This is a genomic window from Mycobacterium sp. PO1, from assembly GCF_017312405.1.
Classification (GTDB): Bacteria; Actinomycetota; Actinomycetes; order Mycobacteriales; family Mycobacteriaceae; genus Mycobacterium.
The window spans coordinates 57,337-115,007 of record NZ_BLTG01000027.1 but is presented as its reverse complement, the minus strand read 5'-3'; the positions used below and the strand labels follow the sequence as shown (position 1 = coordinate 115,007).

Genomic DNA, 57,671 nt, shown 5'->3' with positions numbered 1-57,671 from the left:
ACGGCGACGGCCCCGGCGATGTCGGCGAATCCGGGCGTCGGGTTCAGATAGGTCCACCCCGCGCGCGACGCCTCGGCGGCAGGCGTCACCAGGTCGAAGTAGCTGGCCTGGCCTTTCCACTCACACCACGACGAGCCGCTCGCCGGTCGCAGGACTCCGTCCGCGAAACAGTCGCCCGGCAGGTAATACGTTGGCGGGTGGCTGGTCTCGAGCACTCGCCAGGCCCGATCCGTGCTGGCGATGACCTGCCCGCCCAACTCGACAGTGATCGATCCGGCGAACTTCTCCAGCCGTGGCGGGCGAGGGTAATCCCACACCGACTCCTGGTGCTGAAGCGGCTTGTCGGGTACCGGCATGCCCCGATAGTAGGGACTCGTAGCGGTGTGAGCAGCAGCGTCAGCGTCGTCGTTCGACTTTGGTAATGACTTGGTGCGCGGGCGAACTCACTCGCCGGAAGCGGTGTCGCCGGCTTGGGTGTCTGCGCCCGTCGAGTCAGAGTCAGCGTCGGTCGTGACCTCGCTACCGGTGCCGGTGTCACCGGTCTCGGCGTGCTCGGTCTCGCCGTCGGCCGACGCGTCGCCGTCATCGAGGGCCTCGTCGATGATCTCGTCCAACGTTTCGTCGGCAGCCTCATCGGTCGACTCGTCGACATCGGGGACGGTCTCGCCGGATTCGTCGGCGGCCGGTTCCTCGACGGGAGCCTCCGTGTCCTCGGCGACCTCTCCGGCGTCGTCGACGACTTCCTCGGTCACCTCGCCGGTCTCCTCGCCGGTCTGCTCGGCGTCGCCCTCGGTGGGCGTCTCCGGGTCGGCGACCTCACCGGCGACTGCGCCGGCGCCCTCGGTGGCCTCAGCAGTGTCGGCGGTCTCGGCCGCCTCTGTCTGCTCGGTCGCCTGGGTGTCTTCCGCAGCTTCGGTGGTGGGGTCGGCCTCGCTGGCCGCCAGCGTGACGGCGACCTCTGTCGAGTCCGCGGCGAACGGAAGCGGGAAGTCGGGCAGCGGCGGCAGCGGAATCGGGAACCAGCCGAAGTCCAGCACGTACTGGATCTCGCTGACAATGCCGTTGTAGACGCCGGAGACGGCGGTGTTGATGATGTCGCCGATGCCGGTGACCCAGACCCCCAGATCGAGCGGGTTGTTGACTACCGGGTCGAGGAAGTCGTAGACGAAGCTGTCCACGACGGGGAGCACGAAATCCGGGTACCAGATGTAGATCTGGTCGGAGATCAGGTAGCCGAACGGCACCCAGTTGATCAGCCAGGGGCCAAGTTCCAGGGATACGTAGTTCGCCCAGTACCGGGTGACGGCGTAGACGTCGTTGATGATGTCGGACGCCGCGTTGAGCACCACCGGGTCTTCGCCCGGTTCTTCCAGCGCCGCTACATCCGACGCGGGATCGCCGGGATCATCGGGATCGGCGGTGCTGCGCGCGACGGCGGGGGCGCGGTGGACCTCGTCGGCGACGTTGGCCGCCGGCAGCGCGGCCGCCAGTGCGTGGGATCCCTCGTCGGTGCCGAGGCGGATCGTGATCTTGCCGTGGCCGGGAGCGGTCGAAACGTCGCGGATCAGCTCCAGAGCGGCGCGCACTTCTTCGTCGGAGACCGGAAGCGCCGTGCTGTCGGCGGTGAACGCCACCGGCGGGAGCACCTCGATGGTCCGCATCGACGAGGGGAGTACCGAGGGCGTGAAAGCCAGCGCGCCGCCGGTCAGCGCCGCGACGCCGGCGGCCAAAACCGCACGTCCGGAAACCTTCATGGCGATCCCCACCTACCGATCGATAAACCCGCCCACGATGAACTTACCCGCCTACCAGTCGATTCTCAGGATTTCGCCGGTGACGGGGCGGCGTGTCGCGGACCGATCCGTGACACGCGCCGTCAGATTCGTCGAACTCATCCTCGGTCGCCCCGGCTCTCGGTGAGCACCTGGGCTGGTCCGTCGGTGATCGCGACGGTGTGCTCGCTGTGGGCGGTGCGAGAACCGTCGGCCGAGCGGATCGTCCATCCGTCCGGGTCGTAGACGATTCTGTCCGTGCCCGCGGCGAACCAGGGTTCCAGCGCCAGGGTCATGCCGGGGAGCAATTTCAGGCCACGGCCCGCGCGGCCGGTGTTACAGACGTGGGGGTCCTCATGCATGGTGCGTCCGATGCCGTGACCGCCGAACTCGGTGTTGACGGGGTAGCCGTACTCGGCGGCGACCGCGCCGATCGCGGCCGAGATGTCGCCGAGTCGGTTGCCGGGCCGGGCGGCGGCGATGCCTGCCGCGAGCGCGGCTTCGGTCGCGGCGACCAGGCGCCGGTCCTGCGGTCGGGCGGTGCCCACGATGACGCTGCGCGCGGAGTCGGCCACCCAGCCGTCGATGGACACCGCAATGTCCATCTTGAGCACGTCGGCGTCGCGCAGGACGTAGTCGTGGGGCAGGCCGTGCAGGACCGCGTCGTTCACCGACAGGCAGATGACGTTGCGGAAGGGTCCGCGCCCGAAGGAGGGGGCGTAGTCCCAGTAGCAGGACTGCGCGCCGCGGTCGGAGATGAGCGTGCGGGCGCGCTGTTCGAGCTCGAGCAGGTTCACTCCCGGTTGGGTGCGCCTGGCAAGGTCGTCGAGCAGGTCGGCGATGAACGCGCCGGTCACCCGCATCGCAGCGATCTCCGACGGGGTTTTGAGTTCCAGCACCGGGGTCCTTTCGTCGAGAACCGGTATGAAAATACCAGCCTAGTCGGAGGTGTCGGTATTTTCATACCGGCGCAGGTAGGCTGATCGCCATGGTTCGACTTCCGCTGACCGCAGAGCAGCTCGCCGCGGGGAAACGCCTCGGCGCGCAGATCCGGCAGGCGCGAGGGGATCTCACTCTCGGGGACGTCGCGCAGGCCGCGGGGATCTCGCCGGAAACCCTGCGCAAGATCGAAACCGGTCGGCTGGCCACCCCGGCGTTCAGCACCATCGCCGCGCTGGCCCGCGTGCTGCCGCTGTCGCTCGACCAGCTCGCCGAGACCTGCCTGGCGCGGAACGACCTGGAGAACACCGGCTGAACGCCGGAGGGAATCGGCTGAACCCTGGAGAACACCGGCTGAACGCTGGAGGGAATCGGCTGAACGCCGAGTCCGCATATTCACCGCCCAAACGGGGCAAGGTAAGGGGATGACGACCCGCGAGCGCGGCGAGACGCGCACCGTTTTCGGTCACCCGATCGGGTTGACCAACCTCTTCGGCGTCGAGCTGTGGGAGCGGTTCTCGTTCTACGGGATGCTCACCATCCTCGGCTACTACCTCTATTACTCCGTCACCGACGGCGGACTGGGCCTGCCGCAGAGCACCGCCACCGGCATCGTCGGGGCCTACGGCGGGCTGGTGTATCTGTCCACCGTGCTCGGCGGCTGGATCGCCGACCGGCTGCTGGGCATGGAACGCACCGTCTTCTACGGCGGCGTGGTCGTGATGATCGGCCACATCGCGCTGGCCGTCCTGCCCGGGCTGACCGGCGTCGGGGTGGGCCTGGTGTGTGTCGCACTGGGGTCGGGGGCGCTCAAGGCCAACGCCTCGTCGCTGCTGGGCACGCTCTACGAGAAGGGCGATCCGCGCGCCGACGGCGGCTTCACGCTGTTCTACCTCGGCATCAACCTGGGCGCCTTCACCGGCCCGCTGATCACCGGCCTGCTGCAGACCCGCATCGGGTTCCACTGGGGCTTCGGCGCCGCGGCGGTCGGGATGGCGCTCGGGTTGGCCCAGTACGTGTTCTTCCGACGCAACCTCGGCGAGCACGGCCGGCATGTGCCGAACCCGTTGCCGCGCAGCGCCGTCACCCGAACGATCGCCGTCGTCGTGGCCGGGCTGGTGGTGATCGGCGTCGCTATCGCGCTCGGCCTCATCACGCTGGCCAACCTGTCGCAGATCACCACGGGCGTCATCATCGTCGCCTCGATCGGTTACTTCGCGATCATGCTGACCAGCGATCAGGTCAGCAGCGGGGAACGGATCAGGGTGCGCGCGTTCATCCCGCTGTTCATCGCCAACGCGGTGTTCTGGTCGCTGTTCCAGCAGATCTTCACCGTGTTGGCCGTCTACTCCGACGAACGGATGAACTGGTCGATCTTCGGCTGGACCGCACCGTCGAGCTGGATCGGCTCCATCGAACCGGTGTGGATCATCGCGCTGTCACCGCTGTTCGCGATCATGTGGACCAAGCTGGGGAACCGGGCGCCCACCACGCCGCGCAAGTTCGCCTACGGCGTCATCGGCATGGGCCTGGCGTTCCTGTGCTTCGTGCCGTTGGCCGGCATGTCCGGCGCCACCGTGCCCGCGCTGCTGGTGATGGCGATCATGGCGGTCTTCGCGGTGTCAGAGTTGTTGCTCTCGCCGATCGGGTTGTCGGTCACCACCAAGCTGGCGCCCGAGGCGTTCCGTGCGCAGATGATGGCGCTCTACTTCTTCTCGGTCGGCCTCGGCACGGCCATGTCCGGTCTGCTGGCCGGCTACTACGACGCCGACCGTGAAGTCGCCTACTTCGGCATCCTGGGCCTGATCGCTGTCGTGGTCGGGGCCGTGGTGTTCGCCATCGCCCCGTGGATCAGCCGGCAGATGGAAGGGGTGCACTGAGCGCGGCGCTCAGCTGTCCTCCCGCAGCCTCACCATGTGCGTCGTCGAGCTCTCGTCGAGCTCGACCACGTCGGACCGGGACCGCAGGAAATCGCTGAAGGACTTGCAGCCCAGCGACTTCTCGCTGAACGACGGATCCATCCGCTTCATCTGCGCCTTGACCGCCGAATTGTGCAGCCAGTCGGCGTCGTCCTTTTCCATCCCGATGCGCAGCGCGCGGGTCAACAGACCGGTCGCCGCCGTCTGTGGGTCCGGCGGCTCGGTGTTGGCGCCGGACGTCTTGGTCCGGCGCGTCCGCTTCTTGGGTGCGGACGTGCCGTCGGTGGACGGCGCCGGCTCGAACACCGGGATGCCGGGCAACGCGTCGTAGGTGACGAACTCGTCGCACGCCGAGGCCAAGGCGCGGCTCGACGCCCCGGCCACCCCGATACCCACCACGTAACGGCCGAGCCTCTTGCAGCGCTGAGCCAGCGCGATGTAGTCGGAGTCACCGGCCACGATCACCACGTGGGTGAGATCGGGCAGGCGGAACATGTCCTCGACCGCGTCGACCGCCAGCCGGATGTCGGCGCCATTCTTGCCGTACGCCGCGGCGGGGAACAGCTGCACCAGATCAACCGCGCGGCCCACCAGTTGGTCGCGGTAACCGGCATTGACGTCGGCCGACCAGTCGGCGTAGGCGCGGGTCAGCACCAGCGTGCCGAAGGACGAGGCGAAGTCGATGACCGCACCGACGTCGACGGTGGCGCGCTTGAGCCGCTCGGCGTGGTCGGCGGGCTCCTTGGCTTTGTCCTTCTGGAACGAGTTGCGGCCATTGACCTGGTCGTAGCGCGAGATGACGATGTTGTCGAAGTCGAGATACACCGCGACGCGGGGCGAACCGGGTTCGGTCATGGCCACCAGTGTGGCCCATCGCCGGCCCTCGACGATCTCGAACCGCTGGCGGACATGCCGATGCCCGACGGGATCGCGGTCACGATCGAACCGGTCGAGGTGGCGGCCGTTCAGCGGTGAGGGCGACCTCGGCGACGACATCGAGCTGGCAGTTGTCGTCGGGCTGCTCGAAGATCACCTCCGCGCGCCGTCCCGCCGCACGCAGCGTGGCGATGGTGTTGCCGAACAACGGCCCGCTGAGGTTCTGCCACGACATCGGCAGCTCGGGGGAGCCGTGCCGGCGGGCCCAGCGCCGCGTCACGCGAGACACCTTCGGCGACCATCCGGTCTTGAACACGGGCTTGAGAAAGCCGGGCACATAGTTGTGCACCGGCGAGCAGACCAGCTGATGCACCGGGGCGCCGCCGGTATCGGTGAAGTCGGCGCGCGCCGCGTAGCTGTGGTGGACGTCGCCGGAGAGCACCGACACGGTCGCCGGGGCAGGCTCGGCGCCCGCCGACTCGGCGAGGGCGGCGCTGAGCCGCAGGAAGGAATCGGTGAACGCCGGCCAGTGCTCCAAATCGGCGCCCTGGCGCAGCTTCTCGCCCAGCCGGCCACGGAGACCGCCGCGGCTGGCGGTGCGCTCGTTGACCGACTGCAGGTCGGCGATGACCGGCGGCATCAGCCAGGGCAGCGACGTCCCGATCAGCAGGTGGTCCAGCGACTCCCGCCCATCGTTCATCTGGTCCTGCACCCAGGCGAACTCGGTGTCGTCGAGCATCTTTCGGTCACCGCTGTCCAGCACTCGCGAGTTGCGCGAGTCCACCATGACCAGGCGATTGCGGCCCAGGTCCCAGCGAAAGCTGAACCGAATGGCCTTCTCACCCCCGACCTCGGTGTCTGCGCGATCGGCGAGCTGCTCGAGATATCCCCAGCAGTCCCCGTCGATGGCGAGGACCTTGCGGAAGTCCTCGTCGATGGCCAGTTCCTCAGGGCTCAGATTCCCGAGGTGCTGATACACCCAGTACGTGGCGAGCCCAGCCCGGATGCGGTCACGCCACCAGGGTTTGGCGTTCACCTCGGCGCGCCATGTGGCCGAGGTGTTCCAGTCGTCACGGATGTCGTGGTCGTCGAAGATCATCGCAGTCGGCACCGTGGACAGCACCCACCGAATTTCCGGGTCGCCCCAGGTGTGCTGATAAAGACGCTCGTACTCGGTGAAGGTGACGACCTCGTCGGCTGGTCGCCCGTGCATCCGCCGACGGTGCCCGGCCAGGTTGCGGCGGGCGTCGGGGGTCAGCTCGTCGGCGTAGACCTGATCGCCGAGCAGCAGCAACGCATCCGGCCACTCGTCGACCGGCAGCCCGGTCAGGCGGGTGGCGTAGCAGTCGAGGGCGTCGGCGCCCAGCTTGGCGTCGAGCTTGTCGTCACCGGTCTTGGGGTAGCGGCAGGACCCGAACACCACCCGCAGTCGGTCGGTGGTCTCCGGGCCGCGGGTCCGGATCACGCTGGGCGGGAACTTCGACTCCGCTTCGGGCCAGACTTGTTCGCCGTCCACCAGCACCTGGTACTCGGTGACCGTATCCGGGGTCAGGCCTCGCACCACGACCAAGGCGTAGTGGAAACCCGAGACCTCGAAGGTGCGGGCAGAACATCCGAGCACCTCGACATCGGCGGCTTCCTCGGTCTGCACCCAGACGACAGCCGTCGTCTCGGAGACGTGGCGCAGGACCGGGCCCAGAATCAGTGGCACCCGGCCCACCTTAACGCGTATGCGGCGGGCTCACCGCCGGCCTGTACTCCGCGGTCGTGACCGGCCCCGACTCTTCTTGGGCGCAACAGCCCGTCTGCCCGCGGCCAGCCCCTATTCGTGGGGCAACAGCCCGTCTGCCCGCGGCCAGCCGCTATTCGTGGTGGACGAATGAGCCCGTCTGCCCGCGGCCCCCTATTCGTGGTGGACGAATCAGCCCATCCTCCAGCGAGCTGCCTCTGTTGAGTGCAAACCGTCCGGCTTTCCCAGCTCCGTCCACGCCGAGCCGAGTCGAGCCGAACGCAATGTCAGCCTGAGAGCGTCGCTACGGACATATGTCCTCAGCGGAGCTGTCAGCCTGACATTGCGTTCTGCGCATGGTGTGACGGCGGCTGACACGGGCCGGTAACGCGACGTCGAGTGATCGCATACCGGCCGCGGGCGGCGACGCGACGCCGAGTAATCGCATGGCAGCCACGGGCTGGTGACGCGACGTCGAGTGATCGCATACCGGCCGCGGGCGGCGACGCGACGCCGAGTAATCGGCCGGAGAGCCTTCGCGGGCCAGTTTCGCGGTGGTAATTTGCCTACCAGGCATTTCGACCACGCGCATCGGCTCGGATTGCATGACACGGGGGGTTCGACGTGGTCAACTGCGTTCACCGACGCGCATCGGGCGGCACGGCGCGGTGGGTGTCGGCGGCGGTTCTGCTGACCTTTCTGGGTGTGGGTCCGGTCGTCGGCGAGGGGGTTGCGGCAGCCGCTCCATCCGACACCGCGGCGCAGTCCGGGAACACCCCGTCAGCAGAGTCGAGCGACGCCGACAGCGCTTCGGACGACGCAGCTGCCGAAGACGATGCTGCCGAGGACGATCCTGCGGACCACGCCGCCGAGGGCGCTGCTCCTGAGGACGATGCTGCGGATGACGCCGTGGACTATGACGCTGCCGAGGGATTCGTTGGCGAGGACGATGCTGCGGGCGACGACGATGCCGACGGCGCCCCTGGTGGGGACGGCTCCGGCGAGGAATCCGGCCGACTGGACGACACGTCGGAAGCCAGTGACACCGGCGACGTCGACGGTGCCGCCGGAGTCGGTGACGCCGCTGCCGAGACCTCCGACGAGCTCAGCCAGCACGCCGACGACACCACCACCAACGGCGTCGCCGAGGACACCACCACCGAGCGCGCCGCCGGCCGTGCGATCGCCGCGGACGTGGCCGCGGAGAGCCCCGGGAGTGACTCCGGGCCTGAACCGCGCACCGTCGACGGCGCACCGGCAGAGCAGAAGCGCAGCGCTGAACTGACGGCGATCGCCGAGCACCTCAGCCTGCCGGACGCGACCGAGCAGCCGGCCGACAAGCCCTCGGTTGCCGTCGAGACCGCCGCGGTGGCGCCGGCCCGCAGCGTGCGCAGCATCGTGGCCGCCCGACCGGTCACCGTCGACAGCATCGTCACCGACCTGCTCACGTGGGTCGGTCTCGGTCCGGCGGCTCACGGTCTGCCGCTTCCGGCGACCCCGGTCTCGGCGCTGGTGGAATCGCTGTGGCTGGCGGTCCGCCAGGCGCAATACGTGCTCAACAACCAACGGCCCACCGCCGACGTCACGGTCTCCGGTCCCGGACCCGACGGAGTGGTCACCGGAGCGCTCAGCGCCGTCGACTACGACGACCTCTCCTTGACCTACACGGTCACCGCCGCACCGACGAACGGGCGCGTCGTGCTCGACGCGTCCGGCGGCTTCACCTACACACCATCGCTTCCCGGTCGCGCTGACCAGTTCACCGTCACCGTCGACGACACGGTGGGCAACCCCGTGCACGTCCATGGATTGCTCGGTCTGCTCGGTATCACCGGTCCCACCGAGGTCGTCGTGCGAATCGCCGGAGCACCGACTGCGAACCCCGTCCAGCTCGCCGAGTTGCGCACCCGCGACGGTGTCACTGTCGGCGTCACCGACGGCGGCGCGGTCCGCGTCATCGAGGGGCGGTTCACCGATCAGGTCGTCAGCGGCGCCGCCGACGCCGCCGCGGTGCTCAACGGGCTGGCCCCGCTGCTGGGCGCAGCCCCCGGGTTCGCCGCCGCGGCCGACATCGACACCGACCGGGCCGGCGTGGGCCCAGGCGTCGAGAATTTCTACCACTACACCGAAACCCTCGGCGACGTCACGGTTCTCGGCAGCGACATCATTCTCGTCACCGACGCCGACGGGCTGGTCACGAGCCTGTTCAACAACTACGTCGGCCTCGGCGCCGCGTTCGACGTCACCCCGGACGAAGGTGTCGACGAACACGACGAGGTGTCGCTGCTGGCCGGCGCCGCGTACCTCGGCGCCGACGCCGACGGCGAAGCCCTGCAGACCTTCCTGGCCCAGACCGACGTGACCACCGCGCTGGTCGTCTACGCACTCGATCAGCAGGCCGATCCGGAGCTGGCCTGGCAGGTGGTCGTGCGGTTCTCCGATACCGGGGATCTTTCGCCGTCGGCCGTGACCTACGTGGTCGACGCCGACGGAGGTGATGCGGGCAGCATCATCGTCACCGTCACGTCCGGGCAGGGCGCCAGCGTCGACAGCGTCGCCACCGACTGGCTCGGTGAGTCCCGCAGCATCACCGTCGACCGCGGCGGCTGGCTGTTTCCCAGCTACACCATGGTGGACGACACGCGCAACATCACCACCTACACCACCTCGTATCTGTTCTTCGTCGGCGGCCCCGTGCTGCCCGGGCGGGTGGTCAAGCGCGGTTGGCTCGGCTGGAATCGTGGTGCGGTATCGGCACATGCGAACGCCGCGGCGGTGTACGACTTCTACGAGGACGTGTTGGGGCGCACGTCCTTCGACGGGGACGGAGCTCTCGTCGAAGTCAGCATCCGTTACAACCCGATCAACACCTACCGCGCGTTCGGCTACGCCAACGCGTTCTGGGACCCCACCCGCCAGCAGTTCGCTTTCGGTGACGCCGGATACCTACAGGCGTCTCTGGATGTGGTCGCCCACGAATTCACCCACGCGGTCGTCAGTTACGTGGTCGGAACGGGTGGCTCGGTCCTGGATTACGGCGAGTCCGGTGCGCTCAACGAGGCTTACGCCGACATCCTCGGGCTGCTCGTCGAAGGCAAGAGCGGACCTGGACGCTGGCTGATCGCCGAGGATTCCGACTACGGGATCATCCGCAACCTTGCCGACCCGACGTCGGTGAGCAGCGGACTGGGGCCCTACCGCGACCACTACGACACCCGCTACACCGGCACCGGCGACGACGGCGGAGAGCATGTCAACAGCACGATTTTCGGCCACGCCGCCTACCTGATGATGACCGACGCCGCGACCGCGGGTGTCTCCGACGAGGCGTGGGCGCGGGTGTTCTACCACTCGCTGTTCCGGCTCGGCAGGTCCGCGGTCTTCGCTGACGGCCGCGCCGCGGTGCTCAGCGCCGCGGCGGCACAAGGGTTCTCCGTGGATCAACTCGACGCGATCCGGTCGGCGTTCGACGATGTCGGGATCGCCGGGCCGGCCGAATCAGTGCTGCTCGTCGCCTGACCGGTCCACCAGCACCGCGCCGTCGGGTCGCGCACCGAGGGTCTGCAGATCGAGCTCCGTTCCCGCGGCGGTGAGCCGGATGATCTCGGCCACCTCGCCGGGTGCGTCGCACTGCACATAGTGGTCGGCACCGGGCACCACCCAGTAGCGGTTGCGCCCCGGCTTGGGCTTCAGGTACTCCTGCCAGACGTGGTTGGCCACCCGCAGCGGCGCGACACCGTCGTGCAACCCCCAGATCAAGGTGAGGTCGACGTCGATGTCTGACAGGCGCTCCAGCCACCTGGTCTCGTCGGCGGCGCGCTCGTGCAGGTAGCGGATGGTGTCGGGCAGCACCGCGGTTCCGTCATCATGGGCGAAACACAATGCCAGTGCCGTGATCTCGGGGTTGTCGAGGTCGCGGCGGGGCATGAAGGTGGTGGCTCCGAGCCCCGCCGCCAGCAATTCCGGGGTGGTGGCCGCGGCGGTGGCGCGGCCGGTCTCGTCGTCGAGCAGGGCGACCTGGAAGGCCGTCAGGTTGGCCAGCGGCAGGTAGATGTTCGCGTTGGTCATGAACACGTCGGCGGGCAGCGGTCCGTCGGGCCGGTCGGCCAGCATGCCCAGCGTGATCATCCCGACGCTGCTGCCCCGGTCGTGGGTGATCATCCGGTAGTCGGTGAGTCCCCAGCGCTCGGTGATGGCGTGTACCAGCAGCCGCGCGTCGTCATAGAGCGAGTACGCATACGGCGCCCGCGGCTTCGCCGACAGGCCGTAGCCGGGGAAGTCCACCATGAAGAACTCGAACTCGCCGCCGAGTTCACGCGTCAGCGCGTGGTAGTCGATGCTCGACGTCGGGAATCCGTGCACGCAGACCAGTGCCGGTGCGCCCGGGGTGCCGCAGCGCCGGGTGAACACCTCCACCTCGGCACCGTCGTTGGCCGGCGTCGTCGACCGCCACGTGAACGAGGTTGCCCCGCTGACCCATTCCTCGAAGATGCCCACCACTCACCTCAATCGTTGCGTTGCGGCCAAGCTAGCGTCTTCGATGTCGCCGCACCGGCGATCTCGCCCATTGATCCCGAGGAGGTGGAGCCCGTGCCGACCGACCCTGCGCGACGGCATTCGACCCGGGAGGTGCTCGCCCTCACGGCGCCTGTCGGGTTGGCTTTCATCCCCCTCGGGATGGCGCTGGGCTTCCTGGTGGTCCATGCGGGGCTGGCGTGGTGGTGGGCGCCGGTGTTCGCCGCAGTCGTCTACGCGGGGTCCCTGGAGTTCCTCATGGTGCATCTCGCAGCCACCGCGGCGCCCCTGGCCACGGTCGCGCTCACGACGCTGATCGTCAACTCCCGCCACGTGTTCTACGCGTTGTCGTTCCCGCTGCACCGTGTCCGCGGCCGGGCGGCCAAGGCCTACAGCACCTACACGCTGTCCGACGAGGCGTTCGCCGTGGCGGTCAGCCCGGAAGCCCGCACGTGGACGACGCGGCCGCTGCTGGTGATGCAGGTGAGCCTGCACCTGCTGTGGGTGACCGGCGCCGCGCTGGGCGGTCTGGTCGGCGAAGCGGTCCCGATCGAACGGCTGGTGGGGTTGGAGTTCGCGCTGACCGCACTGTTCATCGTGCTCGGCATCGACGCCTACCGTCAGCGCCCGGACCCGGTCACGGCGATGGTCGCGGCACTGTCGGCGGTTGTGGCGTGGCTGCTGGTGCCCGGTCAGCTGCTGGTGTGCGCGTTCGCGGCGTTCACGGCGGCGTCGCTGGTGCGGATGCGGTTCACCCGGGGTGGCCGACGTGCCTGACAACCGATACATCGCGGTACTGGTGCTGGTCAGTGCCGCGGTCACCTGGGCACTTCGGGCGCTGCCCTTCGCCGCGTTGGCGCCGCTGCGCAACAGCCGGGTGGTTCGCTACCTCAGCGTCCACATGCCCGTCGGCGTCATGGTCATGCTGGCGATCTACACGCTACGCACCGTGGCGGGCGACACGGTGCGACAGCTGATCTGGCTGTCCGTCGCGGTCGCGGTCACCGCCGGGCTGCACCTGTGGCGCGGCCGGGCCCTGTTCAGCATCCTCATCGGCACCTGTTGCTATGTGACGTTGATGTCGCTGTGGGCGTGAGGGCTATGGCGTGGGCTGAAGATAGGCCACCAGCGCGTTGGTGAGGCCGCGCCGGGCCACGTCGAGGTCGGCGTAGGAACCGAGCTGACGCTCGGACACCAGGCCGCGCATCGCGCCCGGGATGAGCGCCGCGACCTCACGCACCCGGTCCGGGTCGACGTCCAGGTCCGCGAACGCGTCGGCGCAGATCTGCAACCAGGACTGGCCCCACGAGAACAGTTCGGCCGCGGTGCGCGGGTACAGCCGCTCCAACTCGGCGTGATCACGGGGCAGCGCAGCGCGCAGATTTTCGATCGCACGCGAATCCGGTTCGGCCAGGCCGTCGTACAACGTGTCGATGATGCCGGCGACCCGGTCGCGCAACGGCGCAGCCTGGTCGATCGTGGTGAACACGTCGGCGCGGCGTTCGGCCGTGCGGTGCAGCACCGCGGCCCAGAACCCGTCGGCGTCGCCGAACTGGTACTGCACCGCGCCCCAGGTGGCGCCGATGTCCTTGGCGATGCGGTTGGCCGACACCGAGGCGGGGTCGCCGGATGCCAGCGCTCGCAGCGCCGCCTCGAGCATGTTCTCGCGGGTCGCCAGCCCTCGACGATTGGGTCGCCGCACCGACGCCGCCACCTGGCTCATGCTGGCAGGATAGCCGGTCGGTCATCGTTTCGTAGAACCCACTATGGTTTTTTCATTGACTGCTCTATCATTCTCCCGACGTCGATCCGCGAAGGGATAGTTGATGGCGAGACCGCCCCTGTCGATGAAGCCGACCGGATGGTTTCAGGTCGCCTGGTCGGACGAGATCAACGTCGGTGACGTCCACACGATGAAGTACTTCGACCAGGAGATGGTCGCCTGGCGTGCCGAATCCGGGCAGCTGACGGTGATGAACGCCTACTGCGAGCATCTGGGCGCGCACCTCGGTTACGGCGGCACGGTCAAAGGTGAAGTGCTGCAATGCCCGTTCCACGGCTGGCAGTGGAACCAGCAGGGCCGCAACGTGTGCATTCCCTACGAAGACCGCCCCAACCGGGGCCGGCGCATCACCACCTACCCGGTGGTCGAGCGCAACGAGTCGGTTTACATCTGGCACGACATCGAGAACCGCGCACCGTTCTTCGACGCCCCTGATGTGTTCTCCAGCTTCGGTGACGGGACCTCCGCGGCGGACTATTACCCGCAGCAGCGGCTGTTCCGGCAGGGCCTGGAGATGCATCCGCAGTACGTGCTGGAGAACGGGGTCGACTTCGCGCACTTCAAGTACGTGCACAACACCCCGATCGTGCCGGTGTTCACCCGCCACGACTTCGACGAACCGGTGTCCTATGTCGACTTCACCATCACCTTCGAAGGCGACGACGGCCAGAAGATCGAAGATGTCAACAGCGGGGTCGAAGCGATCAACGGCGGCCTGGGCATCGCGGTGACCAAGAGCTGGGGGATGGTGGACAACCGCACCATCTCGGCGATCACCCCGGTCGACGAGTCGACCTCCGACGTGCGCTTCATGGTCTACATCGGCCGGCCCGCCGAGCAGTCGGGCCGCGACCCGGTGCGGGCCGAGGCCAAGGCCCGGGAATTCGGTGACGAGGTGATCCGCCAGTTCGCGCAGGACATCCACATCTGGGCGCACCAGCGCTATTCCGACCCGCCCGCCCTGGCGAGCTCAGAACAAAAGGGTTTCACCGCCATTCGGCAGTGGGCGATGAAGTTCTACCCCGACGGCAAGGGCGGAAGCGCCGCCGAGTTGGCCGCCAGATCGCAATGACCGCACAGGAAGGGCGCTCATGACCGAGACGACAGACACCACCACAAAGACCGGCACGATCAGAGTGTTCCAGGTGGCCACGGGCAACGTCGGCTCCGAGATGATCAAGCGCATCGCCACCCAGCCCGACCTCGAACTCGTCGGCGTGCACTGCTATTCGCCGGAGAAGGTCGGCCGGGACGCCGGCGAACTCGCCGGCATCGCGCCCAACGGCGTCACCGCCACCGGCACGATCGACGAGATCATCGCCGCCAAACCCGACGTGCTGACCTTTCACGGAGTGTTCCCCGACGAGGATCTGTACGTGCGGATCCTCGAAGCCGGCATCGACATCGTCACCACCGCCGACTGGATCACCGGATGGCACCGCGACACCAATCATCCGCACCCGTCGGGTAAGCCCGTCACCCGACTGCTGCAGGAGGCCTGCGAGAAGGGCGGCGCCACCTTCTACGGGACCGGGATGAACCCGGGGGTGAACCAGATTCTCGGTGTGGTGTGCTCGGCGGACGTCGCCGACATCGAGAACGTCACGACCATCGAATCGGTCGACGTGTCGTGCCATCACTCCAAGGACACCTGGATCGAGGTCGGTTACGGCCGGCCCGTGGACGATCCGGAGATCCCGGGCAAGCTCGAGAAGTACACCCGCGTGTTCGCCGACAGTGTGCTGATGATGGCCGACTGCTTCGGCCTCACGCTCGACGAGGTGAAGTTCAGCTACGAACTGGGCGCCTGCACCAAGGACGTCGACCTGGGCTGGTACCAGCTGCCGAAGGGTTCGCTGGGCGGCAACTACATTCGCTACCAGGGCATGGTCGACGGGGTTCCGCGGGTGGAGACCCACCTGGAGTGGCAGATGACACCGCACACCGACCCGAGCTGGGACATCAAGGGCTGCTACATCACTCAGATCAAGGGTGATCCGAACATCTACAACAAGCACATGATCTTCCCCAAGCCCGGCGTCGACCTTTCCGATCCGGCGAGCTTCGCGTCGATCGGCATGACGGTGACCGGCATGCCCGCGCTGAACGCGATCAAGTCGGTGGTGGCCGCTCCACCGGGCATCATCACCAGCGCGGACCTGCCACTGCGGGGATTCGCGGGCCGCTTCAAGCTCTGACGGGTCCGGTGGATTTTCTGCCCCCACGGTGCTCGAGCCGAAATCGACACCAGGGCGGTGATCACGTCGGCATCAGCTGACTTTCGCAGCCACCATGTCGATCTCGCTTCGAGGGCGCGGGATGCAGCGGGTCAGTCGACGCGAAGAGTGAGTCTCTCCAACCGTCGCACCAGCAGGCTGGGTAGCCAGCGGCTGGGTCCATCGGCCTCGAGCCGGCGCGTGTTCGCCAGCAGGTGCTCGAGCACGATTCTGGCCTCCATGCGGGCCAGTGCCGCGCCGACGCAGAAGTGGACACCCTTGCCGAACGCGATGTGGCCCTTGCTGTTCGGTCGGTCCAGGCGGAACTCGTCCGGCGACGCGAAGTGCGCCGGATCCCGGTTGGCGGCGCCCCACAGCAGGATCAACCGTGACCCTTCGGCCAGCTCGTGCCCGGCCAGCACGCAGTCGCGCAGCACATGGCGGTAATGACCCCGAAACGGCGGCTCGAATCGCAGTGTCTCCTCGAGGAACACCGGTATGAGGCTGCGGTCGTCCCGAAGTCGATGCTGCAGCTCGGGTCGGGTGGCGAGGAGCGCCGTTGCCGAGCCGATCAGCGATGCAGTCGATTCCCCGCCTGCGCCGAACAGCGTGATCATCATCATCTGCGCTGTCATCACGTCCAATTCGCCTTCGGCGCAGTCGCGCGCCAGCGCGCCCATCAGGGTGTCCTGCGGGTGTGCCGCCTGCGCGTCGAACTTCTCTGCTACGTACTGCGCCAACTGCATCGCCGCCGTGCCCGCGCCGGCGAGCTGCTCCTGGCTGACCAGGCCCTCGAGGAGTTGGGTACTGGCGTAACCCCATTCGGCCAACTGCTCGGCGTCCTCGTCGGGCACCCCGAGCAGGCGGCACACCACCAGCATGGGCAGCCGGTTGGCGATCGCCGACATCCATTCGACGTGACCGTCGCTCACCTGCTCAGCCCACAGCCGCTCGGTGGCGGCGGCGACGAACGACTCGAGGGTGCGGATCCGCTTGGCCGCCAGCTGCGGAACCAGCTTCCTGCGATGCAGCGCATGGGCGGGGTCGTCGGCGATGGCCAGAACCTGGGACGGGCCGCCGAGGTCGTCCATCGGGAACGTGCCGACGGTGCCGTCCGATTGATACACCATGGTGCCGGTCAGGTTGGACGAGAAGTCCTGCGGGCGCGCCACCGCATCGGTGACCGCATCCCAATTACAGACCGCGTAGAAGCCGGAATCACCGATCTGGTGCACCGGCGCGGTGGCCAGCATCCGGGCATAGAGCGGATACGGGTCCTGGAGGAACTCATCGGCGAACAACGCCAGGCCGAGGTCGGTCTCGTGCACGGTCACGCGTCCAGGCTCCGGCGTCGCGGCGCCGCGCGTCAACGGCCCGGACGAAGTCGACAACCGCTCGCACCTGTGGCGACGGAGTGCCGTCTCAGCTCAGCCTCCGGAGCAGGCCCGAGGGTAAGACTGATTGCATGTTGTGTCTCATATTGAGATCCTTGACCGGACCATTCTCGACGAGGTGACCGATGGCGAACGATTGGCTGGTGGGGGACCGCCACGGTGCGGCCGCGGAGCGGATCTATGCCGCGGCCACCGCGCTCATTGCCCGCGACGGCCTCGAGGGCTTCGACATGGCCGAGTTGCAGGCGAGGGTGCACTGTTCGCGTGCCACGCTCTACCGCCATGTCGGCGGCAAGGCGCAGATCCGCGACGCGGTGCTGACCCGTGAGGCCGAACGCATCGTCGACGCGGTGCGCGCCGCGGTGCGGGGGCTCGAGGGCAGCGAGCGCACCGTCACCGCCGTCGTCGCCGCGCTCGGACACATCCGGGCCGATCCGCTCGGACGGGCCCTGCTGCACTCGATGCGCGGCGCCTCGGAGCTGCAGTGGGTGAGCCGTTCGCCGATCCCGCCGACGCTGGCCGCCGAGCTCACCGGTATCACCGACGGCGACGACGAAGCGGCCCAGTGGATCGTGCGAATCGTGCTGGCATTGCTGTTCTGGCCCGTCGACGATCCAGGTGCCGAACGCGCGATGATCGAACGCTTCCTCGGCACCGTCCCCGAGCGTTGAGACTGCATCCAGCGCGGGCCCCACTCGCACTTTGCCGCGCTGGCTGCAGTCTGAACGCATGGGACCCGCGTGCGAACTGCGGGCTGAGTCAGCCGGCGCCCTTGCCGTTGTCGACGCGGTAGACCGCCCCGTGGATCGCCGCGGCGTCGTCACTGGCCAGGAACGCGATGGTCTTGGCCACATCGGTGGTGTCCATGAAGCCGCGCGGCGAGGCGATGCGCATGATCAGGTCCCAGTCCGCGTTCTCCGGCGCCTGGAACTCCGTGGTCTGCGCGGTCGGCATCCCGCCGGGGCAGATGGCGTTGACGCGCAGCCGGTCCTTGGTGAACTCGATGGCCAGCGCGCGGGTCAACCCGACCAGCCCGTGTTTGGCCGCGCAGTAGCCCGCCGAATACACCTCACCTTCGACCCCGGCGATCGACGAGACATTGACGATGTTGCCGCCGCTGTCCAGCAGATGCGGCAGCGCGGCGCGGCACAGGTAGAACGGCCCGGTGAGATTGACCGCCAGATCACGTTCCCAGTCGTCGTCGGTCATCGTGGCCGAATGCCGCATCTGGTGGAATCCGGCCACGTTGGCCAGCACGTCGAGACGCCCGAAGTGCGCAACGCAGTCGGCGACGGCGTCGGCACACGCCTGCGGAGAGGTGATGTCCACCGCCGCGAACGTGCCACCCGGGACGTCGGCGAACACCTCGGCCATCCGCTCGGCATCCCGAGCGATCCCGAACACCTGGGCGCCCCGCTCGGCGAACAACCGCGCCGTCGCCGCACCCAGTCCCGCTGACGCGCCGGTGACCAGCGCGACCTTCCCGCTCAATTGACCCATGCCCTCGACCTTCTCACGAGGCGGTGGGTGATAAGACGGCGGCACACGCCGTCACCGGCGCCCGCGGCTTTCAGACGGCGGCGCGCGGGGTCACCGGCGGCACCGCCGCCAACAGCTCGCGGGTGTACTGCTCCTCGGGTGAGGCGAACAACTCGGCGGCAGGCCGGTATTCGACGGCCGCGCCGTCACGCATCACCAGCACGTCGTGGCTCACCTGGCGGATCACCGCCAGATCGTGACCGATGAACAGGTAGCTCAGACCCAGCTCGCGCTGCAGACGCGCCAGCAGCTCCAGCACCCGGGCCTGCACCGACACGTCGAGCGATGCGGTGGCCTCGTCGAGGATCAGCAATTCGGGTTCGGCGGCCAGCGCCCGGGCGATGCTGACCCGCTGGCGCTGACCGCCCGACAGCTCGTGCGGATAGCGCTGCGCGAACTCCGTGGGCAACCCCACCAGCTCCAGCAGCTCGGCGACTCGTTCCGTCCGGGCTGCCTTGCCGTCCACCAGATCGTGTACCGACAGCGGTTCGGCGATCGACGTGGCCACCCGCGCACGCGGATTCAGCGACGAGAACGGATCCTGGAACACCAGCCCGATCCGGCGGCGCAATGCCCGGGCCGCAGATCCCTTGGCGCCGAACACGTCCGTGCCGTCGAGTGTGGCGGTCCCGCCGTCGGGTCGGGCCAACCCGGTCAACGCCGCCGCGACCGTCGACTTGCCCGAACCGGATTCCCCGACCAGCCCCAGCGTGGCCCCCCGGCGCACGGTGAACGACACGTCGCGCACCGCGTGCACCGTCGACCGGCCCACCGGAGTGGACACCGTGAACCGCACATCCAGGCCCTCGACGGTCAACAGCTCGTCGGTGCCCGTCACCTCCGGCGGGCCCTGCGCATCCAGCACCGGCCTGGCGGCCAGCAGATCACGGGTGTAGTCGTCGCGCGGGGAGTCGAACACCGTCAGGATCGGCGCCTGCTCGACCGTCCGGCCGGCCCGCAGCACCGTCACGTCGTCGGCGACCTGTCCGATCACACCCAGGTCGTGGCTGATCCATACCACCGCGGTGCCGAAGTCGCGTTGCAGATCGCGCACCAGCTCGATGATCTGGGCCTGGGTGGTGACATCCAGCGCGGTGGTGGGTTCGTCGGCGATCAACAGCTCCGGATCACACGCCAGCGCGATCGCGATCATCGCACGTTGTTTCTGCCCGCCGGACAGTTGATGCGGATAGGCGTGCAGGCGGGTCGCCGGATCGGGCAACCCGACCGCCTCCAGCAGTTCGGTCGCCCGCTGGGTCGCCGCCCGCCGGGTCATGCCGCGGTGCGTCTGCAGCGATTCGGTGATCTGACGCTCCAGCGTGAGCAGCGGGTTCAGCGACGTGCCGGGGTCCTGGAACACGAATCCGATTCGGGCGCCGTGCACCCGGCGCAGCACCTTCGGCGGCGCGCCGACGAGCTGTACGGGAGAGGAACCACCGGTCAGCGTCGACGACCCCGACACGCGGGCGCCGGGTGCGTCGAGCAGCCCGGTGGCGGCCAGCACCGTCATCGACTTGCCGGAGCCGGATGCGCCGACGATGCCGACGGTGTGCTCACGCTGCACCGCGAAGGACACCTGCTCGACGATCGTGCGACCGCCGATGCGCACCCCGAGATCGGCCACCTCGAGCACCGCGGGTTCGCTCACCGCTCCCTCCTGCGCGCCTCGACGGTGGTGCGTTGCTTGGGGTCGAGGACGTCCCGCAATCCGTCACCGAAAAGGTTGAACGCCAACACGATCACGAAGATCGCGGCGCCGGGGAACACCGCCATCCACCACGCCATCGTCACGAATCCCTGGGAGTCGAAGATCATCCGGCCCAGCGACGGCTGCGGCGGCTGGATACCGAGGCCGAGAAAGGACAGCGCCGCTTCGGACAGGATCGCGAACGCCAGCGACAGCGAGGTCTGCACGATCAGCGGCCCGGAGATGTTCGGCAGGATGTGGCGCCGCAGGATGTAGCTGTCGCCGGTGCCCATCGCTTGCGACATCCGCACATAGGGTTCGGTGCGCACCCCCAGCGTGCTGGCCCGGGCGACGCGGGCGAAGATCGGGGTGTAGACGATGCCGATGGCCAGGATCGTCGTCGTCACCCCCGGGCCCAGGATCGCCACCACAGCCAGCGCCAGCAGCAGCACCGGGAACGCGAACATCACGTCGACCACGCGCATCAGCACCGTGTCCAGCCAGCCGCCGCGGTAGCCGGCCAGCACCCCGATCGCGACCCCGACCACCAACGCCAGCGCCACACTCGTCACCGCGATCCGCATCGAGGCCTGCACCGCGACCAGTACCCGGGACAGCACGTCGCGGCCCAGTTCGTCGGTGCCCAGCCAATGGGTGAGGCTGGGCGCCTGCAGCGCGTTGGGCACGTCGACGTCGTTGATGCCGTACGGCGCGAGAGCCTGCGCGAACACGGCGACCACCGCGACGGCGGCCAGCACGAGCGCACTGACCAACGTGACGGGGTTGCGCGCCAACAGTTTCCACGACGAGATGCGGGTATCGTCTCGAGTCGTCATGCCAGCCGGATCCTCGGGTCCACGACCGCATAGAGCACGTCGACGACCAGGTTGATCAACAGGAACAGGGCCGCGATGAGCAGCACCGCGCCCTGGATCAGCGGGTAGTCACGGGCGGCGACGGCGTTGAACACCAACCGGCCCAGCCCCGGCCAGGCGAACACCACCTCCACGACGATCACCCCGCTCAGGATCGTGGCGAGCTGGATGCCGGTGATCGTCAGAATCGGCACCAGCGCGTTGCGGACGGTGTGGCGGAACGTCACCACCCGCGGGGACAGACCCTTCGACCGGGCGGTGCGCACATAGCCCATCGAGGCGACCTCCAGCACCGCCGAACGCACGTAGCGCGTCATGATCGCCCCGGCCACCAGACCGACCGTCAGTGCGGGCAGCACGATGTGGCGCAGCCAGCCCACCGGGTCGTCGAACAGGGACCGATACCCCGAGGTGGGCAGCCAACCCAGCGTCGTCGAGAACAGCGCGACCAGCAGGATGGCCATCCAGAAGTCCGGCACCGACACCCCGAACTGGCTGCTGATCCGGATCACCGCGTCGCTGGCACGCCCCTCGCGCAATGCCGAGTAGATGCCGGCCGGCAACGCGATCAGCAGCGCGATCACCATGCCGGCCAGCCCGAGCGACAACGTCGCGGGCAGACGCTCCATCAACGTCACGGTCACCGGATCGCCGTTGCGGAAGCTGACCCCGAGATCACCGGTGGCCGCCGAGCCGACGAACCCGAAGAACTGCGAGATGATCGGCCGGTCCAGACCGCTGGCCGACCGCAACGCCTCATAGGCCTCCGGGGTGTAGCGGGTGCCCAGCGCGATGCGGACCGGGTCACCGGGGACCAGATGAACCAGCGCGAACACCACCACCGCGACCCCGAGCAGCACCACCGCCGAATACGCCAGCCGGCGCACGACGAACCGCGCGATGGGGTGAGTCAGCACCGTGGGAGCGGCCATGTCAGGCGTCACCGTCCTGGGCCCAGTGCGCGTCACGGAACCGCACCGCGCCATCCCGGCGCGCCTGATAGCCCTGCAGCGCAGGATTCCACGCCTGAATCACCGACGGGTTGTAGAGGAAGATGTAACTGACCTGGTCGGCGATCATCGTCGCCGCACGGCGGTAGTCGTCGAAGCGGGCCTGTCGGTCGGTCTCCACCCGGCCCGCGTCCAGCAGCCGGTCGACCTCGGGATCGGAGAACTTCTGCGCGTTGCTGGTGCCGTCGGTGTGGTGCTGGGCGTAGTAGAAGTCATCCGGGTCGATGTTGCCCAGCCAGCCCATCATCAGCATGTCGAAGTTGCCTTTGTTCTGCTCGTCGAGCCAGGTCGCGAAGTCGACGGTGCGGATGTTCACCGTGATGCCCAGCGGCGCGAGGTTGTCGGCGACGATCTGCGCGGCCGTCACCGTCTCCGGATAGTCGGTGGTGACCAGCATGTCGAGGTTGCCCGGGCTCACGCCGGCCTCGTCGAGCAGTTCCCGCGCCTTGTCCAGACCGCCCTCGCCGTAGCGGTCGTACGGCACGTACCACGGGTTGCCCTCCGGGATCGCGAGCTGGTTCTTCGCGGCGGTGCCGTAGCTGGTGGCCTGCACGATGGCGTCGCGGTCGATCGCGTAGGCGATCGCCTGGCGCACCCGCACGTCGTTCCACGGTTCGCGCGCCTCGTTGAGGGCCAGATACCAGTAGTCGTTGCTCGGCTCCACGGCCAGCGTGAGCGACTCGTCGTTGCGCAGCTGCTGCACGCGTTGCGGGGGCACCGAGTCCGTCCAGTCGATCTCGCCGGCCTGCAACGCCGACAGCGCGGTCGAGGGCTCGGAGATGAAGCGGAACCGCACCCCCGAGATGTCCGGCGCGCCGTCCCAGTAGTCCGGATTGGCCACCAACGTGATCGAGTCCCCGCTGCGCTGGTTGGCGAACGCGAACGGCCCGGTACCGACGGGATGGGTGGCGATCTCACCGCTTTCGACGTTGCGGCGGGACACGATGGCCATGCCCTTGAAGCCGCCGAGATTGGTGAGCATGTTGGGCACCGGGCGGTCGACGCGGATCACCACCGTCTGCGGGTCGACCGCCTCCACTGCGGTGACCGCACTGAACTTGTCGACGTTGGTGAGCTCTTCGTCGATGATCCGGTTGTAGGAGAACGCGACGTCCTCGGATGTGAGCGGGCTGCCGTCGTGAAACGTCACCCCGGGACGCAGGCGGAACGTCCACGTCAGCTCGTCGTCGCTGACCTCCCACGACTCGGCCAGCGCCGGGCGCATCTGCAGGTTCTCGTCGGGTTCGACCAGGGTGTCGAAGACGTTCTCGAGCACTTCGAACGAGAAGTAGGCCGATGTCTTGTGCGGATCGAGCTGATCGGGTTCACCGGCGATGGCCGCGATCACCCCGCCCTCGGCGCCGTCACCGAGATCCACCCGCTGGCCGGTCGAACAGCCGGTCAGCGCCACCACCAAGGCGAGCACGACGAGCGCGGTCGACGCCGCCGTTCTCGTCATGTGCATCACCCCGGGACTCGAGCCGCTGGGGGGCCTCTACCCAAACTCGCCTGGGCCCAACCCACGAGCTGCCACAAGCGACAAAGCCGTGACTTTGTCTACCCGCGACTGAAATACTTCGGTCAACCTGTCTTACCATGCGGCGGGGCGAAGGGAGACAACGTGAGGTTCCTGCGCGCGGCGGCCGCCGTCGCCATGGGTGTCGGTGTCGCGATGGGTGTCGCGGTGGGGGCTCCGCCGTCCGCCCAGGCCGCCAACGTCATGGAAGGCGTCTACAACTACATGCCCGCCGACGGGCAGCCCGGGACGTGGACGATCTATCCGTCCTGCGTGCCGGTGGTCGGCGACCTGCGTGAACCGCTGTATCTGCCGGTCGGCTGCCGGCTGCACGTCGGGCCGTCCAACGGTTTGGTCGGCGGTGACGCCCGGCTGACCGGGGGAGTGTGGAGCTTCACGACACCGGTGGCCAAGGGCATGAAATGCCCGGACGGCACCTGGGCGCCCACCATCGAGACCTTCAAGTTCGACGACGTCACCATGTCGGGCACCCGCAGCGTCACCCACAACGCGGTGTGCGGGCTGCAGCCCGGCATCATCAACACGAACTTCACGCTGTCGTTCAAGGAACCGCTGCCGATCCCGGTCGACCGGTACCCGCTGTACTGCGAGCCCGGCGGGCTGCGCCGCTGCTTCTAGGAAAGCGGCCGCTGCCGCGCAGATGCGGCAAGGCCGTCGACGTCACCGGACCGGGGATCACCGACCGGTGGGGAGTGACCTGTGCCGACCTGGGTGCCTCGGTCCTGGCCCCGGACGGATCGCTGGTGTCGGTGTTCGGCGACACGTTCTCCGGCGACACCGTGGGTCGGGGGGACTGGCGCTCACCGGTCGTGCTGATCGGTCGCGGTGACGCCGACCACCAGATCGTCTACCACCGTGCGGGGGGACCCGACCCCGACTATGCGCGTCAGCTGTGGCACTACCGTCACGACCACACCGCCGCCCGCCGGCGACGCGGTATCAGCACCGTCATCCCGTCGGACCTGCTGACCGTCGGGGACTCGATGTATCTGCACGCCATCGTCAACCGCGGGCTGGGCAACGTCGCGTGGACGGAGATCTGGCGCTCCGACGACGACGGCGCGACGTGGCGAGACCTCGGCAGCGAGGCCCGCTTCGCGGCCGACCTGCATCACGGTCACGCCCAGTGCTGGAGCTGGGATCACCAACCGGGACCGGACGGCGGCTGGGTGTATGTGGCCGCCACCGGTTTTCAGCGCGACAAGGGCATCATCCTGATGCGGGTCCGGCCCCGACACGTCGGGTCGCGGCGGCACTATCGAAGTTGGGGGTTCACCGACGGGCGGTGGGGGTGGGGGAGCCGGGCCACCCCGATCACGCCGCCGGGGGAGAAATGGGGTGAACTGACGCTGCGTCGGCTGGCCTCGGGCCACTGGATCCTGGGTGGATTCCTGGCCTCGGAGTACGCACTGGGCTACCGCGTCATCGACTCCCCGCTGGCGAACATGCACAGCACCGCTATCCAGAAGCCGGTGATCGGCTGCGGATGGCAGGACGAGGACCACGCCGGCGGCCGGGTGGCCCAGCTCTACGGCGGATACGTGTTGCCCGGCTCGAGGGTGGGCGTCGAAGCCGGCGTCGGTCTGATGGTGTCGCAGTGGCACACCGCCAACGGATGGCCCTATCGGACAATGCAATTCAGGGTGACGTTGGACGACACGCCGGCCGCGGCCGCACCGTGAGAACCGTCGACTTGGGCCGGAATCGTTCCCGCCGCGCGGGCCGGGCCTAGGGTATTGGCTGTGCGCACCGATTCTGACGCCAAACGCGTGGTCATCTGGGGAACCGGCTTCGTCGGCAAGATGGTGATCGCCGAGGTGCTCGAGCACCCCGGGTTCGAACTGGTCGGCGTCGGCGTCAGCGACCCCGCCAAAGTGGGCCGCGACATCGGCGACATCTGTGGACTGTCCTCCGACGTCGGGATCGCTGCCACCGACGACGTCGACGCGCTGATCGACCTGAAACCCGACGCGCTGGTGCACTACGGTCCGACCGCCGCGCACGCCGACGCCAACATCGATCTGATCACCCGGTTCCTGCGGGCCGGCATCGACGTGTGCTCCACCGCGATGACCCCGTGGATCTGGCCGACCATGCACCTGAATCCGCCCAACTGGATCGAACCGATCACGGTGGCCTGCGAACTCGGCGAGGCGTCGTGCTTCACCACCGGCATCGACCCAGGTTTCGCCAACGACCTGTTCCCGATGACGCTGATGGGATTGTGCTCCGAGGTTCGCACCGTGCGCGCCTCCGAGCTACTGGACTACACCCACTACACCGGAGACTACGACCGGGAGATGGGCATCGGGCGACCGCCGGAATACCGGGCGATGCTCGAGAACCCCGATATCCTCGTGTTCGCCTGGGGTGCAACAGTTCCCATGATCGCCCACGCCGCCGGGATCATGCTCGACGACATCACCACCACCTGGGAGAAGTGGGTCACCCCCACAGAGCGCAAGACCGCGAAAGGCGTCATCGCGGCCGGCAACGTCGCCGCTGTCCGCTTCACCGTCAACGGTGTCTACCGCGGCGAGACCCGCATCCAACTCGAGCACGTCAACCGCATCGGCAACGACGCCGCCCCGGATTGGCCGTCGGGCAACCAGAACGATGTCTACCGTGTCGACATCGAAGGGACCCCGAGCATCTCCCAGGAGACCGCGTTCCGGTTCACCGATGGTTCCGGACGTGACGCCGCGGCAGCGGGCTGCCTGGCGACCGGGCTGCGCGCCCTCAATGCGGTCCCGGCCGTCAACGATCTGTCACCCGGGTGGGTCACCGCGCTCGATCTGCCGCTGATCCCGGGCAAAGGCACGATTCGCTAGGCACGATTCGCTAGGTGCGTGGCCGCTTGACCAGCACCACGTGCGCCAGCGGGATGCTGACCTGTTCGGGTGCCGCGCCCATCCGCTCGCTGATGCCGGACTCGAGCCGGTCGAACAACGCGCCGACCCGCCGTTCGTCCGTGTCCTCCGGCAGAGCCGTCAGCAGTGCCGGGAACACCGCCGCACGGGCGAACGCCGCCCACCGCGTGCCGAACGCGGCGGCGTTGCCGTCGGCCCGATAGCGCTCCCAGAACCGGTCCTCGGCGTCGAACACCTCCAGATGCTCGATCTCCAGCCGCTCGAACCGGCCCGACGGTGCGAACGGGGCCGTGAAGTCGACCTCCCGGCGCGACACCGTCGGGATGCACATGCCGGCCAGCTCGTCGGCGGTGATGACGTCGTCGCCGGCCAACTCCTCGAGCGCGTCGTCGATCGCGCGCAACAGGGGCCGAAACCCGACCTCGTCGTCGTCGCCGACGGCCATGGTCATCACCACCAGGCGTCCCCCCGGCCCCAACTCGCGCCCGCGGAACGCGATGAACTCATGCCAGTCGTGGGCGGCCTGCCGCGCGAACGCGGCCTGCACCTGTGAGTCGGTGCAGTCGGAGATGTGCACGTGGCCGTCGATCTCGGCCGGTGTCCGGCTCAACCACTGGATCGCCCACGCACTCCAACCCAGATGCACGCTGTTGGAAGGCATGATCTGGCCGTAGAACGACCGCCCCACCGCTGACGCGAACGTCGCCGGGTCCTTGCGCAGGTAGGTGTCCGGGTCCTCCTCGATGGTGCGGAACATCGCGGTGAAATCGTTGTCCGGAATGTCGGTGTGCGCCACCAGCACCGAGTGTTCGGCGCTGGTGCGGCTGCGCAGCACCTTGATTGCGGCGCCGAGCGGCAGCAGCGAATTGTGGCCGGTGCCGGCGCCGTAGTCGGCGAGCACGATCGGTTGCGGGGCAGTCGGCAGCGGAACCTGCGCGGCGGCCCGTTCGAACACGGCGATCGCGGGGGCAAGACCGGCGGCCTGCAATCGCGAGGACGCGGTGTAGGTCTCGCTGTCCATGGGTTGAGGCCGCACGACGATGCTGGATTCAGGCATCGCGACCTCCGAACAGCTCTGCGTGGTATCCCTCTCTTTCGCACGGTAGTCCTCACGTCGCGACCGCGCCGCAGAAGCGCGGTCGTGACAGACTTCGCTCATGACGGGACGGGTCGGTCCACGCGTCGCGCTGGCCGGTGCAATTCTCGCGCTGGTCACCGGGGTTGTCGGTCTCGTTGTGTCACTGCTTCTGAACGTGTTCGTCTTCGACGAGTTCGACGCCTACGGTGAGGTGCCCATCCCCGGATCCGCGCGGCTGCACTTGCCCGCCGGGGAGGCCACCATCAGCTTCCACACCGCGGTCCCCGGTGGTGTCAGCGGCGGATTTCCGGTGCCCGCGCTGCAACTGGGCATCACCCCGCCGGACGGCGCGCCCGATCCCGTCGTGACCGAGAGCGTGGGCACCACCACCTCGGTCAACAGCGACGTCCGCATCCGCCTGTGGACGGTGCAGATTGCCGAGGACGGCGTGTATGACGTCGCGGTGCGCGGCGAGGTCGCCGGCTACATCAACCCGCAGCTGGCCTTCGGCCGCGACGACTCGCCGTGGTGGCTGGTGTGGGCGTTCGGCGGGCTCATCGCCGCCGGTGTCGTGTCGTTGGTCCTGGCGATCCTGTGGCGGCTCCGGTCGCCGCGCGCAGTGCAGAACGTGGCGGCGCCGGTGAGTCTCGACGAGCCCACCTGGCCCGGACCGGTTCCGCCGCCGGTGCACAGCTACGAACCCACCGACACCGACGTGCGGCTCGAACAACTCAAGACGCTGGCCGCGCTGCGCGAGTCAGGTGCCCTCACCGATGCCGAGTTCGAGGCCGAGAAGCGTCGGATCCTCCGGAGCTGACGGACCGTGAGCGCGCGCTCGCGGTGCAGAGGGCTCAGAGCTGCTTGGCCAATCCCGCAGCTCAGCTGCTCAGGCCCAATAGGCAGCTCAGCTGCTCAGGCGCGATAGGCAGCTCAGCTGCTCAGGCGCGATAGGCAGCTCAGCTGCTCAGGCGCGATAGGCAGCTCAGCTGCCGCGGGCCACCCACTCGTCGTAGTGCACGATCTCGTCGCCGACGGTCGTGGTGTCGCCGTGGCCCGTGTAGACGACCGTCTCGCCGGGAAGCTTGCCCAGCCGACCCGAGATGGACTCGAGGATGGTCGGGAAATCCGAATAGGACCGGCCGGTCGCGCCCGGCCCACCCTGGAACAGCGTGTCACCGCTGAACACCGCGCCCAACTCCGGCGCGTGCCAGCAGACCGATCCGGGGGAGTGCCCGGGCGTGTGCAGAGCACGCAGCTCGGTACCCGCCACGCGCAGCGTGTCACCGTCGGCCACGGCGCGAAAGTCGCTGTCGGGATGGGTCATCCGCCACAGCACGTCGTCGGCCGGGTGCAGGAACACCGGCGCATCCAGGGCTTGCCCGAGCTGGGGGGCGACGGTCACGTGATCGTTGTGCCCGTGCGTGCACACGACGGCGACGACGTGGCGCCCGCCGACCGCTTCGATGATCGGTTCGGCGGTGTGGGCGGCGTCGAACACCACCACCTCGTTGTCGTCGCCGACGAGCCAGATGTTGTTGTCGACCTCCCAGCTGCCGCCGTCGAGTTCGAACGTTCCGCTGGTCACCAGCCGCGCGATGTTGCCCATGACTACAGCACTACCACGGAGCGCAGCACTTCACCGGAGTGCATCTTGTGGAACGCGTCTTCGATCTGGTCGAGACCGATGCGCTCGGAGACGAACTTGTCCAGCGGGAAGCGGCCCTCGAGGAACAGGGTGATCAGCGTCGGGAAGTCCCGTTCGGGCAGGCAGTCGCCGTACCAGGACGACTTCAGCGATCCGCCGCGGCTGAAGAAGTCGACCAGCGGCATCTCCAGCGTCATGTCCGGCGTCGGCACCCCGACCAGCACCACGGTGCCGGCCAGATCGCGGGCGTAGAACGCCTGCTTCCAGGTTTCGGGCCGCCCGACCGCGTCGATGACGACGTCGGCGCCGAAACCGTCGGTCAGATCCTGGATCGTGGCCACCGGATCGAGGTCACGGGCGTTGATCGTGTGGGTCGCCCCGAACTGGCGGGCCCAGTCCAGCTTTCGGTTGTCCATGTCGACGGCGATGATCTTCTTCGCCCCGACCAGGCGTGCCCCGGCGATCGCCGCATCTCCCACGCCGCCGCAGCCGATGACCGCCACGGTGTCGTCGCGGTTGACGGCGCCGGTGTTGATCGCCGCCCCGACGCCGGCCATCACACCGCAACCCAGCAGACCGGCCGCGGCCGGATCAGCGGCAGGGTCGACCTTCGTGCACTGACCCTCGTGCACGAGGGTCTTGTCGGCGAACGCGCCGATGCCCAGCGCGGGGGTCAGCGCGGTGCCGTCGGTCAGCGTCATCGGCTGCTCGGCGTTGAACGTGTCGAAACACAGGTGCGGGCGGCCCCGCTTGCACGCCCGGCACTGCCCGCACACCGCGCGCCAGTTCAGCACCACGAAATCACCCGGCTCGACGTTCGTCACGCCGACGCCGACCGACTCGACGGTGCCGGCAGCCTCATGGCCCAGCAGGAACGGGAACTCATCGTTGATTCCGCCGTCGCGGTAGGTCAGATCGGTGTGGCACACCCCGCACGCAGCGATGTCGACAACCACCTCACCGGGTCCCGGATCGGGGATGACGATGTCCACCACCTCGACCGGTTCTGACTTCTTCCGTGAGATCACACCGCGCACCGTCTGAGTCATGCCTACAACCTAATGGTTCGCCTCGGGGGCGACAGAGCGTGTGTCCCGGGCCTGTCCTCAACGGGTCCGATGGGGATAACCTGAACATCGATGCTGGTCGAACCGCAGATTGATCTGCTGACGGTCGCGCGCGCCGCGCACGAACGACGGGACTGGCGTGCCAGCTACGAGGCGTTCGACCGCGCCAGCGTGTACGCGCCGCTGCGCATCGACGACCTCGACGCCTTCTCGTTCGCCGCGTGGCGTCTCGGTCACGTCAAGGAGGCCAGCCGAGCCGCCGAGCGGGTGTTCGCCGAGCTCACCAGGACCGACCCCACCGCCGCAGCGATGAAGGCCACCGAGCTCGGGCTGGCCTGGCTGGTGCGCGGTGACCTCAACATCGGGCAGGGCTGGATGAACCGGGCCCGCCGGCTGCTCGCGGGCGCCGAGGAGGGGCCCGCACACGGTTACCTGGCCTACCTCGACGCCAACATCGCGGCGATGACGCTGGACCTCGACACGCTCGAAACGCATGTGCGCGCGCTGCGCGACCTCGCTGAGCGGTTGAACACGCCCGCCGTCACCGCGCTGGGTCTGATCATCGGCGGCATCGAGGCGATCCTGCACGCCCGCACCGCCGACGGCTACGCGCTGATCGACGAGGCGATTCTGCCGCTGGTGGCCGATGAAGTGCCGATCGAGTGGGCCGGCGACATCTACTGCATCGTGCTGCACCACTGCCACAAGCTGGCCGACCTGCCGCGGATGCGGTCGTGGACCCAGTCGATGGAGCAGTGGTGCGGGTTGTCAGGTTCGCTGCCCTACGGCGGGGTGTGTGATGTGCACCGTTTGCAGGTGCAGGTCCACACCGACGACTACCGCCTCCTCGAGCACCGGCTCGGCACGTCCAGCCGCACCCTCGCCGAGGTCAACTCCTGGGCTGCGGCAGAGGGGTACTACCAGCTGGGCGAGGTGCGCCGGCTGATGGGCGATCTGGACGGTGCGGCCCGGGCCTTCGAGCAGGCCAGAACGTTGGGCAAGGACCCGCAGCCCGGCGAAGCCCTGCTGGCCTGCCGGCGCGGGGACTCCGCGGCGGCGTGGACGGCGATCCGACTGGCGTTGGCCGGTGCAGACCGGCTGGACCGGATGCGTTTGTTGCGTGCCGCGGTGGAGATCGCGCTCGGGCGCGATGCCGTCGACGAAGCCGAAACCTACTGCCGTGAACTCGAAACCGACGCTGCGGCATTCAAGACCCCGGGTTTTTTGGCCTGGGCGGCGCACGCCCGCGGCGCCGTGGCGGTGCGGCAGGGTCGGTTCGACGACGCGCTCGCCTCGCTCCAGGAGGCGCTGCGCGAATACCGGGTGCAGCAGTCCCGCTACGAGACCGCCGAAGTCTATGAGTGGATGGCGCTGGCCCGGCGCGGCCTCGGAGACACGCGCGCCTCCGCCGCCGACGCCGCCACCGCCGACGCGATCTACGCCGAACTGGGGGTCGAACCCGCTGGTATCTGCGGCATCCCCTCACCCGGCGGGCTCACCCGCCGTGAGCTCGAGGTCCTGGCCTGCGTTGCGCAGGGCGCGACCAACCGGCAGGCCGCCCAGCAGCTCTACCTGTCGGAGAAGACCGTCGGCCGCCATCTGGCCAACATCTACGCCAAGATCGGGGTCTCGTCGCGGACTGCCGCGGCCGCCTGGGCGCATGCCAACGACGTGCTGTAGCAAGGGGCCGGCCTGCATGGTTTGCACCACGGGCGCGCACACGATCTGCATCGTGTACTCGATGCCAGGGCACGCATCGGCGTCTTAGCGTCAACGCCATGACCACAGTTCAGGAAACACCGATGACCGATACGACCGAGGAGTTCGCCGAGCGCGTCGTCGGCGCGATCGACGCCGCGAGCGTGGCGATCCTGCTGTCGATCGGACACCAGACCCACTTGTTCGACACGCTCGCCGGGCTGCCGCCGGCCAGCAGCATCCAGATCGCCGACGCCGCCGGGCTCGACGAGCGCTACGTGCGGGAATGGTTGGGTGGCGTGGTGGCGGCGCAGATCGTCGACTACGACCCGGCATCGCAGACCTACTCGCTGCCCCAGCAGCGCGCCGCGGTGCTGACCCGCTCGGCCGGGCCGGACAACCTTGCTCGGGTGGCCCAGTTCATCCCGCTGCTCGGCGAGGTCGAGCAGAAGATCATCGGCTGCTTCCGGCACGGCGGTGGTCTGTCCTACCACGAGTACCCGCGCTTTCATTCGCTGATGGCCGAAGAGAGTGGCGAGGTCTTCGACGCCGCGCTGGTCGACGGGATCCTGCCGATGGCCGACGGGCTGCCCGACCGGTTGCGCGCGGGTGTGGACGTCGCCGACGTCGGGTGCGGCAGCGGCCACGCCGTCAACGTGATGGCGCAGGCCTTCCCGGACAGCCGGTTCGTCGGGATCGACTTCTCGGAGGAGGGGCTGGCTGCCGGCGTCGCCGAAGCCGGCCGCCTCGGGTTGACCAACGCGACGTTCCGCGCCGCCGACGTCGCGCGCCTCGAGGACACCGACGCGTTCGACGTCATCACCGCGTTCGACTCCATCCACGATCAGGCGCACCCTGCCACCGTGCTGGCCAACATCCACCGCGCGCTGCGCCCGGGTGGGGTGTTCCTGATGGTCGACATCAAGGCCTCCAGCCATCTGGAGGACAACGTCGGGGTGCCGTTCGCGTCCTACCTCTACACCGTCTCGACGATGCACTGCATGAGCGTGTCGCTCGGCCTGGACGGCGACGGCCTGGGCACGTGCTGGGGCCGGGAGCTGGCCACCACCATGCTGAGTGACGCCGGCTTCACCGACGTGCAGGTGCGCGAGATCGAGTCCGACCCGATCAACTTCTACTACGTCGCCAGAAAGTGACGCAGCCGCACCAGCATCGGGTCGATCGGAAGTGCTGACCTCGGCGGCTTTCGATCACGGTTGTCCGGCCCGTACGGTCGAAGGTATGGATCTGCAGACGCTTGCTATGGAATGGACGGAGACCAACCAGCACTGGCTTGTCGAGGTGCCGATCCGGATCGGGGCATACCTGATCGCCATCTTGATCGCCCGCTTCATCCTGCACCGGATGATCGACCGGGCCACCGGCCGCGGCGGCAAGGCCAAGAAGGTCAGCGGTGACGAGAACGCCCCCGCCAAGCCGGCGCTGCTGCGCGGCCTGCGCGACCGCGTGCCGTCGGGCGCGACCGGCCAGCAGGCCATCGAGCGCCGTCAGCAGCGCGCCCAGACCATCGGGTCGGTGCTCAAGTCGACGGTGTCGATCGTGCTGCTGGTGTGGGGCATCCTGGCGATCCTCAACGTCCTCGGCGTCAACATCGCGCCGTTCATCGCCTCGGCCGGGGTGGTCGGCCTGGCCATCGGCTTCGGCGCCCAGAACCTCGTGCGCGATTTCGTCACCGGGGTGTTCATGCTGCTGGAGGACCAGTACGGCGTCGGAGACATCGTCGATCTCGGCGAGGCCATCGGCGAGGTGCAGACGGTCGGCCTGCGGGTGACGACGTTGCGCGACATCGACGGCACCCTCTGGTACGTCCGCAACGGTGAGATCGCCCGCGTCGGCAACATGAGCCAGGAATACGCCGTGGCCCGCATCGAGGTGCCGGTGTCGCTGAGTGCCGATGTCGAGCGCGCCGAGCAGGTCGCCGTCGACGCGGCCACGGCCGCCATCGCGGAGGCGCCGCTGGCGGAGAAGGTGCTGGGCGAGCCCGAGATGCTCGGCGTGCAGGAGCTGTCGCCGGACCTGCTGACGCTGCGCATGACGCTGAAGACCCGCCCCGGTGCGCAGTGGTCGGTGCAGCGCCGGCTGCGGCGCGAGATCCTGCGTGCCTACGACGAGAACGGCATCGATCTGCCCTACCCGCACGGACGCATCCATGCGCTGGTCGGCGGGAAGACGAACGGGGACGCGAACTAAGCTCCTGGATCGATGGGAGCCCTCGACGTCCTGGCCGACTGGCCGGTACCGACCGCAGCCGCGGCGGTCGTGTCGACCGAGGGTGTGCTGGCCGACTGGGGCGACACCCGGCGCCGGTTCGCGCTGGCCTCGGTGACCAAGCCGCTGGTCGCGCGGGCGGCGCAGGTCGCCGTCGAGGAGGGCGCCGTCAGCCTCGACACTCCCGCGGGCCCACCCGGCTCGACAGTGCGTCACCTGCTGGCACACGCAGCCGGCTACGAGATGACCTCGGGCAAGGTGCTCGCCGAACCCGGGACCCGCCGCATCTACTCCAATCACGGCTTCACGGTGCTCGCCGAGGTGATGGAACGAGAGTCGACCATCCCGTTCGAGTCGTACCTGCGGGAGGCCGTGCTCGATCCGCTGGCGATGGCCGACACCGAGTTCGAGGGCGGGGCCGAGGCGGCCGGCTACGGGGCGTCCTCGACCGTCGCCGACCTGGCGGCTTTCGCCGGGGATCTGCTGGAACCGGTGACGGTGTCGGAGCCGATGCACAGCGACGCGATCAGCGTTCAGTTTCCCGGCCTGGACGGGGTGCTGCCCGGATTCGGCGTGCAACGCCCCAACGACTGGGGGCTGGGCTTCGAGATTCGCGACGGCAAATCTCCGCACTGGACCGGGTCGGCCAACTCGGCGCGCACCTTCGGTCACTTCGGTCAGTCGGGGACGTTCTTGTGGGTCGATCCGGACGCCGGGGTGGCCCTGGTCGTGCTCACCGACCGACGCTTCGGGGAGTGGGCCCAGTCGGTGATGCCCGCGCTGTCTGATGAAGTTCTGAGAGAATTCAGGCGCGACTAGCGCAACACCCGTATCACGAGGCACAATGGTCTCGCAAGCAACACCGACAATTTCATCTCGCTGAGCGATCCATTGCCGTTCGGAAACCACCAGGTCGTTGGGGAAGACGTCCCTCGTGGAGCCGAAGGAGCAAGTAGATGCGTGCAGCGAATCAGTTCGCCGACGTGACGACGGGCGTGGTCTACATCCACGCGTCGCCCGCGGCGGTGTGCCCGCATGTCGAGTGGGCGTTGTCGTCGACCCTCAATTCGAGGGCGAACCTGAAGTGGACCCCGCAGCCGGCCATGCCGGGACAGCTGCGCGCCGTCACCAACTGGGTCGGGCCGGTCGGCACCGGTGCCCAGCTGGCGAATGCGCTGCGCTCCTGGTCGGTGCTGCGCTTCGAGGTCACCGAGGACCCCAGCCAGGGTGTCGACGGGCACCGCTGGTGCCACACCCCGCAACTGGGGCTGTGGAGCGGCGCGATGAGCGCCAACGGCGACGTCATGGTCGGCGAGATGCGCCTGCGCTCCCTGATGGCCGCCGGGGCCGACACGTTGGCCGCCGAGCTCGACTCGGTGCTCGGCACCGCGTGGGACGACGCACTGGAGGCCTACCGCGATGGCGGCGAGGGCGCCGAGGTCAGCTGGCTGAGCAGGGGTGTCGGCTAACCGGCCCCCGGTCGCAGGATCTTCAGCGCGGCGGGCACCGCGGACACCTCGACAGGCAGCGGGCAGACATACTCCCCGTCGGCGTATGCATTGATCCCGGGGCTGTCGACGGTGATGGTCCCCGCCCGCCGGGTGTGCACCTCGTCGAGGTCGACATGGGTGCCCTTGAACACCGTGGGAAACAGCCGGATCAGCCGCGTCCGTGACGCCGAGGCGACCATCGTCGCGTCGAGCAACCCGTCGCGCGGGTCGGCGTCGGGGCAGATCAACATGCCCCCGCCGTAGCTGCGGGTGTTACCGAACGCGGCGAGCGTCAACTCGGTGACGTAGGTGTCGCCGTCGAAGGTCAGCCGGAACGGCAGCAGCCGAAGCTGGGACAGTTCGGCCAGCATCGCCAGGTTGTAGCGCATCCGTCCGTGCGGCCAGGTCATCCGGTTGGTCCGGTCGGTGACCAGCGAGTCGAATCCTGCGGCCATCACGGTGCCGAACCAGCGAACCGTGCCGTCGCTGCCGGCGATGCGCCCGAGGTCGACGGTGTCGATGCAGCCGTCGACCACCACGTCGGCGGCCGCCTCCGGGTCGTTGACCGGCAGACCGAACGCGCGGGCGTGGTCGTTGCCGGTGCCGGCCGGCACGATCGCCAGCGGAACCTCGCTTTCCGCGAGCACCTGCAACGCGACCGACACGATGCCGTCGCCGCCGACGACCACCAGCGCGTCCATGTCGCGCTCGAGCGCGCCCTCCACGAGGCGCTGGGCATGGGTGGCGTCGGTGCCGGCGATGGCGACGACGTCGAGTCCACGGCGGTGCAGCTGGGTGATGGCACGCTCGGCGGCGTGCCGGGCGTTGCCGTGCCCCGACGCCGGGTTCGTCAGTACGGTGACGCGCCCGGTGCCGGTCACGGAATCAACTTGCCCGGGTTGAGGATTCCGGCCGGATCCAGGGTGGCCTTGACGGACCTGAGCAACTCGACCCCGAGGTCGCCGACCTCGTCGCGCATCCACGGGCGGTGATCGGCGCCCACCGCGTGGTGATGGGTGATCGTGCCGCCGTTGCGCACCATCGCCTCCGAGGCCGCGGCCTTGGCGGTGCGCCACTGCTCGATCGGGTTGCCGCGCTGTGCTGCCACGACGGTGAAGTAGAGCGAGGCGCCGGTCGGATACACATGCGAAATGTGGCACATCACCAGGGCGGGGGTGCCCGAATCGGCCAGGGCCGTGGTCAACGCCTCGGTGACCGCCGCCTTGAGCAGCGGCACGTTGGACCAGGTGGTTGCGGTCTCGAGGGTCTCGCACAGCGCCCCGGCAGCCAGCAGTGAGTCGCGCAGGTAGGGGGCGTTGAATCGGCCGTGCTCCCAGGCCCGCGCGGCGGCGTCACCCAGCGACGTCCCGCCCATCGCGGTGAGCAGATCCCGGGTCTCCTGGTGGCGGCTCGCGACATGGGCCTCGGTGCCCTCGAACACCGTGATGGCCAGGCACCCACCGGTGATCGTCTGCTGTTCACCGATGCTCTCGGTCGTGGCGAGGTTGACCCCCGTCTCGGCTTCGTCGGACAGCCGCAACACCGTCGGACCGGTGCCGGTCTGCACGACCGCCCGCAGCGCGTCGGCGCCGGTGGCGAAATCCGGGAACGACCAGGCCTCGTGACGTGTTGTCTGCGGCACCGGGTGCACGCGCACCCGCACCCGGGTGATCACGCCGAAGGCGCCCTCGGAGCCGAGCAGCAATTGACGAAGATCGGGGCCCGCAGCCGACGCGGGTGCGCGACCCAGGTCCAGGGTGCCGGCCGGGGTGATGGCGCGCAGCCCGCGGACCATGTCGTCGAAGCGGCCGTAACCGGCCGAATCCTGCCCGGACGAGCGGGTGGCGGCGAACCCACCGATGGTCGCGAAGCAAAAGCTCTGCGGGAAATGCCCGAGTGAGAAGCCGCGCTCGCCCAGCAGGCGCTCGGCATCCGGTCCGGTCACCCCGGCGCCCAGCTCGGCCTCCCACGACACCTCGTCGAGCCACCACAGCTGGTCCAGCCGGCGCAGGTCCAGCGACACCACCGCCTTGAACCGTCCGCGCGTCGGGTCGAGCCCGCCGACCACCGAGGTGCCGCCGCCGAAGGGAACCACGGCGATGCTGCGGTCGGCACAGAACCGCAACACCGCGGCCACCTCGTCGTCGCTGCCGGGCAGCAGCACCGCGTCGGGGGCGTCCTGGACGCCGAAGTCGCGACGTCGCAGCAGGTCCAGCGTCGACTTGCCGCCGGCGCGCAGCAGCCGATCGTGATCGGCGACGGCGACATGCTCGGCTCCGAGGATCGCGGCGAAACCGTCCCGGTCGGACGGTGACAGCGCCGACGGCCTCAGCCGCACCTGATCGAGGCTGGGCGCGGGCACGTCGGTGGGTTGGATACCGAGCGCCTGCTCGAGCAGCGACCGGATTCCCGGGGACAGCGGCTTGGCGGCGGCGGGGTCACCCCAGCCGTTCCACAGCATGGGCGGATCGTTCGGTTGGGCGCTCGCGTCGGTCATGAGTTACAGTATTACAGATGGTGTCAATCCGTAAATCTCCGCAGAGTGTCGAGGCGCGGATCCTCGACGCCGCCGCGGCGTGCATCCTCGCCTACGGCGTGGAGCGGACCACCTTGACCGAGATCGCCCGGCGCGCCCGAGTCAGCCGGCCGACCATCTACCGTCGCTGGCCCGACATCCGGTGGGTCATCGCCGAGTTGCTCACCCTGCGGATTGCCGGGGTGCTCGACGCCGTGCCCGACGCCGGTGCCGGCCGGGAGGCGATGGTCGCGCGAGTGGTCGCGGTGGCTCAGCATCTCCGCGGCGACGACGTGGTCATGTCGGTCATCCACAACGCCCCCAACATCGCCATCACCTACATCACGAGCCGGCTGGGCACCAGCCAGCAGATCCTGGTCGACGCGCTGGCCGAAGCCATCAAGTCCGGCCAGAGCGAAGGCAGCATCCGCACCGGCGACGCCCACCAGATGGCGGCCATGTGTCTGCTCATCACCCAGTCGACCATCCAGTCCGCGCAGATGGTCGCCGACCTGCTCGACGCGGACTCGCTCGACACCGAGCTGGCCCACTCACTGAACGGATACCTCAAACCGTGAGCGATGCAACAGCATTGAACAAGTCCCGACGCTCCGCCGAGCTCGCCGAGCTCGGTGACGGCAACAGCGTCGACATCCTGGTCATCGGCGGAGGCATCACCGGGGTCGGCATCGCGCTGGACGCGGCGACCCGCGGCCTGTCGGTCGTGCTGGTCGAGAAGCACGATCTGGCCTTCGGAACCAGCCGGTGGAGCTCCAAGTTGGTCCACGGCGGCTTGCGCTACCTGGCCACTGGCAACGTCGGAATCGCACGTCGTAGTGCGGTCGAACGACACATCCTGATGACCCGCAACGCGCCGCATCTGGTGCACGCGATGCCGCAGCTCGTTCCGCTGCTCCCCGAGATGGGTCGGGCCTCGCGCGCATTGGTGCGGGTCGGATTCGCGGCCGGGGACGGGCTGCGCAGGCTGGCGGGAACGCCAGCGGCGACGCTGCCCCGCTCACGAAGGGTCGACGCGCGGCGGGCCCTCGAACTCGCGCCGACGGTACGCACCGACGGACTCGACGGTGCGCTGCTGGCCTACGACGGGCAGCTCATCGACGACGCTCGCCTCGTCACCGCGGTGGCCCGCACCGCCGCCCAGAACAACGCCAAGATCCTCACCCGGGTGGCGGCCTCCGACGCCTCCGGCACCTCCGTCACGCTGACCGACACCGAGACCGGGGAATCGATGACCGTCGCCGCCCGAGCGGTGGTCAATGCGACCGGGGTATGGGCGGGGGAGTTGGACCCTGCGCTGCGGCTGCGTCCCAGTCGTGGGACCCACCTGGTGTTCGACGCCGCCGCGTTCGGCAATCCTGTTGCTGCGCTGACGGTACCGATTCCCGGTGAGCTCAACCGGTTCGTGTTCGCGATGCCCGAGCAGCTGGGCAGGGTGTATCTCGGGTTGACCGACGAGGACGCCCCCGGCCCGATTCCCGATGTGCCGGAGGCGACCCCGGACGAAATCTCGTTCCTCCTCGACACCGTCAACACGGCGCTGGCGCTGAGGTTGACGCCCGCGGATGTACTCGGCACCTACGCCGGGCTTCGGCCCCTCATCGACACCGGTGCGGGCAGCACCGCGGACGTGTCGCGCGACCACGCCGTGACAGAGTCCGAATCCGGGGTGCTCAGTGTCATCGGCGGCAAGCTCACCGAATACCGCTACATGGCCGAGGATGTCATCGACCGAGCAGTGCAACTGCGGTCGCTGACCGCGGGACCGTGCCGGACCCGCAACCTTCCATTGGTGGGGGCGCCGGCCAACCCGGTGGCGACCATGCGGACGCCGGTCGGACTGCCCGGTTCGCTGGTGGCGCGCTACGGCGCCGAGGCGCCCAATGTCATCGCCCGGGCGACCTGTCCGCGGCCCACCGACCCGGTGGCCGACGGAATCGACGTCACCCGTGCCGAATTCGAGTATGCGGTGACCCACGAGGGGGCGCTCACCAGCGAGGACATCCTGGACCGGCGGACGCGGATCGGACTGGTGGAAGACGACTTTGCTCGCGCCGAAACCACCGCGGCCGAGATGCTGGTAGAGATGGTGTAGGGGCCAATCAACGTCCCAGCGAGCGCGATTCCTGGTCGCAGCCTCGCGAATCGGGTCGTGGGGATCTAACTGGTGAAGATCATCTCGCGTACCGCCGAGACGGTGTGCCGTTGCCAGAGGGCCTGAACGGGAACCTGGATCGCGGGGTGTACATCGATCACCCGAACCCGTCCGTCCATCGCCGGACCGGCTGCCGACGTGACGAATGCGATGGCGTTGGTGGTCAGGGGAGCGGCCACGGTCGCGGCTCCTTGGATGCGGCTGATGACGTAGTTGGGTTCGAACCCCGCCCATCGGCACGCGCCGACCAGGAGGTCGCTGTAGTAGGACGCGCCGGGCGGCGCCCACAGAGCGATCTGCTCGTCGGCAAGTTCGTCGATATCAACTCGCCGACGGTGCGCAAGTCGATGGCTCGACGGAACGGCAAGGCGCACGCGGTGATAGCCGACTACCGCCGCAGCCAGGTCATCGGGGGGTACGACGCCGCGTCTGAGCCCCAACTGCACCGAGCCGTCGAGCACCGCTGAGGTCAGGTCCGCAGGGTAGAGCTGCCTGAGGGTGAAAGAACTATCGGGAAAGGCATCGATGGCGGGTTCCAAGATGGTGTACGCCTCGATGCCGCTGAGAGCCGGAGTGTGGCCGACGACGAACGTCTCAGCGGTGCTCGCTCCGATCTTCTCGACGTGTTCGGCGACGGTGCGTGCCGCAGCCAGCAGCACCCGGCCCTCGCTCAACAGCGTCTGACCCGCTCGGGTCAACGTCACCTGGCGACCCACCCGCGTGAAAAGTTCTGCGTTGAGGTCTTTTTCGAGTTGTCGGATCGAGCTGCTCAACGCCTGCTGACTCAGGTGCAGCGCCGCGGCGGCCCGGGTGAACCCGCCGGACTCGGCGACGGCGATGAAGTGGCGCAGCCGACGCAGGTCAGGTTCGGGAGCCGTCATGCCCGCAGTCTATCCACAATCAAAATCTGTCGATAGCTCGGAAAGTGCTGTTTTTGGTTTGTGGATACGCTCTCTAGCGTGGACGCCATGACAACACTCAGCGGAAAATCAGCGGTCGTCGCGGGCGGAGCGAAGAACCTCGGCGGTCTCGTGAGCACCCAGCTCGCGTGCCGCGGTGTCAACGTGGCGGTGCACTACAACAGTGCCGGCACCGAGTCTGACGCAGACCAGACGGTGCAGGCCGTCGAAGAGGCCGGCGCCCGAGCCATCAAGGTGCAAGGCGACCTCACCGTTCCGGGTAATGTTGCGAGACTGTTCGAGGCCGCAGCGGATGCGTTCGGCGGCGTGGACATCGCGGTCAACGCCGCCGGGAAGGTGCTGCGCAAGCCGATCGTGGAAACCACCGAGGCGGAATATGATTCGATGTTCGCGATCAACTCCAAGGCCGCGTACTTCTTCCTGCAGGAGGCCGGTAAGCGGCTCAACGACAACGGCTCGGTGATCACCGTGGTCACCTCACTGCTGGCCGCCTACACCGACGGGTACTCGACCTACGCCGGCGCCAAGTCGCCGGTCGAGCACTTCACCCGGGCGGCCTCGAAGGAGTTCGGAGTCCGCGGAATCAACGTCAACAACGTCGCGCCCGGACCGATGGACACCCCGTTCTTCTACCCGCAGGAGACGCCCGAACGCGTCGAGTTCCACAAGTCGCAGGCCATGGACAATCGGCTGACCACGATCGAGGACATCGCGCCCCTCGTGGTGTTCCTGGCCGGTGAGGGGCACTGGATCAACGGGCAGACCATCCTGGCCAACGGCGGCTACACCACGCGTTAGACGAGACTCTGACGCAACGAACGGAGGTTCCCGGTCGTGATCCGTGCCGGATGCACAACCGGGAATCTCGGTTCGGCGGAAGGGCAGTGACTTACAGCGGGATGTTCTTGTGGCGGCCGCGCCGGGCGGGGGCCTCGGCAAGCGCCTGAGTCAGCTTCGACCGGGTGTGCGACGGATCGATCTTCTCGTCCACCACGCCGATCTCGATGGCCGAATCCACACCGCCGGCGATCTTCTCGTGCTCGACCGCCAACGCCTCGTGCAGCGACTCGCGCTCGGCGGGGTCCGCGGCGGCCAGCTTCTTCTTGTGCAGAATGCCGACGGCTGCTTTGGCGCCCATGACGGCGACCTCGGCCTCGGGCCAGGCGAACACCTTGGTGGCGTTCAGCGAGCGGGAGTTCATCGCGATGTAGGCGCCGCCGTAGATCTTGCGGGTGACCAGCGTGACGCGCGGCACCGACGATTCGCCGAAGGCGTGCAGCAGTTTTGCGCCGCGCCGCACCACGCCGCCCCACTCCTGGTCAACCCCGGGCAGGTATCCCGGCACGTCGACGATCACGACCAGCGGGATGCCGAAAGCGTCACACAACCGCACGAAGCGTGCGGACTTCTCGGCGCTCTCGGAGTTCAGGCAGCCGCCCAGACGCAGCGGATTGTTGGCGATCACCCCGACGGTGCGGCCGGACAGCCGACCCAGGCCCACCACGATCGACGGCGCCCACTTGCCCTGGAATTCGTCGAACGGGACGCCGTCGTCGAGCAGCGCCTCGATCAGCGGGTGCACGTCGTAGGCGCGACGCGACGACTCGGGCAGCAGCGCCTTGAGGTCGGTGTCCTCGGCCTCGGCCTTGCTGCGGTCGAAAATACCCTGCTGGCAGAACAATCCGACCAGACGACGGCCCCGCTCGTAGGCGTCGAGCTCGTCATCGGCGACGATGTGGCACACACCGGATTTCTTGTGGTGGGCGTCGGGTCCACCGAGGGAGACCATGTCGACGTCCTCACCGGTCACGCTGCGCACCACGTCGGGGCCGGTGACGAACACCTTGCTGTCGGGCGCCATGACGATGACGTCGGTGAGGGCGGGGCCGTAGGCGGCACCGCCGGCCGCGAAGCCGACCACCACCGAGATCTGGGGGACGTAGCCCGAGGCGCGGATCATGGCCTCGAAGACCAGTCCCACGGCGTGCAGGGCCTTGACGCCCTCGGCGAGCCGCGCTCCGCCGGAATGCCAGATGCCGACGATCGGGCTCTGCTCCTCGATCGCCACGTCGTAGGCGTCGACGATGTGCTTGCAGCCCTCGACGCCCATGGCGCCGCCCATCACCGTGCCGTCGGTGCAGAACGCGATGGTGCGCACCCCGTTGACCGTGCCCGCGGCGGCCAGCACGCCCGAGCGGTCGCGCTCGTGCAGCAGCTCGACGGAACCGTCGTCGAAGAACGTGGACAGGCGCAGCAGCGGATCGCGGGGATCCAGCGATTCGTTCACTGCCTCGGGGCTCATCGTCGTCATGAAATCTCCTGCCGTATCAGTACTTACCGAAGGCGAGTGCGACGTTGTGCCCGCCGAATCCGAATGAGTTGTTGACCGCGTATTCGTAGTTGCCCGGCCGCGGCCCGCCTGCCACCACGTCCAGATCGATCTCCGGGTCGAGGTTCTTCAGGTTCAAAGTGGGAGGCACGACCCCGTCGCGCAGGGCCTGCACGGTCAGGATGGACTCGACCGCGCCCACCGCGCCGACCGAGTGGCCCAACGCGGACTTGGGGGCGTACACCGCCGGGCGGTGGCCCTTCATGGCGTTGTTGATCGCATGCCCCTCGGCGACGTCGCCGACACTGGTGCCGGTGGCGTGGGCATTGATGTGGCCGATGTCGGTGGGCTGCAACCCCGCCAACTGCACCGCGCGGCTCATCGCGTAGCCGGCCCGTTCACCGTTGGGGTCGGGGGCGACCATGTGGAAACCGTCGGAGGTGACACTGGCACCCATCAGTCGGGCGATGATCCGGGCGCCACGGGCCTTGGCGTGCTCTTCGGTCTCGATGACCATCAACGCGCCGGCCTCACCGAAGACGAACCCGTCGCGATCCCGGTCGAACGGCCGGCAGGCGCCGGCGGGGTCGTCGTTGTTGGTCGACATCACGATGCGCATCTGGGCGAAGCCGGCGATCGGCACCGCCTCGATGCGCTGCTCGACGCCACCGCAGATCGCGATGTCGGCCTCGCCGAGCACGATGTTGCGCCAGGCCTGGGCTATGCCCTCGGCGCCGGACGCGCAGGCCGAGACCGGTGTCACGACACCGGCTTTGGCCCCACGCTCCAGTCCCACAACCGCTGAGGGGCCGTTGGGCATGTACATCTGCACGGCCAGTGGAGACACGGCCTTCATGCCGCGCTCACGCATGCCGTCATAGGCGAACACCAGCGCCTCGGCGCCGCCGAGACCCGTCCCGATCGACACCAGCAAGCGCTCGGTGTCGACCTCGGGGTTGCCGGCGTTCTCCCAGACCCGTCGGCCCAGTATGGTCGACATCTTCTGCGGATAGGACATCCGCCGGTTCTCGACCTTGGTCAGCTCGGAGTCGAAGTCCTCGAGCAGATGCCCACCGATCTTGACCGGCAGCTCGAACTGCTCGACGAACGGATCCTCCAGACGTCGGATCCCGCTCTTGCCTTCCAGCAGTGCGCTCCACGTCTCCTCAGCGGAGGTGGCCACACTGGTGGTCATTGCGATGCCGGTGACGACGACATCCGGCAAACCGTTGCCTGTTGTCGGCGAAGCCATACTGAGCCGCGCGTCCTTTCTTGCCTATTCCCAGGCGAGTCCCGTCTTAGTAGCGACCGAACGCCAGAGCGACATTGTGTCCACCGAACCCGAACGAGTTGTTGATGGCGTACGAGAAGTCGCCGTACCGAGGCTCACCCGCGACGACATCGAGATCGATGTCGGGGTCGGGCGTCTCGTAATTCAGCGTGGGCGGGATGACCCCGTCACGCAGCGCCAGGATGGTCAGCGTCGACTCCAGCGCACCCACCGCGCCGATCGAGTGGCCCAGCGCCGACTTCGGCGCGTAGACCGCGGCGTGCTCGACGCCGGCGACCCGGATCGCGTTGGCCTCGGCAACGTCGCCGATCGAGGTGGCCGTGGCGTGGGCGTTGACGTGGTCGATGTCCTTGGCGGACAAGCCCGCCGTCTCCATCGCCCGCTTCATCGCCTGACCGGCCCGCATACCGTCACTGGCAGGCGCCACCATGTGGAAGGCATCGGAGGTGATGCCCGCACCCATCAGCCGGGCCAGCGGCTTGGCGCCGCGGGCCTTGGCGTGCTCCTCGGTCTCGATGATCATCAGCGCGCCGGCCTCACCGAAGACGAACCCGTCCCGGTTCTTGTCGAACGGCCGCGACGCACCCGCCGGGTCCTCGTTGTTGGTCGACATCGCGCGCATCATCGAGAACGCCGCGATGGGCAGCGCCTCGATGCCGCCTTCGACTCCACCGCAGACCGCGAAGTCGGCGTCGCCCATGACGATCTGACGCCACGCGTGGGCGATCGCCTCCGACCCGGACGAGCACGCCGACACCGGGGTGATGACCCCGGCGCGGGCGCCCAACTCCAGGCCGGCGACGGCCGCGGCACCGTTCGGCATGATCATCTGCACGGCCAGAGGCGACACCTTGCGGGGACCGCCCTCGTTCATCGCGTCATAGGTTTCGACGATCTTCTCGCCGCCACCCAGACCCGTGCCGATGACCACCGAGAACCGGTCGGGGTCGACCTCGGGCTTGCCCGCGGACTCCCACAGCCGGCCGGCCAGCAGCTTCGACATCCGCTGCACGTAGGACATGCGACGCATGTCCAGCCGGGTCATGTGGTCATCGACGTTGTCGACCAGGTGGCCGCCGATTCGCACCGGCAGGTCCCACTTCTCGACGAAGTCGTCGGTGAGAATGCGGATGCCGCTCTCGCCGGCCAGCAGACCCTTCCACGTGCTCTCGATGTCTGCGGCTAGGGCGGTGGTGGCCTCGACAGCGGTCACCACGACGCTCGGGAAACCGCCGTTAGCAGTGGAAGGTCTGGTCACGCGCGATCCGATTCGATCTGCGCCCGGATGGCCGCGGCGGCTTCGGGGTTCTCTTCCTCGAGCTTCTGGATGTAGGCGACCACGTCACCGACGGTGCGCAGACCGGCCAGGTCCTCGTCGGGGATCTTCACGCCGTACTTGTCCTCGGTCTGCACCGCGATCTCCACCATCGACAGGGAGTCGATGTCCAGATCGTCGACGAACGACTTCTCCGGGGTCACCTCGGAAGGCTCGATACCGGTGACCTCTTCGATGATCTCGGCGAGACCGGAGATGATTTCGTCCTGGCTGGCGGCCACAGTGGCTCCTTCTTGTTGGGTGTTGATACCTGTGTTGTTGCAGAATTTCTGACGTGCAGCTATGTACTTGTCAGCTGGCCGGATTGCGGAGGGCTTCCGCGAGTCCGTCCAGGTCAGCGGGGGATTTGATGGCGTGGTTCGCCACCCCCCGAAGTTCACGTTTGGCGATCCCGGACAGGGCGCCGGCCGGCGGGAACTCCACGACGGCAGACACGCCGCGCTCACGCAGCGTCTCGGTGCACAGGTCCCAGCGCACCGGGCGGGTCAGCTGGGCGACCAGCTTCGCCATCGCGTCCGCGGCCGACGACACTGGCCGTCCGTCGGCGTTGGACAGCAGCGTCACGCCGGGTTCGACCGGGTTGATCCGGTCGGCCACCGTTGTGTACCCGGGCAGCGCCGACGCCATGTACTGGGTGTGGAACGCGCCGGCGGTGGCCAGCTTGCGCACGCGGGCGCGTGCCGGGGGATCCTCGGCCAGCTTCTCCAGTGCTGCCAGTGCGCCCGCCGCCACGATCTGTCCGGCGGCGTTGCGGTTGGCCGGCACCAGGTCCAGGGCGTCGAGCCGGGCGAGCACCTCGGCTTCGTCGCCGCCGAGCAGCGCCGACATTCCGGTGGGCTCCAGCGCGCAGGCCTTGGCCATCTCGGCGCCGCGGGTGGCGGCCAGCGAGACGGCTTCATCGGCGGAGATGACTCCGGCAATGGCGTAGGCGGCGATCTCACCGACCGAATGTCCGGCGGCGATGATGGCCTCGTCACCGGTCAGCACGTCGCGCCGCGTCATCTCTTCGTGGGCCAGCAGGGTGGCGGCCACGACGAGCGGCTGGGTCACCGCGGTGTCGGTGATCTCCTCGGCGGTGGCAGTGGTGCCGAGGCGAGCGAGGTCCAGACCGCTGATCTCCGACCAGGCGGCCACACGCGACGCGGCGCCGGGCAGTTCGAGCCACTCGGCGAGCATGCCGGGGGTCTGCGAACCCTGTCCGGGCGCGAGGAGAGCAAGCACTGTCTGGGGCACGTCTTTAAGAGAACATTGTGAAGACGGTTTTGCGCCGTGTAAGAGATTATGAACCTTGTCTTAGGTTTTTGTAGATCTTGTACAAAAGCGCATGTGATGCGACGCCATCGACACTCGGCCGCAATCTGCTAAAGCTGCGTGCGGCCCTCAATTGTGACCGAGGCAACACTGCCGGTGAGCCCGGAGCCGGTGGCAGGGGGTCCGGCGGGGTGGGCCTGGCGAGCCAACCGGGCCACCGTGGAGGCCACCCGCAACACATAGGCGTCACGCGGCACCGTCGGATCGCGACCGGTGAAATCGGCGATCCGCTTGAGGCGGTACCGCACCGTGTTGGGATGAACCACCAACCGGCGCGCGCAGGCCTCGATGGCGCCGCCGGAGTCCAGATAGGCGTCCAGGGTGTCCGTCAGCGCGGGTCCGGCATCGGAGAGCGGACGCATCACCTCGGCCTCCAGCGCCGCGGCCGCGGTGACATCGCCGAGCAGCGCCCGCTCGGGCAGCAGCTCACGCGCGGCGACCGGTCGCGGCGCCCCCGTCCAGCCCGCCACCGCATTCATCCCCGCGATCGCCTCGGTGGCGCTGCGGTGCGCAGCGCCCAGCGTCGGCGCGGTCGGGCCGATCACCACCGGCTCGTCGGCGAACACCGTCATCAGGTCGGCGAGGAACCGATCGGTCGGCGACAACCCGCCCGAGACGATGGCGACCAGCCACGTGCCGTGCACATCGGACAGCGCCGCCCGGCCATTGCGGTTCGCCACGGCGTGGACGTCGTCGCCGGCCACGTCGGCGCGGCCGGGCCGGGGCAGCCCCACGATCACCGTCGCCGGCGCGGTCGCGTCCCAGTTCAGCGCCGCAGCCTGGGACTGCAGCTCCGGCCCCACATCTCCGCGCACCACGGCGTCGACCAGGTTGGCCTCCATCCGGCTGTCCCAAGCGCCACGTGCCTCAGCCTGATCGGCATAGGCAGTGGCGGCCGCGAATGCCAAGTCACGGCTGTAGCGCAGGATGCCCGCCGTCAGCGCCGTGAGCTGCTCCTCGGAGCGGGCCAGCAGCGGCACCACCTCCTCGAAGAACTCCATGGTGGTGCGCACCATCTCCACCGACTGGCGCAGCGCGATCCGTCGGCGCAGATCCTGCGGAACCACTTCGAACGCCTGGGCGGTGTAGCTGACGTCGCTCTGCGGGTCGCGCATCCACTCCACGAAGTTCATCACCGCGGTCTGCACCACCAACTGCACGCTCGCGCGCTGCGAGGCCTCCAGCTCGGCGAAGAACGGCAATCGCTCCTCGAGGGCGTGGACGGCCTCGGTGGCTAGCCGGCCGGAGTACTGCTTGAGCCGGCGCAGCGCGGAGTCGGGCACCGTCTCGAGCACCTCGAGCGTGGATCTCGGCGGAACGTACCGATTGTTGTCGGTCATTCCTAAAAGCTACGCCCCTGTTCTGGCGGTAACCTCCAAGTCGCGGCCGGAGGTTGTGGCTACGCGACCCGCGGCCGGATGTCGTCGCTACGCGACCCGCGGCCGGATGTCGTCGCTACGCGACCCGCGGCCGGATGTCGTCGCTACGCGACCCGCGGCCGGATGTCGTCGCTACGCGACTCGCGGTCGGATGTCGTCGCTACGCGACTCCGGGGTCCGACGTCTGTTCCGGCGCCGCCATCACATCATCGATCTCGTACCGCTCGGCAGCCTTGACCGCCACGTCGATGTCGAGGTTCCCGTCCCGGGCCAGCCCCTCCAGCACGGCCACCGCGATCGACTCCGCGTCGGTGTTGAAGACCCGTCGCGCTGCCGGGCGGGTGTCGGAGAAACCGAACCCGTCGGTACCCAGCGTCACGTAGGTCCCCGGTACCCACGGCCGGATCTGCTCCGGCACCGCGCGCATCCAGTCCGACACCGCAACCACCGGACCGGTGGCATCGGCGAGGGCCTTGGTCACGTAGGGGGTGCCCGCGGGACGCTCGGGGTGTCGCAGCCTTTCCTTCTCGATCGCCACGCCGTCGCGGTTGAGCTCGCCCCAGCTGGTCACCGACCACACGTCCGCGGCCACGTCCCAGTCCTCGGCCAGCAGCTCGGCGGCCCGCAGCGCGTCGGGCATCGACACCCCCGACACCAGGATCTGGGCGGTGTGGCTCTTCTGCTCCGGCGCCGGCCGGTACAGGTAGATGCCGCGCAACAGCCCCTCGACGTCGAGTCCCTCCGGCTCGGCCGGCTGGGCATAGGGCTCGTTGTAGATCGTCATGTAGAAGTAGACGTTCTCGGGGTTCTCCCCGTACATCCGGTGCAGACCGCTCTCGATGATGTGCGCGATCTCGTAGGCGAACGCCGGGTCGTAGGCGACCACCGCCGGGTTGGTCGACGCCAGCAGCAGCGAATGCCCGTCGGCGTGCTGCAGGCCCTCACCGACCAGCGTGGTGCGACCGGCCGTCGCGCCGAGAACGAAGCCGCGCGCCATCTGGTCCGCCGCCGCCCACAGTCCGTCGCCGGTGCGCTGGAACCCGAACATCGAATAAAAGATGTAGATCGGGATCATCGGCTCGTTCTGGGTGGCATACGAGGTGCCCACCGCGGTGAACGACGCCGTCGAACCGGCCTCGTTGATGCCCTCGTGCAAGATCTGGCCCACTTCGCTCTCCTTGTAGGCGAGCATGAGCTCCGCATCGACGGCCGTGTACAGCTGACCGTTGCGGTTGTAGATCTTGAGGCTCGGGAACCACGAGTCCATGCCGAAGGTGCGCGCCTCGTCCGGGATGATCGGCACGATTCGCTTGCCGATCTCCTTGTCGCGCAACAACTCTTTGAACGTGCGGACCGTGGCCATCGTGGTGGCCACCTCCTGCTTGCCCGACCCCTTCTTCAGGGCCTTGTAAGTGTCGGGTCCCGGCAGCGTCAGCGACTTGGTCTTGGTGCGGCGCTCGGGCACGAAACCGCCGAGCGCGCGGCGCCGGTCGAGCAGATAGCGGATCTCCGGCGCTTCCGGCCCCGGGTGGTAGTAGGGCGGCAGATACGGGTTGTCCTCGAGTTGCTCGTCGCTGACCGGGATGCGCTGGCTGTCGCGGAACTGCTTGAGATCCTCCAACGCCAGCTTCTTCATCTGGTGGGTGGCGTTGCGGCCCTCGAAGTGCGAGCCCAGCTGATAGCCCTTGATGGTCTTGGCCAGGATGACGGTGGGCTGCCCCTTGTGTTCCATCGCCGCGTGGTAGGCCGCATAGACCTTGCGGTAGTCGTGCCCGCCCCGTTTGAGGTTCCAGATGTCCTGGTCGCTCATGTCCTGGACCAGCGCCTTGGTGCGCGGGTCCCGGCCGAAGAAGTGGTCGCGCACGTACGCGCCGTCGTTGGCCTTATAGGTCTGGTAGTCACCGTCGGGGGTGGTGTTCATCAGGTTGACCAGCGCGCCGTCCTTGTCGGCGTGCAGCAACGCGTCCCACTCGCGGCCCCACACCACCTTGATGACGTTCCAGCCCGCGCCCCGGAAGAACGACTCCAGCTCCTGGATGATCTTGCCGTTGCCGCGCACCGGCCCGTCCAGGCGCTGCAGGTTGCAGTTGATCACGAACGTCAGGTTGTCCAGACCCTCGTTGGCCGCCACCTGGATCAGCCCGCGGCTCTCCGGCTCGTCCATCTCGCCGTCACCGAGGAAGGCCCACACATGCTGGTCGGTGGTGTCCTTGATGCCGCGATCATGCAGGTAGTGGTTAAACCGTGCCTGGTAGATCGCGTTCATGGGGCCCAGCCCCATCGACACCGTCGGGAACTCCCAGAAGTCCGGCATCAAACGCGGATGCGGGTAGGACGGCAGCCCGCCGCCGGCGTGGCTGTGCTCCTGGCGGAACCCGTCGAGCTGGTCTTCGGTCAGGCGCCCTTCCAGGAATGCGCGGGCGTAGATGCCCGGCGACGCGTGGCCCTGGATGAACACCTGGTCGCCGCCACCCTGATGGGCCTTGCCGCGGAAGAAGTGGTTGAAGCCCACCTCGTAGAGGGCCGCCGAGGACGCGTAGGTCGAAATATGGCCGCCGACACCCACTCCGGGCCGCTGCGCGCGGTGCACCATGATCGCGGCGTTCCACCGGATCCACGCGCGGTAGCGACGCTCCACGTCCTCGTCGCCGGGGAACCAGGGCTCCAGCTCGGTGGGGATGGTGTTGACGTAGTCGGTGGACGTCAACGCCGGAATGGCGACGCGCTGTTCACCCGCGCGTTCCAGCAGCCGCAACATCAGATAGCGCGCGCGGGCCGGACCGGACCGTTCGAGCAGGCCGTCGAAGGATTCCAGCCATTCGCCGGTCTCCTCGGGGTCGATGTCGGGCAGATACGACGCAACACCTTCGCGAATGACCCGAACGCGGTCGGGTTCTGCTGTGCTACTGGAGTTTTGAGCCAGGTCCTGGCGCACGAACTCGGTGGTCAACTTCCGCTCCTTGTTAGGCGGGGTACTTACGCATCGATCGGCGACGGGGTTTCCTCGCCTCTGCGGTGCGCGCGGACTCTATCCTTCTCCAATCCTGCCCCATCCGCACCGCCGGGTGTGGCCAGTGCGGCGAACAGACATATCGGCCGGGATCGCCGAGTCAACGGCAAGGCGAGACGGTAACGTCTGCAGACTGTGCTGATCGGTTGGCTGCGCACCCCTCGTGCGCGGCTCGCCGCGCAGGTGACCGGCGCGCTCGCGGCGCTGGCGATGATCATCGTGGGGTGCACCAGCGTCACCGATGGCGAAGCGAGCGTCTCTGCCGGCGACGCGCCCGCGTACCGGGCGTCGGTGTCGGCATCCCTGGAGGAATCCGCCGCCAGCTCCAGCGCCCGCGAGTCAGAACGCCAGTCGTCGGTGACCGCCGAGGCGGTCAAGTCGGTCTGCGAGTCGATGAGCTCCAGCAGCGCCGAGGCGATCGGCGCCGTGAACGTCTACGTCGACGCGTTCAACACCAATGCCGGTGACGTCGGCCCGACCGCCGCTTCGGCGATCGACGCGCTGAACGCCAGCGCCGACCTCGTGGTCAGCAGCATCTCCGGACCGTTGACCCCTGAGCTGCGCGACGCGCTGACCAGGTGGGTCGATGCCGCCCGGGCCGTGGCGACGGCGATCGCGGGCAATTACGGAGCGGAAGAGTTCAACGCCGCGATCGCCGAATTGAACGCTTCCAAGACCAGCGCGCTGGACCTCTGTGACGCCGCATATCGATGAAGTGTTCGGCCAGCGGCTTGCTGTGAGAGCACGGCGTGCGACGATAAGTAGAGAACATGGCGAACAACACACCGTGTCGAGTCGGCTGAAGGAGGATTGACCGTGGTGTCGGCGGGTGACCCCCCGAACTACGCCCGCAGTCTGGGCATCCAAAAAGATCAGGTTGTGCAGGAGTTGGGGTGGGACGAAGACACCGACGACGACATCCGAGCCGACATCGAGGAGGCGTCCGGCAGCGAACTGCTGGATGAGGACGCCGACGAAGTCATCGACGTGGTGCTGCTGTGGTGGCGCGACGGTGACGGCGACCTCGTCGACGCGCTGATGGACGCCATCACCCCGCTTGCCGACGACGGCGTCATCTGGGTGGCCACCCCCAAGACCGGCAAGCCCGGTCATGTGCTGCCCGCCGAGATCGCCGAGTCGGCCCCGACCGCGGGCCTGATGCAGACTTCGTCGGCGAACCTGGGGGACTGGATCGCGACCCGTCTGGTCCAGCCGAAGTCCAAGGCCGCCGGCCGGCACTAGTGCTCGCCGTCGGTGAGCAGGCCCCGGACTTCACGCTCAAGGACCAGAACAACCAGCCGGTGACGCTGTCGGGGTTCCGCGGCGAGCGCGCGGTGCTGCTGGTGTTCTTTCCGCTCGCGTTCACCGGCATCTGCCAGCGCGAACTCGACGACATCCAGGACCGGATCGGCGAGTTCGTCAACGACGACCTGGCCACACTGGCCGTGTCCGTCGGGCCGCCGCCCACCCACAAGGTGTGGACCACTCAGCGCGGTTTCACCTTTCCCGTGCTCGCCGACTTCTGGCCCCATGGCGCGGTCAGCCAGGCCTACGGGGTGTTCAACGCCGATGCCGGTTATCCCAACCGCGGCACCATCGCCGTCGACCGGTCGGGGATCGTGCGCTTCGCCGACTGCAGACAGCCCGGCGACGGCCGGGACGCGGCGGTGTGGGCGGCTGCGTTGGGTGCGCTTCAGGCCTGATCCGGCGCCGGGCGTGGCGGGCCGCTCGCTCGCCCTGGCGGGCCACGGCGCTCGCCCGTCGGGCGTACCGCGCCGCGGTGCTCGCCGTGACGGGCCGCGGTACGGTGCTTGACCCCGGCGCGGTGTACCGCGCCGCGGTGCTCGAGCCTGGCGGTGTGTACCGCGCCGCAGTGCTCGACCCGACGAGCGTGAACTCCTTGCGAAAGAACCGCCGACTTTTCGCACTCAGTTCACGCTCGACGCCCGATCAGGGACGGGTCGGGATTTCCCGTCGGGCACCTGCGCGTTGTAACCTGCCCTGCGATCGGGCGCGTAGCTCAGTGGTAGAGCTCTGGTTTTACACACCAGCGGTCGGCGGTTCGATACCGTCCGCGCCCACCAGGCCGCCTCAGTCGCCGTCGATGCTCGCGTCGTCGCGGGGAACCACCACGATCGGAATCTGGAGCACGCGCAGCATCTTCGCCGCGGTCGAGCCGAGGAAGATCCGCCGGCGTTGGGCCAGCCGACTGGACCCGACCATGATCAGGTCACCGTCATGCCATTCGAGCTTGTCGACGGCTGCCTCCACCGTCGGTCCGTCGACGACAGTCGATGTCACCGGAAACGACGCCGGAAGTACCGATTTCGCGGCCTCCAAGGTCGCGGTGGCATGGTCCAGCGCCTCCGCACGAATCGACTCGGCAGTGTCGTCGGTGCGACGGATCGCGTGCTGATCCAGCGCGACGAGCGACACCAGTCGCAGTGGGGTACCCGCGGCCTGGCTGATCCGCACGGCGGTGTCGAGCAGGAGCCGGGCACCTGCCCGGGTACCGATCGCGCACGTCACCGACCGGACTCGCTCGACGTCGGAATGGCGGGTGCCCCGGGGCGCGACGGCCACAGGCACCGGCGACGAGTGCAGGAGGTCGTTGACCACCGAACCCAGGGAGTAACCGCCGGCCAAGCCTCCACCGGCTCCACCCACCACAATGGCGTCGGCCTCCAGCCGCACCGCCTCGGCGGCCAACCGCTCGGCGACGGCGTCATCGAACATGAGGTGCGTGGTGGTGCGAACACCGTCCGGTACCAGGGCCAGCGCCTCGGCCAACCACTGTTTCGCCTGCTCGGCGAGCACATCCTGGTAGCCCGCGCTGAACGCGAGGTCGGGTTGCGCTCTGGTGGGTGGCAGCACCATGCAGATGTCCACCTCGGCGCCCAGGGTGCGGGCCAGCCGGACTGCCAGCGCGACGGCGTCGGCGCCCCCGGAGGTGGCGAGATAACCCACTAACAGCTTCATCTGGACCCGATCCTGTCGTCATGATCGATACCCTGATTGTGTCCGAGCCGGGCGCGGTGTACCGGCGTTTCCGGCAGGCACATCCGCTCCGCGCGAGGTTTCGGCTCGGCCTGGCCTTCAGACCGGCGTGCCGCCGGCGAGGTCGGCGAGAGTCGAGTAGTCGAAAGTCGATGCCCTCGCGGTCGCACCGCCGTTACGATCAGCGGGCACATCACCTCCTGAACAGGCGAGGTCCTCATGCAGATCGAGGCTCACGACCCTCATCACCGTCCTGAAGCAGACCTCCAGGACAAAGGGCTCTCTCACAACGCGGTCGGACTGTTCGGCGGTACTGTCCTGGGCATCTCCTCGGTTGCTCCGGCCTATGCCCTGACCGCCACGATCGGCATCCTGGTCGCCGAGGCAGGCACGAAGATGCCGGTGGTGATCATCGCCGGCTTCCTGCCGATGTTCTTCGCCGCGTACGCCTACCGCGAACTCAACAAGGTGGCGCCCGACTGCGGGACATCGTTCACCTGGACCACCAAGGCCTTCGGCCCCTACATCGGCTGGCTCGGCGGCTGGGCGGCCGTGCTGGCCACCGTCATCGTGTTGTCCAACCTGGCCGGGGTCGCGGTCCAGTTCTTCTATCAGTTCATCGGCGACCTGGCAGGCAGCGAGAGCATCGCCGCGCTGTGGGAGAACAAGCCGATCAACGTGCTCACGTGCCTGGTGTTCCTGGCCATCGCCACCACGGTGGCCTACCGCGGAATCACCACCACCGAGCGGGTCCAGTTCATCCTCGTCGGATTCCAGATGGTGGTGCTGCTGGCATTCGGCATCGCCGCGCTGGCGAAATCCGGATCCTCGGACACCGGGATGTCGTTCAGCTTCGACTGGTTCAGTCCCGCGGGCCTGACGATGTCGGCGTTCATCGCGGGTCTGTCCGGGTCGATCTTCGCGTTCTGGGGCTGGGACACCGCACTCACCGTCAACGAGGAGTCCAAGGATTCCGACAAGACCCCGGGTCGCGCCGCGCTGCTCTGCGTGGTGTCGATTCTGTTGACCTACCTGCTGGTCGCGGTGGCGACACAGATGTACGCCGGAGTCGGCACCGACGGCGTGGGTCTGGGCAACGAGGAGATCGCCGACAACGTCTTCGGCGCGCTCGCCGAGCCCGTGCTCGGTGGGCCGCTGCACCTGTTCCTGTTCCTGGCCGTGGTCGCGTCCAGCGCGGCCAGCCTGATCACCACCTTCCTGCCGACGTCCCGGACCATGCTGGCGATGGGGACCTACAAGGCGTTCCCGTCCCGGTTCGCCACCATCCACCCCCGGTTCCTGACGCCGTCCTTCGCGACGATCGCAGCGGGCGTCGGTGCAGCGGTGTTCTATTCGACCCTGACGTTCCTGTCCGAGAGCGTGCTCACCGACACCATCTACTCGCTCGGCATCATGATCTGCTTCTACTACGGGCTGACCGCGTTCGCCTGCATCTGGTACTTCCGGCACGAACTGTTCGCCGACGTGGGCAGTTTCGTGTTCAAGCTGCTCTTCCCGCTGCTCGGCGGGCTCGGTCTGCTCGGCGTATTCCTCGTCACGTTGCGCGACAGCGCTTCTCCCGATTACGGCAGCGGCGCCAGCATCGGCGGCGTCGGCCTGGTGTTGATATTGGGGCTCGGGCTGATCCTGTCCGGCGTCGTGTTCATGCTGGTCCTGCGTGCACGCCAACCGGCGTTCTTCCGCGGTGAAACGCTACGCGTGGACACACCAGTTCGCGTCAAGGACACCCACTAGTTTCCCCATCTGCCTGCCGGTACCCATGCGCCGCCTCGTCGGTGGCGAGTTCTCGACGGCATCTCTGTCGGCGCATGCGCGTCGCCTGCTCGGCCGAGAGATCTCCACGGCGTCCCGTCAGTGCATGTGGGCCGCCCGATCGGGGCCGAGGTGTTCGGCTGTGCCGGTGTGGCAGGTCGCGCCCTCGGCCTTCGGCGTGGGCGCCACATCGATCGACGGGTTCTGGTCGAAGAACCCGGAAGGCTTGAGCCAGAACGACACCGTGTCGACGGGCATGATCGGCCATTCCTCGACCCTGGTGATGTGGTGGATGCCGAAGACGTACCAGAGGACGACGTCGGCGTTCTCGAGCGGTGCGTCGTCCTTGATCCACTCAGTCATGCCGGTGTCGACGGTGGACTGGGTCGGATACCTACCGCACGGCCAGCGCTCGTCGTCGTCGTGTCGCGTGACCCACAGCGTATGGCCGATCACCGGCGCCCGAAGATACTGCGGCGTGGTGGGATCCATCAACGCCGGGAACGCCGCACCCGGAACCAGCTTGTAACCCACCTGGGTGCCGTGCCGGTTCACCTTGTCCGGGTTGACCACCTTCCAGCCGCGCTGGGTGTTCCAGTCGAAATCGCGGGCGCTGACGGCCTCTGACGTGATCGGGGTGGACCTGGTGACCAGAGCCAGGCCGTGGGGGTTGTCCTGCGACACCGGCGGTGCGACCGAGTCGACCTCGACGACCGTGTTCGCCGACCCGTCGACGTCGAGATCCAGTCGCGCCACCAGGAAGTGCTGG

Annotated in this window: 52 protein-coding genes and 1 tRNA gene (2 of these 53 only partly in view); 25 read left to right on the top strand and 28 right to left on the bottom strand. The window is 68.2% G+C overall.

What is annotated here, in order from left to right; genetic code table 11:
• The 3 genes from J3476_RS12420 to map form a co-directional block, all read right to left on the bottom strand.
• Positions 1 to 356, bottom strand: the 5' portion of a protein-coding gene (locus tag J3476_RS12420; RefSeq protein ID WP_207066768.1) for a DUF427 domain-containing protein. The gene continues 136 nt to the left of window position 1, outside the view; 356 of the gene's 492 nt are visible here — the first part of the coding sequence; its start codon is at positions 354 to 356; its stop codon lies off the left edge, out of view.
• Between the two features lie 87 nt (positions 357 to 443).
• Positions 444 to 1,754, bottom strand: coding sequence for a hypothetical protein (locus tag J3476_RS12415; RefSeq protein ID WP_207066767.1), 1,311 nt, complete (start codon positions 1,752 to 1,754; stop codon positions 444 to 446).
• Between the two features lie 137 nt (positions 1,755 to 1,891).
• On the bottom strand, positions 1,892 to 2,671 hold the full coding sequence (gene map, locus J3476_RS12410; RefSeq protein ID WP_207066766.1) for a type I methionyl aminopeptidase: 780 nt from the start codon (positions 2,669 to 2,671) through the stop codon (positions 1,892 to 1,894).
• An 89-nt stretch (positions 2,672 to 2,760) separates the two neighbouring features.
• Here map and J3476_RS12405 point away from each other — a divergent pair, with 89 nt between their 5' ends.
• Both J3476_RS12405 and J3476_RS12400 read left to right on the top strand, forming a co-directional pair.
• A complete protein-coding gene (locus tag J3476_RS12405; protein WP_207066765.1) occupies positions 2,761 to 3,027 on the top strand; it encodes a helix-turn-helix domain-containing protein in 267 nt (88 codons plus the stop codon).
• 109 nt (positions 3,028 to 3,136) lie between these two features.
• A complete protein-coding gene (locus J3476_RS12400; protein ID WP_207066764.1) occupies positions 3,137 to 4,591 on the top strand; it encodes a peptide MFS transporter in 1,455 nt (484 codons plus the stop codon).
• A 9-nt stretch (positions 4,592 to 4,600) separates the two neighbouring features.
• Here J3476_RS12400 and J3476_RS12395 read toward each other — a convergent pair whose 3' ends face one another.
• Positions 4,601 to 5,485: an NYN domain-containing protein gene (locus J3476_RS12395; RefSeq protein WP_207066763.1), complete on the bottom strand. Its 885-nt coding sequence runs from the start codon at positions 5,483 to 5,485 to the stop codon at positions 4,601 to 4,603.
• 79 nt (positions 5,486 to 5,564) lie between these two features.
• Positions 5,565 to 7,217 carry an alkaline phosphatase D family protein gene (locus J3476_RS12390; protein ID WP_207066762.1) on the bottom strand — a complete coding sequence of 551 codons (1,653 nt, stop codon included), beginning with the start codon at positions 7,215 to 7,217 and terminating at the stop codon, positions 5,565 to 5,567.
• 690 nt (positions 7,218 to 7,907) lie between these two features.
• Here J3476_RS12390 and J3476_RS12385 point away from each other — a divergent pair.
• Positions 7,908 to 10,754, top strand: coding sequence for a M4 family metallopeptidase (locus J3476_RS12385; protein WP_286182950.1), 2,847 nt, complete (start codon positions 7,908 to 7,910; stop codon positions 10,752 to 10,754).
• Here J3476_RS12385 and J3476_RS12380 read toward each other — a convergent pair.
• Complete coding sequence (locus J3476_RS12380; protein WP_207066761.1) at positions 10,734 to 11,732, bottom strand: alpha/beta fold hydrolase; 999 nt, start codon at positions 11,730 to 11,732, stop codon at positions 10,734 to 10,736. The genes J3476_RS12385 and J3476_RS12380 overlap by 21 nt on opposite strands.
• 93 nt (positions 11,733 to 11,825) lie before the next feature.
• Here J3476_RS12380 and J3476_RS12375 point away from each other — a divergent pair, with 93 nt between their 5' ends.
• Together J3476_RS12375 and J3476_RS12370 are read left to right on the top strand one after the other, a co-directional pair.
• Positions 11,826 to 12,527 (top strand): AzlC family ABC transporter permease, encoded by a 702-nt coding sequence (locus J3476_RS12375; RefSeq protein ID WP_207066760.1) that lies wholly within the window; start codon positions 11,826 to 11,828, stop codon positions 12,525 to 12,527.
• On the top strand, positions 12,520 to 12,846 hold the full coding sequence (locus J3476_RS12370; protein WP_207066759.1) for a branched-chain amino acid transporter permease: 327 nt from the start codon (positions 12,520 to 12,522) through the stop codon (positions 12,844 to 12,846). The genes J3476_RS12375 and J3476_RS12370 overlap by 8 nt, the downstream gene beginning before the upstream one ends.
• 3 nt (positions 12,847 to 12,849) lie before the next feature.
• Here J3476_RS12370 and J3476_RS12365 read toward each other — a convergent pair whose 3' ends face one another.
• Positions 12,850 to 13,473 carry a TetR/AcrR family transcriptional regulator gene (locus tag J3476_RS12365; RefSeq protein ID WP_207066758.1) on the bottom strand — a complete coding sequence of 208 codons (624 nt, stop codon included), beginning with the start codon at positions 13,471 to 13,473 and terminating at the stop codon, positions 12,850 to 12,852.
• 103 nt (positions 13,474 to 13,576) lie between these two features.
• Between J3476_RS12365 and J3476_RS12360 the strand changes: the two genes are divergently transcribed.
• Together J3476_RS12360 and J3476_RS12355 are read left to right on the top strand one after the other, a co-directional pair.
• Positions 13,577 to 14,605, top strand: coding sequence for a Rieske 2Fe-2S domain-containing protein (locus J3476_RS12360; protein ID WP_207066757.1), 1,029 nt, complete (start codon positions 13,577 to 13,579; stop codon positions 14,603 to 14,605).
• Between the two features lie 19 nt (positions 14,606 to 14,624).
• On the top strand, positions 14,625 to 15,731 hold the full coding sequence (locus J3476_RS12355) for a dihydrodipicolinate reductase (protein WP_207066756.1): 1,107 nt from the start codon (positions 14,625 to 14,627) through the stop codon (positions 15,729 to 15,731).
• A gap of 131 nt (positions 15,732 to 15,862) precedes the next feature.
• Here J3476_RS12355 and J3476_RS12350 read toward each other — a convergent pair whose 3' ends face one another.
• Positions 15,863 to 17,083 (bottom strand): cytochrome P450, encoded by a 1,221-nt coding sequence (locus J3476_RS12350; RefSeq protein ID WP_286182949.1) that lies wholly within the window; start codon positions 17,081 to 17,083, stop codon positions 15,863 to 15,865.
• A gap of 185 nt (positions 17,084 to 17,268) precedes the next feature.
• On the opposite strand from J3476_RS12350, the gene J3476_RS12345 reads away from it, so the two are divergent.
• Positions 17,269 to 17,814 (top strand): TetR/AcrR family transcriptional regulator, encoded by a 546-nt coding sequence (locus J3476_RS12345; RefSeq protein WP_207066755.1) that lies wholly within the window; start codon positions 17,269 to 17,271, stop codon positions 17,812 to 17,814.
• Positions 17,815 to 17,902: 88 nt separating this feature from the next.
• Here the strand turns inward: J3476_RS12345 and J3476_RS12340 are convergent, their stop codons facing one another.
• The 5 genes from J3476_RS12340 to J3476_RS12320 form a co-directional block, all read right to left on the bottom strand.
• Positions 17,903 to 18,643: an SDR family NAD(P)-dependent oxidoreductase gene (locus J3476_RS12340; protein WP_207066754.1), complete on the bottom strand. Its 741-nt coding sequence runs from the start codon at positions 18,641 to 18,643 to the stop codon at positions 17,903 to 17,905.
• Between the two features lie 70 nt (positions 18,644 to 18,713).
• The gene (locus J3476_RS12335; protein WP_207066753.1) at positions 18,714 to 20,330 is read right to left on the bottom strand and encodes an ABC transporter ATP-binding protein; all 1,617 of its coding nucleotides are present in this window, start codon (positions 20,328 to 20,330) and stop codon (positions 18,714 to 18,716) included.
• Positions 20,327 to 21,205, bottom strand: coding sequence for an ABC transporter permease (locus J3476_RS12330; protein ID WP_207066752.1), 879 nt, complete (start codon positions 21,203 to 21,205; stop codon positions 20,327 to 20,329). Before J3476_RS12330 ends, J3476_RS12335 begins: the two co-directional genes overlap by 4 nt.
• Entirely contained in the window at positions 21,202 to 22,176 is a 975-nt protein-coding gene (locus tag J3476_RS12325; protein ID WP_207066751.1) for an ABC transporter permease, read from the bottom strand. The genes J3476_RS12330 and J3476_RS12325 overlap by 4 nt, the downstream gene beginning before the upstream one ends.
• 1 nt (position 22,177) lies before the next feature.
• Entirely contained in the window at positions 22,178 to 23,713 is a 1,536-nt protein-coding gene (locus J3476_RS12320; RefSeq protein WP_207066750.1) for an ABC transporter substrate-binding protein, read from the bottom strand.
• A 162-nt stretch (positions 23,714 to 23,875) separates the two neighbouring features.
• Between J3476_RS12320 and J3476_RS12315 the strand changes: the two genes are divergently transcribed.
• From J3476_RS12315 to J3476_RS12305, 3 genes are read left to right on the top strand one after another with little or no spacing between them, the layout of a single operon-like run.
• On the top strand, positions 23,876 to 24,409 hold the full coding sequence (locus J3476_RS12315; protein WP_286182947.1) for a hypothetical protein: 534 nt from the start codon (positions 23,876 to 23,878) through the stop codon (positions 24,407 to 24,409).
• 11 nt (positions 24,410 to 24,420) lie between these two features.
• Positions 24,421 to 25,473 carry a DUF4185 domain-containing protein gene (locus J3476_RS12310; RefSeq protein ID WP_207066778.1) on the top strand — a complete coding sequence of 351 codons (1,053 nt, stop codon included), beginning with the start codon at positions 24,421 to 24,423 and terminating at the stop codon, positions 25,471 to 25,473.
• A 60-nt stretch (positions 25,474 to 25,533) separates the two neighbouring features.
• Positions 25,534 to 26,622, top strand: coding sequence for a dihydrodipicolinate reductase (locus J3476_RS12305; RefSeq protein WP_286182946.1), 1,089 nt, complete (start codon positions 25,534 to 25,536; stop codon positions 26,620 to 26,622).
• A gap of 10 nt (positions 26,623 to 26,632) precedes the next feature.
• On the opposite strand, the gene J3476_RS12300 is transcribed toward J3476_RS12305, so the two are convergent.
• Positions 26,633 to 27,718 (bottom strand): SAM-dependent methyltransferase, encoded by a 1,086-nt coding sequence (locus tag J3476_RS12300; RefSeq protein ID WP_207066748.1) that lies wholly within the window; start codon positions 27,716 to 27,718, stop codon positions 26,633 to 26,635.
• A 100-nt stretch (positions 27,719 to 27,818) separates the two neighbouring features.
• On the opposite strand from J3476_RS12300, the gene J3476_RS12295 reads away from it, so the two are divergent.
• The gene (locus J3476_RS12295; protein ID WP_207066747.1) at positions 27,819 to 28,556 is read left to right on the top strand and encodes an SHOCT domain-containing protein; all 738 of its coding nucleotides are present in this window, start codon (positions 27,819 to 27,821) and stop codon (positions 28,554 to 28,556) included.
• 165 nt (positions 28,557 to 28,721) lie between these two features.
• On the opposite strand, the gene J3476_RS12290 is transcribed toward J3476_RS12295, so the two are convergent.
• Entirely contained in the window at positions 28,722 to 29,345 is a 624-nt protein-coding gene (locus J3476_RS12290; RefSeq protein WP_207066746.1) for an MBL fold metallo-hydrolase, read from the bottom strand.
• Positions 29,346 to 29,347: 2 nt separating this feature from the next.
• Positions 29,348 to 30,433, bottom strand: coding sequence for an S-(hydroxymethyl)mycothiol dehydrogenase (locus J3476_RS12285; protein ID WP_207066745.1), 1,086 nt, complete (start codon positions 30,431 to 30,433; stop codon positions 29,348 to 29,350).
• Positions 30,434 to 30,523: 90 nt separating this feature from the next.
• Between J3476_RS12285 and J3476_RS12280 the strand changes: the two genes are divergently transcribed.
• From J3476_RS12280 to J3476_RS12260, 5 genes are all read left to right on the top strand, one after another.
• The gene (locus J3476_RS12280; RefSeq protein ID WP_207066744.1) at positions 30,524 to 32,131 is read left to right on the top strand and encodes a LuxR family transcriptional regulator; all 1,608 of its coding nucleotides are present in this window, start codon (positions 30,524 to 30,526) and stop codon (positions 32,129 to 32,131) included.
• A gap of 98 nt (positions 32,132 to 32,229) precedes the next feature.
• Positions 32,230 to 33,306: a class I SAM-dependent methyltransferase gene (locus J3476_RS12275; RefSeq protein ID WP_207066743.1), complete on the top strand. Its 1,077-nt coding sequence runs from the start codon at positions 32,230 to 32,232 to the stop codon at positions 33,304 to 33,306.
• A gap of 85 nt (positions 33,307 to 33,391) precedes the next feature.
• Positions 33,392 to 34,360, top strand: coding sequence for a mechanosensitive ion channel family protein (locus J3476_RS12270; RefSeq protein WP_207066742.1), 969 nt, complete (start codon positions 33,392 to 33,394; stop codon positions 34,358 to 34,360).
• A gap of 12 nt (positions 34,361 to 34,372) precedes the next feature.
• Complete coding sequence (locus J3476_RS12265) at positions 34,373 to 35,197, top strand: serine hydrolase (protein ID WP_207066741.1); 825 nt, start codon at positions 34,373 to 34,375, stop codon at positions 35,195 to 35,197.
• Between the two features lie 137 nt (positions 35,198 to 35,334).
• Entirely contained in the window at positions 35,335 to 35,847 is a 513-nt protein-coding gene (locus J3476_RS12260) for a DUF3145 domain-containing protein (RefSeq protein ID WP_152517709.1), read from the top strand.
• Here the strand turns inward: J3476_RS12260 and J3476_RS12255 are convergent.
• Together J3476_RS12255 and J3476_RS12250 are read right to left on the bottom strand one after the other, a co-directional pair.
• Positions 35,844 to 36,749 (bottom strand): diacylglycerol kinase, encoded by a 906-nt coding sequence (locus tag J3476_RS12255; RefSeq protein WP_207066740.1) that lies wholly within the window; start codon positions 36,747 to 36,749, stop codon positions 35,844 to 35,846. The two genes, J3476_RS12260 and J3476_RS12255, sit on opposite strands and share 4 nt — an antisense overlap.
• On the bottom strand, positions 36,746 to 38,329 hold the full coding sequence (locus J3476_RS12250; RefSeq protein WP_207066777.1) for an FAD-binding oxidoreductase: 1,584 nt from the start codon (positions 38,327 to 38,329) through the stop codon (positions 36,746 to 36,748). Before J3476_RS12250 ends, J3476_RS12255 begins: the two co-directional genes overlap by 4 nt.
• Before the next feature lie 53 nt (positions 38,330 to 38,382).
• Here J3476_RS12250 and J3476_RS12245 point away from each other — a divergent pair, with 53 nt between their 5' ends.
• Both J3476_RS12245 and J3476_RS12240 read left to right on the top strand, forming a co-directional pair.
• Positions 38,383 to 38,961 (top strand): TetR/AcrR family transcriptional regulator, encoded by a 579-nt coding sequence (locus J3476_RS12245; RefSeq protein ID WP_207066739.1) that lies wholly within the window; start codon positions 38,383 to 38,385, stop codon positions 38,959 to 38,961.
• Positions 38,958 to 40,496, top strand: coding sequence for a glycerol-3-phosphate dehydrogenase/oxidase (locus J3476_RS12240; RefSeq protein ID WP_207066738.1), 1,539 nt, complete (start codon positions 38,958 to 38,960; stop codon positions 40,494 to 40,496). The genes J3476_RS12245 and J3476_RS12240 overlap by 4 nt, the downstream gene beginning before the upstream one ends.
• 65 nt (positions 40,497 to 40,561) lie before the next feature.
• On the opposite strand, the gene J3476_RS12235 is transcribed toward J3476_RS12240, so the two are convergent.
• Complete coding sequence (locus J3476_RS12235) at positions 40,562 to 41,437, bottom strand: LysR family transcriptional regulator (RefSeq protein WP_207066737.1); 876 nt, start codon at positions 41,435 to 41,437, stop codon at positions 40,562 to 40,564.
• Between the two features lie 87 nt (positions 41,438 to 41,524).
• Here J3476_RS12235 and J3476_RS12230 point away from each other — a divergent pair, with 87 nt between their 5' ends.
• Positions 41,525 to 42,274 carry an SDR family oxidoreductase gene (locus J3476_RS12230; RefSeq protein WP_207066736.1) on the top strand — a complete coding sequence of 250 codons (750 nt, stop codon included), beginning with the start codon at positions 41,525 to 41,527 and terminating at the stop codon, positions 42,272 to 42,274.
• A 91-nt stretch (positions 42,275 to 42,365) separates the two neighbouring features.
• Here the strand turns inward: J3476_RS12230 and J3476_RS12225 are convergent, their stop codons facing one another.
• The 7 genes from J3476_RS12225 to aceE form a co-directional block, all read right to left on the bottom strand.
• Positions 42,366 to 43,787 (bottom strand): acyl-CoA carboxylase subunit beta, encoded by a 1,422-nt coding sequence (locus J3476_RS12225; protein ID WP_207066735.1) that lies wholly within the window; start codon positions 43,785 to 43,787, stop codon positions 42,366 to 42,368.
• A gap of 16 nt (positions 43,788 to 43,803) precedes the next feature.
• Complete coding sequence (kasB, locus tag J3476_RS12220; protein WP_207066734.1) at positions 43,804 to 45,057, bottom strand: 3-oxoacyl-ACP synthase KasB; 1,254 nt, start codon at positions 45,055 to 45,057, stop codon at positions 43,804 to 43,806.
• 46 nt (positions 45,058 to 45,103) lie between these two features.
• A complete protein-coding gene (kasA, locus tag J3476_RS12215; RefSeq protein WP_207066733.1) occupies positions 45,104 to 46,354 on the bottom strand; it encodes a 3-oxoacyl-ACP synthase KasA in 1,251 nt (416 codons plus the stop codon).
• Entirely contained in the window at positions 46,351 to 46,653 is a 303-nt protein-coding gene (gene acpM / locus J3476_RS12210; protein ID WP_152517701.1) for a meromycolate extension acyl carrier protein AcpM, read from the bottom strand. The genes kasA and acpM overlap by 4 nt, the downstream gene beginning before the upstream one ends.
• A 70-nt stretch (positions 46,654 to 46,723) precedes the next feature.
• The gene (locus J3476_RS12205; protein WP_207066776.1) at positions 46,724 to 47,653 is read right to left on the bottom strand and encodes an ACP S-malonyltransferase; all 930 of its coding nucleotides are present in this window, start codon (positions 47,651 to 47,653) and stop codon (positions 46,724 to 46,726) included.
• Positions 47,654 to 47,793: 140 nt separating this feature from the next.
• On the bottom strand, positions 47,794 to 49,083 hold the full coding sequence (locus J3476_RS12200) for a helix-turn-helix domain-containing protein (RefSeq protein ID WP_207066732.1): 1,290 nt from the start codon (positions 49,081 to 49,083) through the stop codon (positions 47,794 to 47,796).
• 199 nt (positions 49,084 to 49,282) lie between these two features.
• Positions 49,283 to 52,072: a pyruvate dehydrogenase (acetyl-transferring), homodimeric type gene (gene aceE / locus J3476_RS12195; protein WP_207066731.1), complete on the bottom strand. Its 2,790-nt coding sequence runs from the start codon at positions 52,070 to 52,072 to the stop codon at positions 49,283 to 49,285.
• A 195-nt stretch (positions 52,073 to 52,267) separates the two neighbouring features.
• Here aceE and J3476_RS12190 point away from each other — a divergent pair, with 195 nt between their 5' ends.
• From J3476_RS12190 to J3476_RS12175, 4 genes are all read left to right on the top strand, one after another.
• Positions 52,268 to 52,846 carry a hypothetical protein gene (locus tag J3476_RS12190; protein ID WP_207066730.1) on the top strand — a complete coding sequence of 193 codons (579 nt, stop codon included), beginning with the start codon at positions 52,268 to 52,270 and terminating at the stop codon, positions 52,844 to 52,846.
• Between the two features lie 102 nt (positions 52,847 to 52,948).
• Positions 52,949 to 53,374 (top strand): DUF3052 domain-containing protein, encoded by a 426-nt coding sequence (locus J3476_RS12185; RefSeq protein ID WP_152517697.1) that lies wholly within the window; start codon positions 52,949 to 52,951, stop codon positions 53,372 to 53,374.
• Entirely contained in the window at positions 53,374 to 53,835 is a 462-nt protein-coding gene (locus J3476_RS12180) for a peroxiredoxin (protein ID WP_207066729.1), read from the top strand. Before J3476_RS12185 ends, J3476_RS12180 begins: the two co-directional genes overlap by 1 nt.
• A 306-nt stretch (positions 53,836 to 54,141) precedes the next feature.
• Positions 54,142 to 54,216 (top strand) — tRNA-Val (locus J3476_RS12175).
• A 7-nt stretch (positions 54,217 to 54,223) separates the two neighbouring features.
• Here the strand turns inward: J3476_RS12175 and J3476_RS12170 are convergent.
• A complete protein-coding gene (locus tag J3476_RS12170; protein ID WP_207066728.1) occupies positions 54,224 to 55,111 on the bottom strand; it encodes a universal stress protein in 888 nt (295 codons plus the stop codon).
• A gap of 237 nt (positions 55,112 to 55,348) precedes the next feature.
• On the opposite strand from J3476_RS12170, the gene J3476_RS12165 reads away from it, so the two are divergent.
• Positions 55,349 to 56,884, top strand: coding sequence for an APC family permease (locus J3476_RS12165; protein ID WP_207066727.1), 1,536 nt, complete (start codon positions 55,349 to 55,351; stop codon positions 56,882 to 56,884).
• A gap of 117 nt (positions 56,885 to 57,001) precedes the next feature.
• Here J3476_RS12165 and J3476_RS12160 read toward each other — a convergent pair whose 3' ends face one another.
• Positions 57,002 to 57,671 carry the final stretch of a primary-amine oxidase gene (locus tag J3476_RS12160; protein ID WP_207066726.1) on the bottom strand. Its footprint extends 1,286 nt past the window's final position, so the window shows 670 of its 1,956 coding nt (coding positions 1,287-1,956); the start codon falls outside the window, past its right edge — the gene reads right to left on this strand; it ends in the stop codon at positions 57,002 to 57,004.

Excerpts from the sequence above, each read along its gene's own strand:
- J3476_RS12415 (WP_207066767.1), bottom strand. The coding sequence starts at position 1,754 with ATGAAGGTTTCCGGACGTGCGGTTTTGGCCGCCGGCGTCGCGGCGCTG.
- J3476_RS12405 (WP_207066765.1), top strand. The coding sequence starts at position 2,761 with ATGGTTCGACTTCCGCTGACCGCAGAGCAGCTCGCCGCGGGGAAACGC.
- J3476_RS12400 (WP_207066764.1), top strand. The coding sequence starts at position 3,137 with ATGACGACCCGCGAGCGCGGCGAGACGCGCACCGTTTTCGGTCACCCG.
- J3476_RS12395 (WP_207066763.1), bottom strand. The coding sequence starts at position 5,485 with ATGACCGAACCCGGTTCGCCCCGCGTCGCGGTGTATCTCGACTTCGAC.
- J3476_RS12365 (WP_207066758.1), bottom strand. The coding sequence starts at position 13,473 with ATGAGCCAGGTGGCGGCGTCGGTGCGGCGACCCAATCGTCGAGGGCTG.
- J3476_RS12360 (WP_207066757.1), top strand. The coding sequence starts at position 13,577 with ATGGCGAGACCGCCCCTGTCGATGAAGCCGACCGGATGGTTTCAGGTC.
- J3476_RS12355 (WP_207066756.1), top strand. The coding sequence starts at position 14,625 with ATGACCGAGACGACAGACACCACCACAAAGACCGGCACGATCAGAGTG.
- J3476_RS12345 (WP_207066755.1), top strand. The coding sequence starts at position 17,269 with ATGGCGAACGATTGGCTGGTGGGGGACCGCCACGGTGCGGCCGCGGAG.
- J3476_RS12340 (WP_207066754.1), bottom strand. The coding sequence starts at position 18,643 with ATGGGTCAATTGAGCGGGAAGGTCGCGCTGGTCACCGGCGCGTCAGCG.
- J3476_RS12330 (WP_207066752.1), bottom strand. The coding sequence starts at position 21,205 with ATGACGACTCGAGACGATACCCGCATCTCGTCGTGGAAACTGTTGGCG.
- J3476_RS12325 (WP_207066751.1), bottom strand. The coding sequence starts at position 22,176 with ATGGCCGCTCCCACGGTGCTGACTCACCCCATCGCGCGGTTCGTCGTG.
- J3476_RS12320 (WP_207066750.1), bottom strand. The coding sequence starts at position 23,713 with ATGACGAGAACGGCGGCGTCGACCGCGCTCGTCGTGCTCGCCTTGGTG.
- J3476_RS12300 (WP_207066748.1), bottom strand. The coding sequence starts at position 27,718 with ATGCCTGAATCCAGCATCGTCGTGCGGCCTCAACCCATGGACAGCGAG.
- J3476_RS12295 (WP_207066747.1), top strand. The coding sequence starts at position 27,819 with ATGACGGGACGGGTCGGTCCACGCGTCGCGCTGGCCGGTGCAATTCTC.
- J3476_RS12290 (WP_207066746.1), bottom strand. The coding sequence starts at position 29,345 with ATGGGCAACATCGCGCGGCTGGTGACCAGCGGAACGTTCGAACTCGAC.
- J3476_RS12285 (WP_207066745.1), bottom strand. The coding sequence starts at position 30,433 with ATGACTCAGACGGTGCGCGGTGTGATCTCACGGAAGAAGTCAGAACCG.
- J3476_RS12280 (WP_207066744.1), top strand. The coding sequence starts at position 30,524 with ATGCTGGTCGAACCGCAGATTGATCTGCTGACGGTCGCGCGCGCCGCG.
- J3476_RS12275 (WP_207066743.1), top strand. The coding sequence starts at position 32,230 with ATGACCACAGTTCAGGAAACACCGATGACCGATACGACCGAGGAGTTC.
- J3476_RS12270 (WP_207066742.1), top strand. The coding sequence starts at position 33,392 with ATGGATCTGCAGACGCTTGCTATGGAATGGACGGAGACCAACCAGCAC.
- J3476_RS12265 (WP_207066741.1), top strand. The coding sequence starts at position 34,373 with ATGGGAGCCCTCGACGTCCTGGCCGACTGGCCGGTACCGACCGCAGCC.
- J3476_RS12260 (WP_152517709.1), top strand. The coding sequence starts at position 35,335 with ATGCGTGCAGCGAATCAGTTCGCCGACGTGACGACGGGCGTGGTCTAC.
- J3476_RS12250 (WP_207066777.1), bottom strand. The coding sequence starts at position 38,329 with ATGCTGTGGAACGGCTGGGGTGACCCCGCCGCCGCCAAGCCGCTGTCC.
- J3476_RS12245 (WP_207066739.1), top strand. The coding sequence starts at position 38,383 with ATGGTGTCAATCCGTAAATCTCCGCAGAGTGTCGAGGCGCGGATCCTC.
- J3476_RS12235 (WP_207066737.1), bottom strand. The coding sequence starts at position 41,437 with ATGACGGCTCCCGAACCTGACCTGCGTCGGCTGCGCCACTTCATCGCC.
- J3476_RS12230 (WP_207066736.1), top strand. The coding sequence starts at position 41,525 with ATGACAACACTCAGCGGAAAATCAGCGGTCGTCGCGGGCGGAGCGAAG.
- J3476_RS12225 (WP_207066735.1), bottom strand. The coding sequence starts at position 43,787 with ATGACGACGATGAGCCCCGAGGCAGTGAACGAATCGCTGGATCCCCGC.
- kasB (WP_207066734.1), bottom strand. The coding sequence starts at position 45,057 with ATGGCTTCGCCGACAACAGGCAACGGTTTGCCGGATGTCGTCGTCACC.
- J3476_RS12200 (WP_207066732.1), bottom strand. The coding sequence starts at position 49,083 with ATGACCGACAACAATCGGTACGTTCCGCCGAGATCCACGCTCGAGGTG.
- J3476_RS12170 (WP_207066728.1), bottom strand. The coding sequence starts at position 55,111 with ATGAAGCTGTTAGTGGGTTATCTCGCCACCTCCGGGGGCGCCGACGCC.
- J3476_RS12165 (WP_207066727.1), top strand. The coding sequence starts at position 55,349 with ATGCAGATCGAGGCTCACGACCCTCATCACCGTCCTGAAGCAGACCTC.